Origin of the sequence: Stenotrophomonas sp. FR024, from assembly GCF_047500745.2 — a bacterium.
GTDB lineage: Bacteria > Pseudomonadota > Gammaproteobacteria > Xanthomonadales > Xanthomonadaceae > Stenotrophomonas > Stenotrophomonas maltophilia_A.
The window spans coordinates 56,541-112,609 of the sequence record NZ_JAXAXM020000014.1 but is presented as its reverse complement, the minus strand read 5'-3'; the positions used below and the strand labels follow the sequence as shown (position 1 = coordinate 112,609).

At 66.7% G+C, this 56,069-nt stretch carries 50 protein-coding genes and 1 tRNA gene (2 of these 51 cut by a window edge); 19 read left to right on the top strand and 32 right to left on the bottom strand.

Annotation, left to right across the window (positions count from 1 at the left end; all coding sequences use genetic code 11):
• From ACMZ91_RS15820 to ACMZ91_RS15805, 4 genes are all read right to left on the bottom strand, one after another.
• Positions 1-1,542, bottom strand: the 5' portion of a protein-coding gene (locus tag ACMZ91_RS15820; protein WP_164080610.1) for a M28 family metallopeptidase. 111 nt of this gene lie to the left of the window's left edge; 1,542 of the gene's 1,653 nt are visible here — the first part of the coding sequence; it begins with the start codon at positions 1,540-1,542; its stop codon lies beyond the left edge, outside the window.
• Between the two features lie 105 nt (positions 1,543-1,647).
• Complete coding sequence (locus ACMZ91_RS15815) at positions 1,648-2,580, bottom strand: MBL fold metallo-hydrolase (protein WP_369353031.1); 933 nt, start codon at positions 2,578-2,580, stop codon at positions 1,648-1,650.
• A gap of 156 nt (positions 2,581-2,736) precedes the next feature.
• Positions 2,737-3,039 carry a hypothetical protein gene (locus ACMZ91_RS15810; RefSeq protein WP_065724234.1) on the bottom strand — a complete coding sequence of 101 codons (303 nt, stop codon included), beginning with the start codon at positions 3,037-3,039 and terminating at the stop codon, positions 2,737-2,739.
• Positions 3,040-3,165: 126 nt separating this feature from the next.
• Entirely contained in the window at positions 3,166-4,458 is a 1,293-nt protein-coding gene (locus tag ACMZ91_RS15805; protein ID WP_049421443.1) for a tryptophan--tRNA ligase, read from the bottom strand.
• A gap of 108 nt (positions 4,459-4,566) precedes the next feature.
• On the opposite strand from ACMZ91_RS15805, the gene ACMZ91_RS15800 reads away from it, so the two are divergent.
• Positions 4,567-5,367: a hypothetical protein gene (locus ACMZ91_RS15800; RefSeq protein ID WP_414577815.1), complete on the top strand. Its 801-nt coding sequence runs from the start codon at positions 4,567-4,569 to the stop codon at positions 5,365-5,367.
• Between the two features lie 73 nt (positions 5,368-5,440).
• Here the strand turns inward: ACMZ91_RS15800 and ACMZ91_RS15795 are convergent, their stop codons facing one another.
• The 3 genes from ACMZ91_RS15795 to rocF form a co-directional block, all read right to left on the bottom strand.
• Entirely contained in the window at positions 5,441-5,662 is a 222-nt protein-coding gene (locus tag ACMZ91_RS15795; protein ID WP_004153772.1) for a CsbD family protein, read from the bottom strand.
• Positions 5,663-5,865: 203 nt separating this feature from the next.
• Complete coding sequence (locus tag ACMZ91_RS15790; RefSeq protein WP_008266021.1) at positions 5,866-6,003, bottom strand: entericidin A/B family lipoprotein; 138 nt, start codon at positions 6,001-6,003, stop codon at positions 5,866-5,868.
• A gap of 162 nt (positions 6,004-6,165) precedes the next feature.
• Positions 6,166-7,086, bottom strand: coding sequence for an arginase (gene rocF, locus ACMZ91_RS15785; RefSeq protein ID WP_134951683.1), 921 nt, complete (start codon positions 7,084-7,086; stop codon positions 6,166-6,168).
• Between the two features lie 130 nt (positions 7,087-7,216).
• Here rocF and ACMZ91_RS15780 point away from each other — a divergent pair, with 130 nt between their 5' ends.
• Positions 7,217-7,564 carry a hypothetical protein gene (locus tag ACMZ91_RS15780; protein ID WP_071229398.1) on the top strand — a complete coding sequence of 116 codons (348 nt, stop codon included), beginning with the start codon at positions 7,217-7,219 and terminating at the stop codon, positions 7,562-7,564.
• Positions 7,565-7,588: 24 nt separating this feature from the next.
• Here the strand turns inward: ACMZ91_RS15780 and ACMZ91_RS15775 are convergent, their stop codons facing one another.
• Positions 7,589-8,359 (bottom strand): DUF3011 domain-containing protein, encoded by a 771-nt coding sequence (locus ACMZ91_RS15775; RefSeq protein ID WP_414577818.1) that lies wholly within the window; start codon positions 8,357-8,359, stop codon positions 7,589-7,591.
• A 595-nt stretch (positions 8,360-8,954) separates the two neighbouring features.
• Between ACMZ91_RS15775 and ACMZ91_RS15770 the strand changes: the two genes are divergently transcribed.
• The 3 genes from ACMZ91_RS15770 to ACMZ91_RS15760 all read left to right on the top strand — a co-directional run bounded on the left by ACMZ91_RS15770 (position 8,955) and on the right by ACMZ91_RS15760 (position 11,028).
• Positions 8,955-9,359 (top strand): hypothetical protein, encoded by a 405-nt coding sequence (locus ACMZ91_RS15770; RefSeq protein WP_414577820.1) that lies wholly within the window; start codon positions 8,955-8,957, stop codon positions 9,357-9,359.
• A 226-nt stretch (positions 9,360-9,585) separates the two neighbouring features.
• The gene (locus ACMZ91_RS15765; RefSeq protein ID WP_152911148.1) at positions 9,586-10,188 is read left to right on the top strand and encodes a hypothetical protein; all 603 of its coding nucleotides are present in this window, start codon (positions 9,586-9,588) and stop codon (positions 10,186-10,188) included.
• Positions 10,189-10,242: 54 nt separating this feature from the next.
• Positions 10,243-11,028, top strand: coding sequence for a hypothetical protein (locus tag ACMZ91_RS15760; RefSeq protein WP_414577822.1), 786 nt, complete (start codon positions 10,243-10,245; stop codon positions 11,026-11,028).
• 110 nt (positions 11,029-11,138) lie between these two features.
• Here the strand turns inward: ACMZ91_RS15760 and ACMZ91_RS15755 are convergent.
• The 4 genes from ACMZ91_RS15755 to birA form a co-directional block, all read right to left on the bottom strand.
• A tRNA-Thr gene (locus ACMZ91_RS15755) sits at positions 11,139-11,214 on the bottom strand.
• A 40-nt stretch (positions 11,215-11,254) separates the two neighbouring features.
• Positions 11,255-12,094 (bottom strand): SPOR domain-containing protein, encoded by an 840-nt coding sequence (locus ACMZ91_RS15750; protein WP_414577824.1) that lies wholly within the window; start codon positions 12,092-12,094, stop codon positions 11,255-11,257.
• Between the two features lie 9 nt (positions 12,095-12,103).
• On the bottom strand, positions 12,104-12,835 hold the full coding sequence (locus ACMZ91_RS15745; RefSeq protein ID WP_012509777.1) for a type III pantothenate kinase: 732 nt from the start codon (positions 12,833-12,835) through the stop codon (positions 12,104-12,106).
• A complete protein-coding gene (birA, locus tag ACMZ91_RS15740) occupies positions 12,832-13,800 on the bottom strand; it encodes a bifunctional biotin--[acetyl-CoA-carboxylase] ligase/biotin operon repressor BirA (RefSeq protein ID WP_049399854.1) in 969 nt (322 codons plus the stop codon). The genes ACMZ91_RS15745 and birA overlap by 4 nt, the downstream gene beginning before the upstream one ends.
• 144 nt (positions 13,801-13,944) lie before the next feature.
• Here birA and ACMZ91_RS15735 point away from each other — a divergent pair, with 144 nt between their 5' ends.
• On the top strand, positions 13,945-14,223 hold the full coding sequence (locus ACMZ91_RS15735; protein ID WP_049399853.1) for a hypothetical protein: 279 nt from the start codon (positions 13,945-13,947) through the stop codon (positions 14,221-14,223).
• Positions 14,224-14,231: 8 nt separating this feature from the next.
• The gene (locus ACMZ91_RS15730; RefSeq protein ID WP_414577827.1) at positions 14,232-14,981 is read left to right on the top strand and encodes a M90 family metallopeptidase; all 750 of its coding nucleotides are present in this window, start codon (positions 14,232-14,234) and stop codon (positions 14,979-14,981) included.
• Positions 14,982-15,277: 296 nt separating this feature from the next.
• Here ACMZ91_RS15730 and ACMZ91_RS15725 read toward each other — a convergent pair whose 3' ends face one another.
• The 6 genes from ACMZ91_RS15725 to ACMZ91_RS15700 all read right to left on the bottom strand — a co-directional run bounded on the left by ACMZ91_RS15725 (position 15,278) and on the right by ACMZ91_RS15700 (position 21,568).
• Positions 15,278-16,702: an ATP-binding protein gene (locus tag ACMZ91_RS15725; protein WP_032128221.1), complete on the bottom strand. Its 1,425-nt coding sequence runs from the start codon at positions 16,700-16,702 to the stop codon at positions 15,278-15,280.
• Between the two features lie 25 nt (positions 16,703-16,727).
• Positions 16,728-17,411, bottom strand: coding sequence for a response regulator transcription factor (locus ACMZ91_RS15720; protein WP_004136763.1), 684 nt, complete (start codon positions 17,409-17,411; stop codon positions 16,728-16,730).
• Between the two features lie 73 nt (positions 17,412-17,484).
• A complete protein-coding gene (locus tag ACMZ91_RS15715; protein WP_049399851.1) occupies positions 17,485-17,859 on the bottom strand; it encodes a hypothetical protein in 375 nt (124 codons plus the stop codon).
• 212 nt (positions 17,860-18,071) lie between these two features.
• Entirely contained in the window at positions 18,072-19,103 is a 1,032-nt protein-coding gene (gene dusA / locus ACMZ91_RS15710) for a tRNA dihydrouridine(20/20a) synthase DusA (RefSeq protein WP_149909325.1), read from the bottom strand.
• A 206-nt stretch (positions 19,104-19,309) separates the two neighbouring features.
• Complete coding sequence (locus ACMZ91_RS15705) at positions 19,310-19,960, bottom strand: DUF6338 family protein (protein ID WP_049463050.1); 651 nt, start codon at positions 19,958-19,960, stop codon at positions 19,310-19,312.
• A 144-nt stretch (positions 19,961-20,104) separates the two neighbouring features.
• Positions 20,105-21,568: a SulP family inorganic anion transporter gene (locus ACMZ91_RS15700; protein ID WP_049463051.1), complete on the bottom strand. Its 1,464-nt coding sequence runs from the start codon at positions 21,566-21,568 to the stop codon at positions 20,105-20,107.
• Positions 21,569-21,810: 242 nt separating this feature from the next.
• On the opposite strand from ACMZ91_RS15700, the gene ACMZ91_RS15695 reads away from it, so the two are divergent.
• Both ACMZ91_RS15695 and ACMZ91_RS15690 read left to right on the top strand, forming a co-directional pair.
• The gene (locus ACMZ91_RS15695; protein ID WP_049463052.1) at positions 21,811-22,767 is read left to right on the top strand and encodes a cation diffusion facilitator family transporter; all 957 of its coding nucleotides are present in this window, start codon (positions 21,811-21,813) and stop codon (positions 22,765-22,767) included.
• Positions 22,768-22,878: 111 nt separating this feature from the next.
• The gene (locus ACMZ91_RS15690) at positions 22,879-23,304 is read left to right on the top strand and encodes an organic hydroperoxide resistance protein (RefSeq protein WP_414577829.1); all 426 of its coding nucleotides are present in this window, start codon (positions 22,879-22,881) and stop codon (positions 23,302-23,304) included.
• Between the two features lie 147 nt (positions 23,305-23,451).
• Here ACMZ91_RS15690 and mmsB read toward each other — a convergent pair whose 3' ends face one another.
• Genes mmsB through ACMZ91_RS15665 form a run of 5 tightly spaced genes read right to left on the bottom strand, consistent with a single transcriptional unit; the run spans position 23,452 to position 28,991 of the window.
• On the bottom strand, positions 23,452-24,342 hold the full coding sequence (gene mmsB, locus ACMZ91_RS15685; RefSeq protein ID WP_414577831.1) for a 3-hydroxyisobutyrate dehydrogenase: 891 nt from the start codon (positions 24,340-24,342) through the stop codon (positions 23,452-23,454).
• Positions 24,339-25,514 (bottom strand): enoyl-CoA hydratase/isomerase family protein, encoded by a 1,176-nt coding sequence (locus ACMZ91_RS15680; protein ID WP_049463055.1) that lies wholly within the window; start codon positions 25,512-25,514, stop codon positions 24,339-24,341. Before ACMZ91_RS15680 ends, mmsB begins: the two co-directional genes overlap by 4 nt.
• On the bottom strand, positions 25,511-26,308 hold the full coding sequence (locus ACMZ91_RS15675) for an enoyl-CoA hydratase (protein WP_049463056.1): 798 nt from the start codon (positions 26,306-26,308) through the stop codon (positions 25,511-25,513). The genes ACMZ91_RS15680 and ACMZ91_RS15675 overlap by 4 nt, the downstream gene beginning before the upstream one ends.
• Positions 26,305-27,471 carry an acyl-CoA dehydrogenase family protein gene (locus ACMZ91_RS15670; protein ID WP_071229412.1) on the bottom strand — a complete coding sequence of 389 codons (1,167 nt, stop codon included), beginning with the start codon at positions 27,469-27,471 and terminating at the stop codon, positions 26,305-26,307. The genes ACMZ91_RS15675 and ACMZ91_RS15670 overlap by 4 nt, the downstream gene beginning before the upstream one ends.
• A 14-nt stretch (positions 27,472-27,485) precedes the next feature.
• Positions 27,486-28,991 carry a CoA-acylating methylmalonate-semialdehyde dehydrogenase gene (locus ACMZ91_RS15665; RefSeq protein ID WP_125895188.1) on the bottom strand — a complete coding sequence of 502 codons (1,506 nt, stop codon included), beginning with the start codon at positions 28,989-28,991 and terminating at the stop codon, positions 27,486-27,488.
• Between the two features lie 115 nt (positions 28,992-29,106).
• Between ACMZ91_RS15665 and ACMZ91_RS15660 the strand changes: the two genes are divergently transcribed.
• Positions 29,107-30,474 (top strand): helix-turn-helix domain-containing protein, encoded by a 1,368-nt coding sequence (locus tag ACMZ91_RS15660; RefSeq protein WP_414577833.1) that lies wholly within the window; start codon positions 29,107-29,109, stop codon positions 30,472-30,474.
• Between the two features lie 741 nt (positions 30,475-31,215).
• Positions 31,216-32,820, top strand: a complete 1,605-nt coding sequence (locus ACMZ91_RS15655) for a SulP family inorganic anion transporter (protein WP_277778946.1) — start codon at positions 31,216-31,218, stop codon at positions 32,818-32,820.
• A 79-nt stretch (positions 32,821-32,899) separates the two neighbouring features.
• Here ACMZ91_RS15655 and ACMZ91_RS15650 read toward each other — a convergent pair whose 3' ends face one another.
• Positions 32,900-33,610: a glutathione S-transferase gene (locus ACMZ91_RS15650; protein ID WP_180845401.1), complete on the bottom strand. Its 711-nt coding sequence runs from the start codon at positions 33,608-33,610 to the stop codon at positions 32,900-32,902.
• A gap of 95 nt (positions 33,611-33,705) precedes the next feature.
• Positions 33,706-34,197 (bottom strand): hypothetical protein, encoded by a 492-nt coding sequence (locus tag ACMZ91_RS15645; protein WP_049422957.1) that lies wholly within the window; start codon positions 34,195-34,197, stop codon positions 33,706-33,708.
• A gap of 154 nt (positions 34,198-34,351) precedes the next feature.
• On the opposite strand from ACMZ91_RS15645, the gene ACMZ91_RS15640 reads away from it, so the two are divergent.
• Both ACMZ91_RS15640 and clpB read left to right on the top strand, forming a co-directional pair.
• Entirely contained in the window at positions 34,352-35,173 is an 822-nt protein-coding gene (locus ACMZ91_RS15640; protein WP_414577320.1) for a DUF3014 domain-containing protein, read from the top strand.
• Between the two features lie 181 nt (positions 35,174-35,354).
• Complete coding sequence (gene clpB / locus ACMZ91_RS15635; protein ID WP_414577322.1) at positions 35,355-37,940, top strand: ATP-dependent chaperone ClpB; 2,586 nt, start codon at positions 35,355-35,357, stop codon at positions 37,938-37,940.
• Positions 37,941-38,012: 72 nt separating this feature from the next.
• Here the strand turns inward: clpB and ACMZ91_RS15630 are convergent, their stop codons facing one another.
• The 3 genes from ACMZ91_RS15630 to ACMZ91_RS15620 all read right to left on the bottom strand — a co-directional run bounded on the left by ACMZ91_RS15630 (position 38,013) and on the right by ACMZ91_RS15620 (position 40,983).
• Entirely contained in the window at positions 38,013-38,813 is an 801-nt protein-coding gene (locus ACMZ91_RS15630) for a MipA/OmpV family protein (protein WP_414577324.1), read from the bottom strand.
• A 140-nt stretch (positions 38,814-38,953) separates the two neighbouring features.
• Positions 38,954-40,249, bottom strand: a complete 1,296-nt coding sequence (locus ACMZ91_RS15625; RefSeq protein ID WP_414577326.1) for an ATP-binding protein — start codon at positions 40,247-40,249, stop codon at positions 38,954-38,956.
• Positions 40,246-40,983, bottom strand: coding sequence for a winged helix-turn-helix domain-containing protein (locus ACMZ91_RS15620; protein WP_049461520.1), 738 nt, complete (start codon positions 40,981-40,983; stop codon positions 40,246-40,248). The genes ACMZ91_RS15625 and ACMZ91_RS15620 overlap by 4 nt, the downstream gene beginning before the upstream one ends.
• A gap of 182 nt (positions 40,984-41,165) precedes the next feature.
• Between ACMZ91_RS15620 and ACMZ91_RS15615 the strand changes: the two genes are divergently transcribed.
• Positions 41,166-42,452 (top strand): O-acetylhomoserine aminocarboxypropyltransferase/cysteine synthase family protein, encoded by a 1,287-nt coding sequence (locus tag ACMZ91_RS15615; RefSeq protein WP_049461519.1) that lies wholly within the window; start codon positions 41,166-41,168, stop codon positions 42,450-42,452.
• Between the two features lie 397 nt (positions 42,453-42,849).
• Here the strand turns inward: ACMZ91_RS15615 and ybaL are convergent, their stop codons facing one another.
• Both ybaL and ACMZ91_RS15605 read right to left on the bottom strand, forming a co-directional pair.
• Positions 42,850-44,547, bottom strand: a complete 1,698-nt coding sequence (ybaL, locus tag ACMZ91_RS15610; RefSeq protein ID WP_107431474.1) for a YbaL family putative K(+) efflux transporter — start codon at positions 44,545-44,547, stop codon at positions 42,850-42,852.
• A 169-nt stretch (positions 44,548-44,716) separates the two neighbouring features.
• Positions 44,717-47,104, bottom strand: coding sequence for a TonB-dependent receptor plug domain-containing protein (locus ACMZ91_RS15605; protein WP_414577328.1), 2,388 nt, complete (start codon positions 47,102-47,104; stop codon positions 44,717-44,719).
• A 336-nt stretch (positions 47,105-47,440) separates the two neighbouring features.
• Here ACMZ91_RS15605 and ACMZ91_RS15600 point away from each other — a divergent pair, with 336 nt between their 5' ends.
• Entirely contained in the window at positions 47,441-49,306 is a 1,866-nt protein-coding gene (locus ACMZ91_RS15600) for an ABC-F family ATP-binding cassette domain-containing protein (protein WP_414577330.1), read from the top strand.
• A gap of 73 nt (positions 49,307-49,379) precedes the next feature.
• Here the strand turns inward: ACMZ91_RS15600 and ampR are convergent, their stop codons facing one another.
• The gene (ampR, locus tag ACMZ91_RS15595; protein ID WP_012511908.1) at positions 49,380-50,243 is read right to left on the bottom strand and encodes a LysR family transcriptional regulator AmpR; all 864 of its coding nucleotides are present in this window, start codon (positions 50,241-50,243) and stop codon (positions 49,380-49,382) included.
• 176 nt (positions 50,244-50,419) lie between these two features.
• Here ampR and blaL2 point away from each other — a divergent pair, with 176 nt between their 5' ends.
• From blaL2 to ACMZ91_RS15580, 3 genes are all read left to right on the top strand, one after another.
• Positions 50,420-51,331 carry a L2 family extended-spectrum class A beta-lactamase gene (gene blaL2, locus ACMZ91_RS15590; RefSeq protein WP_134951173.1) on the top strand — a complete coding sequence of 304 codons (912 nt, stop codon included), beginning with the start codon at positions 50,420-50,422 and terminating at the stop codon, positions 51,329-51,331.
• 85 nt (positions 51,332-51,416) lie between these two features.
• Complete coding sequence (locus tag ACMZ91_RS15585) at positions 51,417-52,631, top strand: cation:proton antiporter (RefSeq protein ID WP_032128538.1); 1,215 nt, start codon at positions 51,417-51,419, stop codon at positions 52,629-52,631.
• Positions 52,632-52,686: 55 nt separating this feature from the next.
• Positions 52,687-53,328 carry a hypothetical protein gene (locus ACMZ91_RS15580; protein ID WP_049422905.1) on the top strand — a complete coding sequence of 214 codons (642 nt, stop codon included), beginning with the start codon at positions 52,687-52,689 and terminating at the stop codon, positions 53,326-53,328.
• Positions 53,329-53,461: 133 nt separating this feature from the next.
• Here the strand turns inward: ACMZ91_RS15580 and ACMZ91_RS15575 are convergent, their stop codons facing one another.
• Positions 53,462-54,205, bottom strand: coding sequence for a DUF3011 domain-containing protein (locus ACMZ91_RS15575; protein ID WP_032128536.1), 744 nt, complete (start codon positions 54,203-54,205; stop codon positions 53,462-53,464).
• 158 nt (positions 54,206-54,363) lie between these two features.
• Between ACMZ91_RS15575 and aspS the strand changes: the two genes are divergently transcribed.
• A protein-coding gene (gene aspS / locus ACMZ91_RS15570; RefSeq protein WP_010481582.1) for an aspartate--tRNA ligase crosses the window boundary here: on the top strand, positions 54,364-56,069 show its 5' portion. Its footprint extends 46 nt past the window's final position; 1,706 of the gene's 1,752 nt are visible here — the first part of the coding sequence; its start codon is at positions 54,364-54,366; its stop codon lies beyond the right edge, outside the window.

Here is a 56,069-nt window from a genome sequence, read left to right as displayed (position 1 = left end):
CAGGGTGTCGGCGGCGTGGCCGCTCGGGTCCCAGCTCGGCGTCCACGCATCGCAGGCCTGGTGGTAGCAGTCGGCGAAGTACTTCTCGCGCAGCGCGCGGCCGGCTTCAACGCCGCCGTCCAGCTTGTCCAGGCCCGGGCCGATGGTGATCGCCGGCACGCCCAGGCGGGCGAAGGCGAAGTGGTCGGCACGGTAGAAGAAGCCGGCTTCCAGATTCGGGTCCGGGCTGTAGCTGCGGCCGCGGGCCTTGGCCACGCGTTCCAGGTCACCTTCCAGCGAGACCCGGCCCTTGCCCCACGACGCGATGTCACGGGTCGCACCATCCGGGCTGAACATCTCGATGTTCAGTACTGCGGCGGTCTTGTCCAGTGGCGCCAGCGGGTGTGCGGCGTAGTAGCTGGCGCCCAGCAGGCCCTTCTCTTCAGCGGTAAGTGCCACGAAGTACAGCGTGCGCTGCGGCTGCGGGCCGGCGGCGAACACCCGGCCCAGTTCCAGCACGGTGGCCACACCGGTGGCGTTGTCGATCGCACCGCGGCGGATGCGGTCACCCTTGGCGTCGGCCTGGCCGATACCAAAGGCATCCCAGTGCGCCGAGAAGATCACCGCCTCGTCGGCATGCTCGCCACCGGGCAGCTTGGCCACCACGTTGCGGGTCACCACCTGCTCGCGCTTGAGCGCGAAATCAACGCTCAGCTTCGCGTTGTCCAGCGCCACCGGACGGAAGTCGGCGCGCATCGCCTTGCGCTTCTCGGCATCGAAGTCGAGGCCGGCGTCGGCGAAGATCGCCTCGGCCAGTTCGCGCTGCATCCAGCCACGCAGCGGGGTGTGCTGGGCCATCGCCTCGGCCTGGCCGCGCTCGATGTCGAACAGCGGCGAAGTGCCCGAGCTCTTCACCGTGGCCCAGCCATAGGCGGCCGGTGCGGTCTCGTGCACGATCAACACGCCCTCGGCGCCACGGCGCGCGGCTTCCTCGAACTTGTAGGTCCAGCGGCCGTAGTAGGTCACCGCCTTGCCGTCGAACGCGCCCGGCGCATCGGCTTCGAAATCGGCGTCGTTGATCAGCACGACGGCGATCTTGCCGTGCAGGTCCACGTCCTTGTAGTCGTTCCACTGGCGTTCCGGCGCGTCGATGCCGTAGCCGACGAACACCAGCGGCGCATCCTTGATCTGCACGCGCTTGCGCGGCTGCAGGCTCTGCAGGGTCACGTCCACGCCGTTGGCCAGCGCGCGCTTGCCCTGCTTCAGCGACAGGCTGGCCTTGGCCGCGCCATCCAGCTGTGCGCGCACCAGCGGCACCGGCTGTACCCAGCTGCCATCCACGCCACCCGGCTGCAGGCCGTAGCTGCGGAACTGCTCGATCAGGTACTGCACCGTGCGTTCTTCGCCCTCGGTGGCCGGCGCGCGGCCCTCGAATTCATCCGACGCCAGCACATGCACGTGGCGCGATAGTGCCTGCGGATCGATACCGCCACCCGGCAGGTCGTTGGCCGCATGGGCCAGGCCACCGACAAACAGGCAGGACGACAGCAGCAACACGCGCATCGGATTCACGGCAGTACCACGGCTAGCTTGGAAGTCACCAGAGTGTAACGTGGTCGTGACATCACGGCGCAGCCTGGGCCCACGTCATCCACGCATGGCGTGGATCTACCTGCTGATGCGATCCAGCCAGCACGCCAGGCCCTGCGCGTTGAGTTCGATGTCCATCGCCAGAACAGCGGTCACCGCGGCATCGTCCAGCGCACAGCCATGCAGCTGTGCACGTTCCAGGTACAGCGCCTGCAGTGCGGCCAGCAGGCAGCGGTGGCGGTCCGGTCGGCCATCGCACTGGCGGCCGATGGCGGCCATCGCATCGATCTGCTCGAACAGGTCGTCGGCCAGTTTCTCCACCTGTTCCACACGACCGTAGTGGGTCAGGTACATCGCCTGCGGCGCGTAATCGAGCATGCGCCGGATCGAGGCCTTCATCGCCTCCGGATCGAACTGCACCGGCGATGAGGTGGGGAAGATGAAAGCACCCTGCGCACTGTCCAGCTCACGGTAGGAGATACCGAACGTATCGCCGGTGAACCAGCTGCGGCTGCGCGCATCCCACACGCAGTAGTGGTGCAGCGCGTGACCCGGCGTGTGCAACAGCATTAGCTCGCGGCCAGCCAGATCGATGCGGTGGCCGTCTTCGACCACCACCACACGGTGCTCCGGAATCGCCTCGATGCGGCCATAGCTGCGCGCGATCTCTTCGGCGCCATATACCGCCGTGGCACCCGCAATCAGGCGCGTCGGATCGATCATGTGCGGCGCACCGCGCGGGTGCAGCACCGCCTTCGCATTCGGCAACTGCTGCATCAGCAGGCCTGCACCGCCTGCATGATCCAGATGCACGTGGGTGAGCAGCAGCCAGTCCACCGCCTCCACGCCCAGGCCGGCATCCGCCAGCGCCTGCAGCATCGCCGGCACCGACAGGCCGGTGCCGCAGTCGACGAACGCAGCGCGGCCGTTTTCAACGATCAGGTACGCCGCGTCGAAATCCGGGCGCTGGAAGCCGGTATCGATGGTGTGGATGCTGGGGTCGGCGGTCATCGGCACGCACCTGGCAGGATCGGGAACAGACCCCCATGGTAGGCGCGCAGGCGGCCCGGGTTCGATGCGGCTTTGGTCGGGTAGTGCCGGCCGCTGGCCGGCAACCTCGGGATAGCCAGGAGAATGCATGTGCCGGCCAGCGACTGGCACTACCGATCAGCCGGAGCGCAATGCGAACCGCGGCCGCAGCAACAGGGCCAACACCAGCACCGCCAGGAACGCGCCGTAGGCGTACAGCACCGCCAGCACCTGCGGCCAGATCGGGCCGGCGCCGGGCTGCACCACGCCAATGCGGTAGCCCCACAGCATCGACACGATGCTCAGCGCGAATGCGAGCACCAGGGTGGTGCTGTCGAACAGGCGCCGCCGCGCGGTGCGCGGCTGGCGCGGGAACAGCCAGTACAGGCTGCCCAGCAGCAGGAACCAGGGCAGGAACAGCAGCAGCGACAACCAGGCCATCGCAGACTCCATGTCATCGCGCCGGAGGCGCGCGGACATCATGCCATGACCTTCGTTCACGGGTAGTGCCGGCCGCTGGCCGGCATCCGCCCTTCAACGGCACCGACCAAGGTCGGCATCTACCGATCAGTCGGCTCGCAGCGCCGCCAGCGCGGCCAGCACTACATCCACTTCCGCTTCCAGCTTGAACAGCTCGCTCTGCAGCTGGTCACCCTGCTCGGCCTGCTTGATCACCGCGATCAGCTGGCCCGCATCGCGCGGCGAATCGAAGCCTTCGCTCTGGATCAGCAGGGTGCCGTCACCAGCGGTCAGCTTGAAGTAGAAGCGGCCATCCTTTTCACGGTACTGCTTGAACAGCGGCGGTGCCACGCGGGCCACGCCGGCATCCTCGCTGGCGATGTCGCCTGCGGTGGACAGGTCACGCAGGCCCACCGCATGGCGCAGCTCGTCCAGCAGCGGTGCCGCCAGCTGCTCGCGCAGCTGCTGGCCACGGCGCTTGAGCAGCGCCTCGATCTTCTCCGGCTCGGCCATCAGCGCGTTGTAGCGCTCGCGCAGCGGCGAGAGCTCGCTGTCGATGCGCTCGAACAGCTGCTGCTTGGCATCGCCCCAGCTGATGCCGGCGGCGAACGCCTTGGCGAATTCCGCGGTCTGTTCCGGGGTGGCGAACGCCTGGTACATCTGGAACAGCGCCGAGCCCTCGGTGTCCTTCGGCTCACCCGGTGCGCGCGAGTCGGTCAGGATCGAGAACACCAGCTTCTTCAGCTCTTCGCGCGGCACGAACAGCGGAATGGTGTTGTGGTAGCTCTTGCTCATCTTGCGGCCATCCAGGCCCGCCAGCGTCGCCACCTGCTCGTCGATCACCACGTCCGGCAGCGGGAAGTACTCCTTGCCGTACACATGGTTGAAGCGCTGGGCGAAGTCGCGCGCCATCTCGATGTGCTGGATCTGGTCACGGCCCACCGGCACCTGGTTGGCCTTGAAGATCAGGATGTCGGCGGCCATCAGCACCGGGTACATGAACAGGCCGGCGCTGACGCCTGCGTCCTCGTCCACACCTTCCTCGCGGTTCTTGTCCACCGCCGCCTTGTAGGCGTGCGCGCGGTTGAGGATGCCCTTGCTGGCGATGGCGGTCAGGAACCACATCAGCTCGGTGGTCTCGCGGATGTCGCTCTGGCGGTAGAACCACACGTGTTCCGGGTCCAGCCCGCAGGCCAGCCAGCTGGCCGCGATCTCCAGGGTCGCGCGCTGGGTGCGCTGCGGGTCCTGGGACTTGATCAGGCTGTGCAGGTCGGCCAGGAAGAAGAAGCTCTCGATCCCCGGCGCGCGGCTGGCCGCGATGGCCGGACGGATGGCGCCAACGTAGTTGCCCAGGTGGGGCGTGCCGGAGGGGGTGATGCCGGTAAGGACTCGGGTCGTCATGACTGCGTGGGGTAACCTTCGATGAACGGGGCCAGTTTACCTTGCACGCCACCAACCCCGTCAGGGCCTGCGGCGCGTTCATTCACGCAACCCCGCTGGAGACGCCCGATGAAACGCCTGCTGCCCCTGCTGCTGATCCTGCCCTTGGCCGGCTTCCGCCCGGCCCCGATGCCGCCGCCGGTGTACGACGGCGGCCCCGTGCGCATGGCCCTGGTCGACCGCGACCGCGGCACCGAACTGCGCAGCTACCCCGCCGGGGGCCAGCGCTGGGTGGCCGGCGAGCGCGGCCACCGCTACGCCGTGCGCCTGTACAACGACAGCCCGCGCCGGGTGCTGGTGGTGCTGTCGGTAGACGGCGTCAACGCCATCTCCGGCGAAGATGCCGATCCTTTGCAGACCGGCTACGTGCTCAATCCCGGCCAGCGCGCCGACATCACCGGCTGGCGCAAGAGCCAGGACGAAGTGGCGCAGTTCGTGTTCAGCAGCCCCAGCGGCAGTTATGCCAGCCGCACCGGCCGCCCGGACAACATCGGCGTGGTGGGCGTAGCGGTGTTCGAGGAAGCGCGCCGCTGGCGTCCGGATCCGATCCTGCGCCGTGGCCTGCCGCTGCCAGCCCCGGCGGCGGAAGCGTCGGCCGATGCCAGCGCCAGCAGCAGCCGCATCGAGGGCTATGCCAGCAAGTCGCAGGCGCCAGCGCTGGGTACCGGTCACGGTGCACGCGAGCAGTCTTCGGTGCGCGACACCGACTTCGAACGCGCCAGCCGCAGCCCCGCACAGGTCTTGCAGCTGCGCTACGACAGCGCCCGCAACCTGCGTGCGCGCGGCATCCTGGTGGATTCGCCCTCGCGCCTGCCGCGTGAACCGCAGGCGTTCCCCAACCGCTACGTGCCGGACCCGCCGGCGCGCTGATCGCCCCGTCCAGACAGCACAACGCCCGCAACCTCTCGGTGCGGGCGTTGTGTTGTGGGGGAAACCGAAGTGCTTACTTGTAATCCGGGTAGTCCTTGCTCACGGCGTCCTGGAACTCACGCACTTCCTTCTCCGCGCGGTCCTTGGCCCAGCCATAACGTTCCTGCAGGCGACCGGCCAGATACTCGGCATTGCCTTCGGCCACATCGAAGTCGTCGTTGGTCAGATCGCCCCACTTGGCCTGGGCCTTGCCCTTCAGCTGCGACCACTTGCCGGAAATGATGTCTTTGTTCATTGCTGGGAGTCCTTGGTTGCAACGGCGTTCTTACCGTGGCTCCAGCTTCGCGCAGCAGCTGTTGAATACCGGTCAACCGGCAATGAAATAGATGCTCACCTGCTTGAATGGTTCACTCCGCTTCGACAGCACGCAGCGAAAAGCACGCGCAAAAAAAGGCCGGGGAAATCCCCGGCCTTTTCTCTTTCCGTTCCGTGCAGGGCTCAACGGCCCTTCGCGGTGTCCTCGACCTTCTCGCCCGCCTTCTGCACGTCCTTGCCGGCACCGGCAATGGTGTTGCAGCCGGCCAGCAGGGCCACCGAGAACATCGACAACAGCATCAGGGCAACTACGCGCTTCATGGGCTTCTCCTTGGGTTTGCCGCTACACCGCTTCATTCGCGGATGGGATTGTTTCGCTCGGCGGGAGAAGGCCAACGCCCACCACCGCCGCGTGAAGTGCAATCTGGCGGCAGCGGCGTGGAGCGGGTGTGAACGGATCACAGATCCGTTCAGGCGGCGCCGTCAGTCGCGCATCAGGGTGGACTTGCCGAACAGGCTTTCGACCAGGTCCACGGCCAGTTCGGCAGTGGCATTCTGCTTGTCCAGCAAGGGGTTGAGCTCGACGATGTCCAACGACCCCATGCGTCCGGTGTCGGCGATCATCTCCATCACCAGCTGCGCCTCGCGGTAGTTCACCCCGCCCGGCACAGTGGTGCCCACACCCGGCGCGATGCTCGGGTCCAGGAAGTCCACATCGAAGCTGACATGCAGGTGGGTGTTCTCGTCGATGCCGGCCAGTGCGGCTTCCACCGCGCGCTTCATGCCGTTCTCGTCGATGTAGCGCATGTCATAGACATCCACCTTGTGGGTCTTGATCAGGCGCTTCTCTTCCGGGTCCACCGAACGGATGCCGATCTGGTGCATCTGCGCCGGGGTGATCGCCGGCACGGTGCCACCAAGGCGGGTCAACGCATCCGGGCCGAGGCCGCACAGGCAGGCCACCGGCATGCCATGGATGTTGCCCGACGGGGTCACGTCGCTGGTGTTGAAATCCGAATGGGCATCCAGCCACAGCACGCGCAGGGTCTTGCCCTGTTCGCGGCACCAGCGCGCCACCGCAGTGATCGAACCAATGCCCAGGCAGTGGTCGCCGCCGAGCATGATCGGCATGCGGCCGGCCTGCAGTTCGGCGTAGCTGGCTTCCATCAGCGCATGGTTCCACGCCACCACTTCATCCAGGTGGCGGTAGCCTTCCACCGGCGCGGTCCACGGGTTGCGCGGGCCATCCAGGTTGCCCAGGTCGCGCACGTCCACGCCGCGCGCCTCCAGCGCCTCCGGCAGGCCCGCCACGCGCAGCGCTTCCGGGCCAAGCCGGGCACCACGATGGCCCGCACCCACGTCGGTGGGAACGCCAATCAGGGATACGGAGATGGGATGGGCCATGGGTGCCTCCTGCGGGGGAAAAAGAAGCACAGTCTAGCCAGAGGGATGTGACACCACTCGCGGCGGTGCAGCAGGACATTGGCATGGCATGATGCCGCGCGGACCCGACCGTCCTTCATGGAAGATTGCGATGTCGCCCTTCATCAATACCGCGTGGCCACGCTTTTTCACCGTGGCGCTGCCCATCGCCGTTTTCGCAGTTTTTTTGAGCAACTCGATCGATGCGTCGCCGAATGGCTGGCTGATGCAGGCGACGCTGCTGGTGGTGCCGTTCTCCATCCTGGTGTTCCTTGGGCTTGGCTGGCAGCGTCTGCGCAAGGCACACGCCGAATATCCGATCCTGAAAAGCGAGCCGCAGCGGATGCTGGCAGCGTTGATCGGCAACGTGAAGGTGGCGGCGCTGTGGTTTGGCCTGACGTTCGCCAGCATGTTCGCCCTGATGCTGGCATGGGTGTTGCTGCGAACATCAGGCGGCTGACGGAGGTCCCAGCCTGCGACGAACTCAACCGCCGCGGCGGCGAACCGGCGTCAAGCTCTGCACCTGGCCGTTGTTGCGCATCATGCACAGGAAGCGGCCATCGGGATAATCGATGATCAGTTCCTGGTAATCGCTGCCCACCGGTAGCTGGGTCACCAGCGTGCCCTGCGCACCCTTGCGCATGTTGCAGGAACCCAGCCCGGTATCGCCCGCCGGCGCGCTGTTGGCCGCCTTGGACACATTGCGGAACACCGCGCGGCACCCGCCATTGACCCACACCGAATGCCGCGACAGGCCCCAGTTCTGGCCTTGTTCGCAACGGGTGTGGCTGAGCTGGCGCACGATTTCCACGTTGCCACGGGTATCCATGTCGCACGACACCTGGCGCTGGTCGGTGGACTCGCAGGTGACTTCGCGCGGTAGTGCCGTGTCGTTGTCGTCATCGTGGCGACGGTGGTCGCGATGTTCAGACGATGCGGGCGTTCCGCTGACAATGACCTGGCAGATGCCATTGGCGCCGCCTCGGCCGGTGTAGCTGATCTGCGGCGTGCCGTCCTCGCTGCTGCTGATCGACAGCGTGATGCCACTGTTGGCATCGCGTGCTTCGAAGTAGCGGTCGTTGAAGCGCTTCAGCGTGGCCTCGCGGCCCTGCACGTAGACCGGCCCGCCATCGTCGGCGTGCACATCGATGCCGCCCGGGCAGCTGGCGTTGAAGAACGGCACGGCGGCCATGGCCGGGGTAACGAAAGCGGTGGACAACAGTGCGACGGTAAGCGGCAGGGCATGGCGACGCATGTGCGGATCCCGAAGGGGCCCAGGATGGGCGTGTGGCGGCAGTATGCGGTGCAGCGCTGCGGGCTGTCCGTGAGGATTATCAAGATCCGCGTGACGCGCGCGGGGATTCATGTCTGATAGGGTGTTCTTGGAGCTTTGCCGGGACGGTTAAGCCAGCTTTACTTCCTGGGCCATGAAGGGTTGTGCGACAGCAAGACGCACCAGGATTCGTCGTTGGCTGCAGCTCGGCGCGATATGTCGCTTCTGGCATTGCAATGCCCGAAACGGGCCAAACGCGATAATTCATTTTTCCTTTCAGATCACCCGATGCCATCGAAACAAACGACTGGCAGGCGGTGATTTCACGTGCGCATGATGAATCGCCACCTGCAAAGGTGGTCGGGTCTTCCAAGCCCGCGTAATCGATGCTGTATACGCTTGCCAGCCGGCGCCGTCTTCCCAAGAGCGGCGCCGGCTGGCAATCCGTTCGCCGATCGACGGCGGGCGGTGCGTGGGGGCCCCGTGCCCGCCGGCTCATCGATTCCCGGTCTTGGAAGCCACGCATCGCCCGCCACCCTATCGTGGCGGCACCTCTGTTCCTGACGAGGATGCCCGCATGTCCAACGCCCATCACCCGTACCTGACCGCAACCCTGGGCGAGGCCGCCCTGCGCCTGCCGCCGGAACTGGCGCAGCCGTTGGAAGCGGCCTTCGCCGCTGCGAACGAGGCACCCGCGCCAATCAACCTGCCCAGCTGCCTGCAACGCATCCGCGCCGGTGATGCCGCCGACGGACAGCCGTGGACGGGGACCGCCAGCACACCCGGCCAGGCCGTGGCCGCCGCACGCCGGGACCGCGCTGCGGTTGGCCTGGTGTCGCTGCTGGAGCTGTATCACGCCGCTGAGCGCGTGCGCGTAGACGGGGAAGAGAAAGACGATATCGGCGATGGTGCGCGCGAGGGGCTGATATTGGCCTGCCGTGGTTTGGCGGAGTATGTGGCGTTGCAGGTGGGTGGGAGGTAGCTGGCGAGAGCTTCTGCACAAACGCCCGGATTCTACTTCGCTGTGGAATGCTTCCTTGCACTCGCACACGCGCCTCATTTCCGAGAGTGATACTCGACGACACCGACGGATACTCAATTCCAAGACCGAAGTCACATCTACCTCTGTCGATCTCATTTCAACTGCTCCGCGTGGTTTCGAAACCACGGTGGACCACGCATCCTTCTAGACCAAGGAGAGATCTAGCATGAGAATGAATTCCAAGAGCATACTGGCCGCCTCCACTATCGCATTGGGAAGCGCACTTCTGTTCACAGGTTGCACCCTGAAGAGTGTTCGAGCTTATGGCGAGTGCAGTGGAAAACAAGCAGGTGGCGGAGAGTGCAAGGCGGGTATGGAAGTTATCTGGGAAGGGGACGGTGGTGGGAAGAGGAGCATCTACAACTCCCTGCTCTCGTCTCTCAGCGTACTCCCAGATGCCGCGACGTTTGAGCTGGATACATCCGGATCAACCATACCGTATCCTGCCACGGGCAATGCGATACTCCGGGTAAAGAACGTCGCTACCGGCGCAATCAGCGCGTCCCAAACGTTTTCATGGGTCAGGACAGGCACCGTGATCCGAGTTGCGGATCCTAACGCGGTGAATGCCTGGATATACGCAAATGTGGGTAATGGCGATGCCTTGAGCTACGACCTGCTCCCCTTCCATTCGGCATACGGAAATGGCCCGCAGGTTATCGCTGGGCAAGCCAAACAGGAAGGCATTACCAAGGCGAGCTACTACCTGGAGTTCGAAGGACGGGATTGCGTCAACCACCCGTCGCCGCACTTGTGCATGGAGATGTAGTAAACAACAGGAGGTGCGGGTGCACCTTGAGCACCCGCACCTTTGGGAGAAGCGATGAAAGGAGTCGTACTCGCCGCATTCGCCGCCTCCATCCTGGCAGGCTGCGCCACAACGATTGGATTTCCACAAGGCATCCCTCCGGATGGCTATACCGAGCTGGTGTCCACGCCTCTCGGGCCATTCCGCTACTTCCGGTCTCTCTCCATTGTTCCAGGGCACAAGGACCTGCCCGCTCTGGAATCGTTTCACTGCACCAACACCCAGCACGGAATCCTGCTCTTGATGGCTGCAGGATCACAGATTGACGTTGCCGATACCTGTACGCGCATTGATGCAGCAGCGAAATTCTCCGAATCATGGATAGAAGCAAAGGCGAACAGATACCGGATTCTTCTCGTGCCAACGGATACCGCCGCGACGATACAGTCGCGTGCTTTGGGATCGTTCTCGGGTGGGAAGACATTGGCACTTGCGGCTTCGATACATGACGACCGCGGACGGACAGTTGCAAACCTTGTCGATCTGGTCGCACACGAGACATTCCATGCGCTGGGTCATGCCACAAGGCACCCTCAGGCGCTTGATGAACGCGTCGCCTACTACGCCGGGCTCTGCGCACAGCTTCAGGTAAATGGCGTTGTTCGAGAGGATTCGCTGCCTGGAGCCGCCATCGGCACGGACGACGCTGCAGTGCAGCTGTCTTCGCAAGCAGCCTATCGTGTCCGTCTCGAGACCTATCCCCTTCTCGCCGATGGCCGCATTCGAATGAATGAACAGTCTGGCGAACGTATGCTCCAGCGTTGCAACCAACTCAGAAGGGGTCTTACGAGGTCGCGTTGAACACGCCTGCAGACCCGCATTCTTTCCGGAACGGCAACGCACAAAAAACCCGCTATTTCAGCGGGTTGATTGTTCCCCGTAGACATGTGCGGATGCCAAGGGATCGAAGATGGTGCCGCTTATCCGAATCGAACGGATGACCTACTGTTTACAAGACAGTTGCTCTACCAACTGAGCTAAAGCGGCATGGGTGGTGCACCGGCGGCAGCGCCTCGGTCCGGGGATTCTAGCGCAACCGTGTGCATTCCAGCGACCGGCTCTGTGCCGCCCCGCTGCGCTGCTGGGCCTGGGCCGGCTGCGTGCCCGCCGCCAGCTGCCCTTCCAGCCACCACTGGCCGGCGTCACCGCTGGCGACCAGGCGCGGCTGGAAGCCTGCGGCCTGCACCGCCGCCATGCGGCGCTCGGCGCCTTCACGGTTGCGGTACTGGCCCAGCGCCACGGCGTTGATGTCCTCGCCCTGGCTGATGATGTAGTAGTCGCTCAGGCCGGCGGCGACGATACGCTTCACCGTGGCTTGGGCTTCTTCGCGGCTGGCGGCGGCCGGCAGCATCACCCGGAAACGTGCGCTGCCGCTGGCAGCAGGCTGTTCGCGCAGGCGCACCTGACTGATGACGTTGCCGGCCTTGCCTTGCGCACTGGTCACAGCAGCGCGGTCGGCGAACGGGCCCAGCGCGATGCAGCGCGGCGGCTCGGCAGCCACGGGCGGGGTTACGGGTTTTTCCGGCGCCGGGGCCGGTGCAGGCGGCGTTACCGGCTTGGCAGCGGCAGCAACCGGCGTAGCCTCAGCCACCTGTGGCTTGGCAATTTCCGGCGTGGCCGGTGCAGGCGTCGCAGCCACAGCGGTCTTCTCCGCCGGTTCGCGTTCCACCAGCGGCGCGGTCGGGGCAGCTGCGGTCGCTTCGGCGGCCGCAGCGGCATCCACGCCACCGGGCACCCACCGCAGCTCGGCTACGCCAGCCGGTTGCGGCGGCGGCGCGGGCGGTTGCGGTGCATCGCGCAGCAGCCACCAGCAGGCGACGCCAAGATTGAGGATGGCCAGTACGACGATCAGGGCACGGGTCAGCATGCGCGGATACTAGCCTGCGGGCTGGTGCACCGCCCAGCGGGCGAGGCCATCCAGCACCAGCGAGGGGTGGTAGTCGGCGCCGGGCAGCAACGGCATCAGCGCCGGTGCGCCGCCACCGTGCACCAGCAGCGACGGTGCCACGCCCAGCAGCGCATGCGCCTGCTGCGCGCTGCGTTCGATCAGCGCCACGGCGGCGCCATCGCAGCCGGAGGCCAGCGCATCGGCGGTGTCGTTGGCGAACTCGCTGTAGTCACCCCCGGTGGCCGGCAACTGCACGGCACGCGCGTGCAGCGCTTCACGCATGGTGGTGGGCGATGCGGAAATGCGCCCGCCGTGATGCTGGCCATTGGCGTCGAGCAGATCAATCGTCAGTGCGGTGCCCACGCCGACCACCAGCACCGGGCGCTGCGCCTTGGCTGCGGCCAGCAGGGCCAGGAAGCGGTCGACGCCGAACTTTTCCGGTTTGGCATAGGCAATGCGCACGCCGGCACATTCGGCGCTGGTGCGCACCACATGCACGTGTTCGAAGCGGCGCTGCAGCTGGTCCAGCATGGCGCTGGTCAGCGACGGTGCGGCCACGCTGGCCACGAACGCGGTGGTGCCGCTGGGCAGGCTGTGCGGCGGCTGTCCGGCCATGCCTTCGGCGCCGTGCGCCCAGGCCTGTACGTCGCCGGCGCGGTCACCCTGCAACGGCGCGAACTTGAAGCGCGAGTTGCCGAGGTCGAACAACCAATCGCTCATGCCGCCCTCACGCTGACTTCGCCCGCGTGCAGCAGACGTTCCTGGCCATCAATGCGCACGCGCAATGCGCCGTCATCGGCCAGGCCAAGTGCGGTGCCGTGCTGCCACTGCCCGTCCAGTTCCACGCGCACTTCGCGGCCGGCCAGCATGTCGAACGCGGCGTAGCGCGGCAGGAACGGAGCGAGGCCTTCGCGATCGAATTCTTCCAGCGCCGGCAGCAGGCGCGTCAGCACGGCAGCAACGACCACGTTGCGGTCCACCGGCTTGCCAGCCAGCGTGTCCAGATCCACCCACGGCTGGGTGATCTGCTCGGCGAACGACGGTGGCATATGCGTGTTGATGCCGATGCCGATCACCGCGCGCGCCGGGCCGGCGTACTCGCCACCGCCTTCTGCGAGCAGGCCGACCAGTTTGCGCTTGCCATCGACGATCAGGTCATTCGGCCACTTCAGCTGCGCCTGGGTGTAGCCCAGGTCGTGCAGCGCTTCGGCCACGGCGATACCGGCCACCAGGCTCAGCCCGGCCAGGCGGCCGAGGCCACCGGAGTACAGGCGCAGCACCGACAGGTAGATGTGCGCGGCCAGCGGCGAGGCCCAGGCACGGCCGCGACGGCCACGGCCGCCGGTCTGGCGTTCGGCCAGCAGGACGCTCACCCCGCGCTGGGGCGCGCTGCAACGCAGCAATTCGGCGTTGGTCGAGTCCACCGTCCAGGCCACCTGCAGGTCGTGCAGCAGCGGCATAACCTCTGCAGGCAGGCCTGCGCGGATCGCATCCGGGTCCAGCAGGTCGACCGGGCGGGTCAGGCCATAGCCTTCGCCAGCGCGGCCCTCGACGTCCACACCGGCGGCCCTAAGTCCTTGAATACGCTTCCAAATGGCCGCCCGGGTCTGACCCAGCTCACGGGCCAGGGCGTCGCCGGACAGGCGACCGGCAGCGAGTTTGGCCAGCAATTGGCGATCGTCCACGGCAGCTTCCACGAAGTCAGGAAGGAATTATGCGGGAAAGCCGCCAGCGACGCCCGCCACGCTGGGTTTCGCGGGGGCTTCCAACGGGGCGCCGGGTTCGGGCTAGAATCGGGAACTCACCCTCCCTTAACGTGGATGTCGTCAATGCGCCGTTATGCCCATTGCCTGATCCTGCTGATGATGCCCTTCGCGGCGTCTGCGACGGCAGCGCTGGACGACAGCCGTGGGGCCTGCGTGTCGTCCAACGGTGATGCCGCCTCGCAGCGCGCGCCCACCGCCAGCGCATCGGCCGCCAGCACCAAGGCGGCACCGGTACGCCCGGCGGCCAGCACCACCACCGGTGGCGGTGGCAGCGACGACGACATGCTGCCGCGCATCCGCGCGCCGAAGTGGCATAGCTATCTGCCGGGAATGTTCCGCTGATCAAGTCGTTGCTGCAGTGGCTGCGGCCTGCGCCGCGGCCGATCGACGATGCACTTTGGGATGACGCCTGCCGCCGCGCGGCCTGGCTGCACGGACTGGACGACGAACGCCGCGCGCGACTGCGTGTGCTGACCACGCGCTTCCTGCATGAGAAGACCATTACGCCGATTGGTGACCTGCAATTGCAGGCCGGCGACGGTGTGCTGCTGGCCGCGCTGTGCTGCCTGCCGCTGCTGGAATTCGGCGAGGTGGGACTGGAAGGCTGGTCGCAGCTGATCATCTACCCCGACGCATTCCGCGTGCACCGCAGCCACATGGATGCGGCCGGGGTGCTGCATGAGTGGGATGACGAATTGATTGGCGAATCGTGGGACAGCGGTCCGTTGATCCTGTCCTGGGCCGACGTGCAGGCCGACCTGGCGGCGCCGCACGAGGGCTACTGCGTGGCGGTGCACGAGATGGTGCACAAGCTGGATGCGCTGGATGGCGCGATGGACGGCACGCCGCCCCTGCCGCGCGCATGGCAGCGCGAATGGGCGGCCACGTTCCAGCAGGCTTACGATGCCTTCTGCGTGCGGGTGGATGCCGGCGAAGAGACGTTGATCGATCCGTATGCGGCCGAAGCGCCGGAAGAGTTCTTCGCGGTGACCAGCGAGTACCACTTCTCCGCGCCGGATCTGCTGCAGCAGGCGTTGCCGGAGGTCGCTGCACAACTGCGGCGGTTCTATGGCAATCCGCCGACGATCGAAACACGGTAGTGCCGGCCGCTGGCCGGCACCTTGGCAATGCCACCGAAGTTCATGAGGTTGCCGGCCAGCGGCCGGCACTACCGGAACACCCGCGCTGTTGCGCCAGGCGATGCCCCGCGGACGGGAACGCGCAGCTGCGGCGGTTCTATGGCGAGCCGCCGACGATCGAAACACGGTAGTGCCGGCCGCTGACCGGCACCTTGGCAATGCCACCGAAGATCATGGGGTTGCCGGCCAGCGGCCGGCACTGCCGGAACACCCGCGCTGTTGCGCCAGGCGATGCCCGGCGGGCGGGAACGCGCGGATTACGGCCCCGGCGGCAGGCGCACTTCGAAACGGGCGCCGCCCAGTTCCTCGGAGCGGCCTACAGCCAGTTCACCGCGATAATCCTTGATCAGGTCCTGCACGATCGACAGGCCGATACCGTGGCCCTGCACGCGCTCGTCGCCACGCACGCCACGCTGCAGCACCTTGCCGATGTCGTCCGGGGCGATGCCGGGGCCATCGTCGTCCACCGCCAGCAGCAGGCCGGCGCGGCGCGCGTTCGGTGCCGGCAGCGGCTGCGCGGTCAGCAGCACGCGGCGGTTGGCCCACTTGAAGGCGTTTTCCAGCAGGTTGCCGAGCAGTTCCTGCAGGTCGCCCGGTTCGCCGTGGAAACGCGCGGCCGGGTCGATATCGAATTCGCACAGCACGCCCTTCGAGGCATAGACCTTTTCCAGGCCACGCACGATTTCCTCGGCGTTGGATTCGATCGGCAGCGGCGCGGAGAACAGCTTGTGGCCCGACGACGCAGCACGTGCCAGCTGGTAGGAGACCAGGTTGTTCATGCGCTGCAGCTGCACGTCCAGCTCCTCGCGCAGCGCACCATCGCCCGCGCCGCTGTCCATCTGCGTGCGCAGCACTGCGATCGGTGTCTTCAGGCTGTGCGCCAGGTCGGCCAGGGTATTGCGCTGACGCTCGAGGTTCTCGCGCTCGCTTTCAATGAAGGCGTTGATGCTGTCGGTCAGGGGTTCCAGCTCGCGCGGGTGGCGCTCGCTCATGCGCGCGGTCTCGCCACGCTGCACCTTGGTCAGCTCGGTGATCACGCGACGCAGGGGCCGCAGGCTCCACTGCAGGATGACGGTCTGCAGCAGCAGCAGGATCAAGCCGATGCCACCCAGGTAGAACCACACCCGGCCACGGAACACCCGCAGCTGCGCACCCAGCGCGCGCGAGTCTTCCATCACGTAGATGGTGTACGGGAATTCGGTGGCGGGATCAGCGTCGGCGTCCCACACCAGGCCCAGGCCATAGCGGTACACCGAGCCCTGGCTGCCGTCGATCTGGATCATCGGCAGCGGGCCTTCGAACACTTCCTGGCGCGGCGCCAGCAGGCCACCGCCGACGGTGGGCAGCATCGGGCCTTCGGCAGACATCGAATTGCCCTTGCCGTGCGGCATCACCACCTGCAGGTACAGGCCGCTGCCGGGCACGTCGAAGCGCGAATCCGGTGGCTGCTCGCGGATGTACAGCGAGCGGTCGCGGGTGAAGTCGATGCCGGCCGCATAGGCGGTGGCGTAGTTCTTCAGGCGCTCACGCAGGTTCGCCTTCGCCGTATCGGCGAAGGCGGCGTCGAGCGCGTAACCGGCCAGCGCCAGGAACGCGACCAGGCCCACGGACGCGGCGAGCATCTGGCGCGCCTGCAGTGAGCGCGGCCGCCAGCGTCGGAAGAACCACAGACGGCCGGACATCATGGTATCGCCAGGGTGAGCCGGCTCAGCCCTCGTTGCGGGGGATCGCGAAACGGTAGCCGCGACCGCGCACGGTCTCGATCGGCTTCAGCTCGCCATCCGGATCCAGCTTCTTGCGCAGGCGGCCGATGAAGACCTCCAGCACGTTCGAGTCGCGGTCGAAGTCCTGCTGGTAGATGTGCTCGGTGAGATCGGCCTTCGAGACCAGTTCACCGGCATGCATCATCAGGTACTCCAGCACCTTGTACTCGTAGCTGGTCAGGTCGACATTGCTGCCGGCCACGCTGACGGTCTGGGCGGCGAGATCCAGCGCAACCGGGCCGCATTCCAGCGTCGGCTTGCTCCAGCCAGCGGCACGGCGCAGCAGCGCATTGACGCGGGCCAGCAGTTCTTCGACGTGGAACGGCTTGACCAGGTAATCGTCAGCGCCCTGCTTCAGGCCCTCGACCTTGTCCTGCCAGCTCGAACGCGCGGTCAGGATCAGCACCGGGAACTTCTTGCCTTCGTCACGCAGGGCCTTGATCAGCTCCATGCCCGACATCTTGGGCAGGCCGAGGTCGATGATGCCGACATCGAACGGAACTTCGCGCCCCATGTAGAGGCCTTCCTCGCCGTCCTGCGCAGCATCGACGGCAAAGCCTTCGCGCTTGAGCCGGGCTGCCAGGGTCTCACGCAGCGGGGCTTCGTCTTCGACCAGAAGGATACGCATGAACTCTCCCTAGTGTCCTGGGTGTGGCCCGGAGGCCTGTGGGGTACGGGTTGATAGCGACAACTATCCCTGTTCAGGGGTTATCGCCGCGTAGTGATGACATATCCGACCGCGGCGTGCGCGGCTGTGAACGCGACGGCGCGGGGTCGTCCATGTAGCGGACCCGGCCCCGATCGTCCATGTACTTCACCCGGTTGATATCACGACCATCGAACGGCACGCGCTCGGCGCCGAGGATGTGGCCGCCGGTGGTGCGCTGCACGCGGCGCACGGCATCGGACAGCGAACGCTCGTCGCCACGGTTGCCGCGCTCGCCCCGCTCCATCATCTCCGCCCGCCCCTGGTCGCCGCGCGGCGGCTGTTGCGCCAGCGCCGAAGACAGCGGCACAGCCGACAGGACCACGCAGGTGGCCAGGGCAATGCGGCGGTGGAAGGGAGCGGAAGACATCGATGCGATCCTAGCCGAGCACGGCGATTCGTTCAAAAGTCGTAAATCCGGCGCCGGGTTCGAAACCCAGCGTTTTACAAATCTTTTGCAAATTCTTGGTTTACAGCGGTGAATCCGGTCTGAACTTTTCCGGCCCTGTGCCCGAGTCGTTCAGCTAAGTGAACATTCGGGACGAATCGCCGTCCCTTGTCAAGTCAGGAATGTGACTGCGGTCACGCTGCGGCGCGATCAGCTTCGCGGTCGGTGACCGCCAAGGCCTGTTCGATCAGGCTCCAGCCGGCGCCGGGGCGGTGTGCGCCCTCGCTCAGCACCTGGCGGAATGCGCGCCCACCGGGTTGGCCGTGGAACAGGCCGAGCAGGTGGCGGGTGATGTGCTTCAGCGCCAGGCCTTCGCCCAGCCGCGCCTCGATGTAGGGGCGCATCGCGCGCAGCAGGTCGCCACGGGCCTGCAGCGGGGCGCCGGTGTGCAGCGCCTCCAGCTGATGCAGCAGGTAGGGGTCGTGGTAGGCCGCGCGGCCCAGCATCACGCCATCGACGTGCGCGGCCTGCGCCTGCACCGCCTCGATGCTGGCCAGGCCGCCGTTGATCACCACCGGCAGTGCCGAGCGCTCCCGCTTCAGGCGGTAGGCCCAGTCGTATTTGAGCGGGGGAACCTCGCGGTTCTCCTTCGGCGACAGGCCCTTCAGCCACGCGTTGCGCGCGTGCACCACCACCATCGCCGCACCGGCGGCGACCTGACGGTCGACGAAGGCGGCGAACACGTCGTAGTCGTTGTCCTCGTCCACGCCCAAGCGGCACTTCACCGTCACCGGGATATCAACCGCATCGACCATGGCCGCAACGCACTCGGCCACCAGCGCCGGCTCGCGCATCAGGCACGCGCCGAAGCGGCCGGCCTGCACGCGATCAGACGGGCAGCCGCAGTTGAGGTTGACCTCGTCATAGCCCCACTCGGCGGCAATACGCGCGGCCTGCGCCAGCAGCGCCGGATCACTGCCGCCCAGCTGTAGCGCCAGCGGCTGTTCGCTGCGGTCGAAGCCGAGCAGGCGCTCGCGGTCGCCGTGGATGACCGCGTTGGCGTGCACCATCTCCGTGTACAGGCGTACGCCCGGTGCCAGCACGCGGTGGAAAACGCGGCAATGGCGATCGGTCCAGTCCATCATCGGGGCGACGGACAGGCGCAGGGAATCGGCGTAACGGGCGGTGGCGGACGTCATCGGGGCATTGATCGTGGAGACTGGCATTGCCAGTGAGATCAATAGTTTACACCGGGCGGCTGAATGCGCCCGGTCAGCCGCGCGGCGAGCGCCGGTTGGGCCCGGCTCCGGCTGGCGGCCGGGGCGGGCTGGGCGGTGGCGGCGGACGCTTCCTGCCCTCGGGGAGCTTGGGGTTCGCGTTCTCCATGGATACGACCAACTGGTCCAGTGGTGGGTTGGAACCCTTCCTCAACTTAGCCATTGTCTGTCTCCTGGAGAATCTCGACCCACTGCACATCCACTGCGTGAATCAGTATGCCATCGAGCTGCGGAAGCTCGACCACGGCGGGGCTGGCCACGGGATCCGCTGCTGGATCGGCACCTTCATCGGGTGGATCCGCATCCACCAGCCAGGCCGGCATCTGCATGTAGAACTGTCCCGCAGCGGGGCTGATCGGCCACTCCTTGGGGTAGCCGGTCAATCGACGGCCATCCTTCAATTGCAGCACCACGAAGGCAGGACGCGTACCCAGCACGCAGTACCACTCGCTCGGGTGGGATGTCCTCGTGGTGAAGCCTGCGCGGCGGAGAACCCTGTGGAGGGAATCCTTGTTCGCAGCGAGGGCCAATCCTGCCCCCAGCAGTGCGGCGAGGACAAAACCCCATAGCAGGCTGCTGGTCTCGGTCCAGGTCCCCAGCACAAAGCAGCGACCCGCCAGCAGGAGCATCAGTTCGGTGAACTTGACCAGCACCTGGACCGCGAAGGTGAACACCAACGCTTCCACGGTCCGTTCGAACTGCGGCGGCTTGGGATGGGATGTCAGCCCATAGAACACCCATGCAGACAGGAAACCCGGCAGCAGAAAGGTCAGCAGCGTGGTGGCGTTGTTGAAGAGCGAATCCATTCCGGCAGAAGTACTCCGTCGTGAGGATCACAACGGAGCACGATCACAGCGATTCTTCCACCTTGGGTGGGGTTCACAGGCTGAAGATGCAGCAACCGCAACAGCGGCCATGGCGTTGCAGTTGCTCCACGAGAGCCGATAGCGTCAATGCGCGCTGCCAGCAGCGCCTTTGCCACCCACCTGCTCAATGAGGGTCTGGCTGGCCGCATTGAGCCCCACCACCGTCACCTCCGCACCATGCGTGGCCAACTTTTCCTGCGCCCGCTCCAGCGCGGCCACGGCAGTCAGGTCCCACAGGTGCGCATCGCGCAGATCAATCTGCACCTTCGGCGCCACGTGCTGGTAATCGAACGCTGCACCCAGCTGCCCTGCCGAGGCGAAGAACACCTGCCCGCGCACGCGATAGACCTGCGTGTCATCGGCATCGTCGCGCTGCACGTCCAGCATGCGGCCAACCTTGCGCGCGAAGAACAGGGCCGACAGCAGCACACCGCTGAGCACGCCCTTGGCCAGATCATGGGTGGCCACGGTGACCACCACGGTCAGCAGCATCACCGCAGAGGAACTGCGCGGATGCGTGCGCAGGTCGCGCAGCGAGCGCCAGCTGAAGGTGCCGATGCTGACCATGATCATCACCGCCACCAGCGCCGCCATCGGGATCTGCCGTACCAGATCGCTGCCGTACACCACCAGTATCAGCAGGAACACGCCGGCCACCAGGCAGGACAGGCGGCCGCGCCCACCGGAGGTCACGTTGATCACCGACTGGCCGATCATCGCGCAGCCGGCCATGCCGCCGAGGAAGCCGGTGACCGTATTCGCCACGCCCTGGCCAACACATTCGCGGTTGCGCTCGCTCGGCGTTTCGGTGATGTCCTCAACGATCTGCAGGGTCATCATCGATTCGAGCAGGCCGACCACGGCCAGCGTGGCCGACACCGGCAGCAGAATGCGCAGCGTCTCCCAGGTGAGCGGCACATCGGGCAGCAGGAAATGCGGCAGGCTGTCGGGCAGCTGGCCCATGTCACCGACGCTGCGTACGTCCACGCCGAAGCCGATCACCACGGCGGTCAGCACCACAATGGCCACCAGAGGCGACGGCACCGCGCGGGTAATGCGTGGCAGCAGGTAGATGATCGCCAGCGCGGCGGCGCACAGCACATAGACCGTAGGCCCGCGACCGATCAGCTCGGGCATCTGTGCCAGGAAGATCAGGATCGCCAGCGCGTTGACGAAGCCGGTGATGACCGAGCGCGAGACGAAGCGCATCAACGAGCCCAGCTTGAACACGCCGGCCAGCACCTGCAGCAGGCCGGCCAGGATGCTGGCGGCGAACAGGTACTGCAGGCCGTGGTCCTTGACCAGGTCGACCATCACCAGCGCCATTGCACCGGTGGCGGCGGAGATCATGCCAGGGCGGCCGCCAGCAATAGCGGTGATGACGGCAATCGAGAACGCGGCGTACAGGCCAACCTTGGGGTCGACGCCGGCAATGAGCGAGAACGCGATGGCCTCGGGAATCAGGGCCAGGGCGACGACGATGCCGGACAGCAGGTCGCCACGGATGTTGCCGAGCCATTGCTGGCGCAGGGGGTAGGACGTTTGCATGGGAAAGCTCCGCGCACAGGCGGGCGTGGCCGCATGGCGCTGCAGTGGAAAGACACGGGTTCCTGAGCCGGGCAGGCCGGCTGCCGATGTGCGGCAAGGGTCAGGGTGGCGTGATCACTGCAGGCGGGCGTCGGTACGTGGGAGGCGCGCAGTCTACGGGAAGCGGCCCTACGGGGGTAGCGCGGTTGGCCGGCGAAGGCAGCGAAAGGCAGCGGAGCCTGGCTCCGCTCTACAATTGAACCATGGCCGCCAACCGCCCGCAGTTCTTCGACCCCGCCACCGAACAGGGCGTGCTGCGCCTGTCGATCGCCGCCTCTCTGCTGCTGGCCGCGGCGGCGGTGGTGTTCGGCCTACTGGCCAGTTCTTCGCTGATCATCTTCGACGGCATCTACGGCCTGATCGACGTGGTGATGACCTGGCTGTCACTGCTGGTGGCGCGCCTGATCGCGCTGTCCACGCAGACCGATGCGCTGCAATCGCGGCTCAACCAGCGCTTCACCATGGGCTTCTGGCACCTGGAGCCGATCGTGCTGGGGGTGAGCGGCACACTGATGATCGGTGCGGCGCTGTATGCGCTGGTCAATGCGGTGGACGCGTTGATGTCCGGGGGCCGCCACATCGCCCTCGGCCCGGCCATTGCCTTCGCCGGGCTGTCGATCGTGGGCGAAGGCGCACTGGCCTGGTTCATCCTGCGCGCCAACCGCCGCATCGGCTCGGAGTTCATCGCATTGGACGCGAAGAACTGGGTGATCGCGGCCAGCATGTCGGCCTGCTACCTGCTGGCTTTCCTCGGCGGCGTACTGGTGCAGGGCACGTCGCTGGCGTGGGTCGGGCCGTACATCGACCCGGCCATCCTCGCCTTCGTCTGCGTGCTGGTGATGATCGCCCCGCTCGGCACAGTGAGGCGGGCGCTGGCCGGCATCCTGCTGGTCACCCCGCCGGAACTGCAGGCCCATGTGGATGCAGTGGCACGCGGGATCGTGGCCAAGCACGGCTTCGTCGAGCACCGCAGCTACGTGGCCCAGGTGGGGCGTGGCGAGCAGATCGAGCTGTTCTTCGTGGTACCGGAAAACGACCCGCCGCGGCCCCTGGTGGAATGGGACCAGCTGCGCGACGAGATCGGCGATGCACTGGGCGAGGCCTCGCCGGACCGCTGGCTGACCATCATGTTCACCACCGACCGCGAATGGACGATCTAGGCTGGCAGGACGATCAATCAAATTTTTCGTACGCATTGCAACCCAACGTACGCGGAAACCGGGCAAAGTAGGCTCCATCGCAACACCCACCCACCGACCAGGAGCATCCCGATGTCCATCGAAAAGGTTCTGTACACCGCCCAGGCCACCTCCACCGGCGGCCGTGAAGGCCGTTCCGTCTCCTCCGACAACGTGCTGGATATCCAGCTGTCGACCCCGCGCGAGCTGGGCGGCGCCGGCGGCCCGGGCACCAACCCGGAACAGCTGTTCGCGGCCGGCTACTCGGCTTGCTTCCTGGGCGCGCTGAAGTTCGTGGCCGGCCAGGCCAAGGTCGCGCTGCCGGCCGACACCACGGTGACCGGCAAGGTCGGTATCGGCCAGATCCCGACCGGTTTCGGCATCGAAGCCGAGCTGACCATCAGCGCTCCTGGCGTGCCGCGCGAGCAGCTGGAAGAACTGGTGCAGAAGGCACACATCGTGTGCCCGTACTCGAATGCCACGCGCGGCAACATCCACGTGACGCTGGTCGTTGCCTGATGGGGTGATGCCGGCCAGCGGCCGGCACTACCCGCGCCAGAGCAAAAAAATGGGCGGATGCCGGTCGAAACCGAACATCCGCCCATCCCACCTTCGTTGTCCCGCACGGGGGCATGAGGTTGCCGGCCAGCGGCCGGCACTACCAGGTCACGTCTCGCTGGTGATCAGCTGCACGACGCTGGAGAAGTCCAGCTTGCCGCGGCCGGCCTGGTGGTTCATCGAGTACAGGTTGCGGGCCACTTCGCCCAGCGGGATCGAGGCGCCGACACTCATCGCCGCTTCCACCGCCAGGCCCATGTCCTTCAGCATCAGATCACTGCCGAAGCCGCCGCTGTAGCCGCGCGAGGCCGGGGCGTTTTCCAGCACGCCCGGCCACGGGTTGCACACTTCGGTGGCCCAGCTGCGGCCGGTGCTGACCGCCATCATCTGCGACAGCACCTTCGGGTCCAGCCCGTGCGCCACGCCGAGGGCGATGGCTTCACCGGTGACGGCCATGATCACGCCCAGCGCCATGTTGTTGCACAGCTTGGCCACCTGGCCGGCACCACTGGCGCCGACATGGAAGATGTTCTTGCCCATCGCCTGCAGCACCGGGCGCGCACGTTCCAGCGCGTCCTCCTCACCACCGACGATGAAGGTCAGGGTGCCGGCCTGGGCACCGGCGGTACCGCCGGACACCGGTGCGTCGATCATCTGCAGGCCACGTGCGGCAGCGGCTTCGGAAACCTTGCGGGCGCTGGCCGGGGCGATCGTGCTGCAGTCGATGACCAGTGCGCCGGCCGGAATCGCGGCAAGAATGCCGTCATCGCCCAGGTACACGCCTTCGACGTGGCGGCTGGCCGGCAGCATCGAGATCACCACCTCGGCATCGGCCAGGGTTTCGCGCGCCGATGCGGCCGCGCTGGCGCCAGCATCGACGGCGGCCTGCACCGCGGCCGGGACCAGATCGAACACGCGCACGGTGTGGCCGTTCTTGACCAGATTGGCGGCCATCGGGCCACCCATGTTGCCCAACCCGATGAATGCAATGCGGCTCATGCAAGGCTCCTTTCAACAAGGGGAGTGCCCAGGTCGGCCAGCGGATGCGCGGCATCGGCCCAGGGGGAAGCGAAGAAGGTGTCGGCCCACGCGCCGGTGGCCTCGGCCAGGGTGGCCGGGTTCCACTGCGGATTGCGGTCCTTGTCGATCAGCAGCGCGCGGATGCCTTCGGCGAAATCACCGTGGGCGGCGCAATGCAGGGCGACGATGTACTCCAGGCGATAGATCGCGGCAAGGTCCTGGCCGGCACTGCGGCGCTGCAGTTCGTACGACAACCGTGCCGAACCCGGTGCACCGGCGGCGAGGGTCTTCTGTGCCGCCTGCAGCCAGGCATCGTCGGTCTGCAGAGTGGAGATGCGGCCGATGATCGCGGAGAGGTCATCGCCTTCGCACAGCGCATCGACCTGCGCCGCATTGGCCAGCAGCGGACCGGTCGCGGCGTCACTGGCATGCGACTGCAGCAGATGGCTGAGGCGTTCGTGGTTGTGTGCGGCGTTGCTGGACCACGCGACCTGCAGCAGCGCATCGAACACCGCGCTGCGGCGTTCTTCGGCAACATGCACGTCGGCCAGGCCGGCGTAGATGGCGTCGCCCGGGTTCAGCAGCGCGCCGGTCAGGGCCAGGAACAGGCCGCCCTTGCCCGGCACGCGCGGCAGCAGCCAGCTGCCACCCACATCGGGGAAAAGGCCGACGGTGATTTCCGGGAAGGCCAGCTTGGAGCGCTCGCTGACCACGCGGTGGCTGGCGCCGGACATCAGGCCGATGCCGCCGCCCATCACGATGCCGTGGCCCCAGCACAGGATCGGCTTGGCGTAGGTGTGGATGAGGTAATCGACGCGGTATTCAACGTCGAAGAACTCAGCGGCGTAGTCGTTCTCGCGGATGTCGCTGCGGCCGGCCTCGCGGAAGTCGACCATGCTCTTGTACAGGCTGTGCAGGTCACCGCCGGCGCAGAACGCCTTTTCGCCGGCACCCTGCAGCACCACCATGGCGATGCCATCGTCGTCGGCCCAGGCATTCAACTGCTTCAGCAGCAGGTGTGCCATCGGCAGCGAGAAACCGTTGAGCGTACGCGGCGCATTGAGCGTGGCGATGCCGATGCGCGTGCCATTGCCAGCCACGCGCTCTTCGAACAGCACCGGTGCGTCGTCGGCAGCGGTGTCGGTGCTCATGCGTTCTTCCACTGCGCAGCGCGCTTTTCCAGGAAGGCGGTCACGCCCTCGACCTGGTCGGCGGTGTCGAACAGGTCGACGAAGGCTTCGCGTTCGGCCACCAGCGCCGAAGCGTGGGTACCGGTGCGGGTGGCCTGCACCAGAGTCTTGCAGGCGGCGATGCTGGTCGGGCTCTGCTTGCCGGCCTTCTTCGCCCATTCCAGCGCCAGCGCCTTGGCTTCGCGCTTGCCGACCTTTTCTTCGGCCAAGCCAATGCGCAGTGCGGTGTCGGCGTTGATGCGCTCGCCCAGCAGGATCATGCGCTTGGCCCAGCCCTCGCCGACCAGGCGCGGCAGGTTCTGGGTGCCACCGGCGCACGGCAGCAGGCCGACGGTGGCCTCCGGCAGCGCAACCTGGGCATGGTCTTCAATGATGCGCAGGTCGCAGGCCAGCGCGCATTCCAGGCCACCGCCCATGGCGTAGCCGTTGATCGCGGCAATCGACACGCCACGGAAACCGGACAGCGCTTCGAAGGCTTCACCGAAGCGGCGCGCGGCTTCACGCGCAGCGGCCTTGTCGCCGGAGGCGAACTGGTTGAGATCGGCACCGGCGGAGAAGAACTTCTCGCCGTCACCGGTGATCACCAGCGCGTAGATCTCGCGGTCTGCGTTGAGCGCGCCGACCAGATCACGCAGCGCCGACAGGCTGTGCACAGTCCAGGTATGCGCCGGCGGGTTGTTCAGGGTGACCACGGCGGTGTGGCCATCCACCTCCACCTTCAAGCCCACGTGCTCCTGGGTACGCCAATCCTTCATCGCAGTTCCTCTTCGGTGTTGAGCAGGTGACGGGCAACGATCACCCGCATGATCTCGTTGGTGCCTTCCAGGATCTGGTGCACGCGGCAGTCACGCAGCAGGCGCTCGATCGGATATTCGCGGATGTAGCCGTAGCCACCGTGGATCTGCAGTGCTTCGTTGCAGACGTTGAAACCGGCATCGGTGGCGAAGCGCTTGGCCATCGCGCACCACACGTTGGCGTCGCTGGCACCGGCATCGAGCTTGCGCGCAGCGGTGTGCACCATCTGCCGGGCGGCCACCAGCTGGGTGACCATGTCGGCCAGCTTGAACTGCAGTGCCTGGAACTCGGCCAGTGCCTTGCCGAACTGGCGGCGCTCGCCCATGTAGCGGCGTGCAGCGTCCAGCGCACCCTGCGCGGCGCCCAGCGAGCAGGCGGCGATGTTGATGCGGCCGCCATCGAGCCCCTTCATCGCCAGCTTGAAGCCGCCGCCTTCCTCTCCCAGAAGGTGGCTGACCGGTACGCGGACGTTTTCGAAGGTGATGCCACGGGTGGGCTGGCTGTTCCAGCCCATCTTCTCTTCCTTGCGGCCGAAGCTGATGCCCGGCAGGTCGGCCGGCACCGCAATGGCGCTGACACCGCCGGCACCGGCACCACCGGTACGCGCCATCACCACCAGCAGTTCGGTGGCACCGGCGCCGGAAATGAAGGCCTTCGAGCCGTTCAGCACATAGAAGTCACCATCGCGCACGGCGGTGGTCTTCAACGACGCCGCATCGGAACCGGCACCCGGTTCGGTCAGGCAGTACGAGGCCAGCTTGTTGCCCGAAGACAGATCGGTGCCCCACGCATCGCGCAGTGCCGGCTGGCCCCACTTGGACACCATCCACGAGGCCATGTTGTGGATGCTGATGTACGCCGCGGTCGACGGATCGACGTTGGCGAGCTCCTCGATGACGACGGCGGCGTCCAGTCGGCTCAAGCCGCTGCCGCCCACTTCCGGGTCCATGTACAGGCCGCAGAAGCCCAGTTCACCGGCCTTGGCGATCGCCTCGCGCGGAAAGATGCCCTCCGCATCCCATCGCGCGGCGTGCGGCGCCAGTTCGGCCTGTGCGAAGTCGCGCGCCGCCTCGCGGTACGCCTGCTGCGCTTCTTCCAGTTCCGTCGTCATCGAGTGGCTCATGGCTGCTCCTGCCGTTACTTCAGGCTGATCGTGGTGTTGACGCCGTGGCTCAGCGTCTCGTCATCGAACCAGCGCGCGGTGACCGTCTTGGTCTGGGTGTAGAACAGCACCACCTGCTTGCCGTACGGGCCCAGGTCGCCCAGCTTGGACGCACGCGAACCGGTGAACGAGAACAGCGGCACCGGCACCGGGATCGGCACGTTGATGCCGACCTGGCCGACGTCGATGTCTTCCTGGAACTTGCGCGCGGCGGCGCCGGACTGGGTGAACAGTGCGGTGCCGTTGCCGTTCGGGTTGCTGTTGACCATCGCGATGGCCTCTTCCAGCGTCTCCGCTTCGAGGATGACCAGCACCGGCCCGAAGATTTCTTCCTGGTAGATGCGCATGTCGGTGGTGACACCGGCAAAGATGGTCGGGCCGACGAAGTTACCCTTCTCGAAACCATCGACCTGCGGCTTGCGGCCATCCAGCACCAGCTTGGCGCCCTGCTCCACGCCCGAGGCGATCAGGCCTTCCACGCGCTCGCGGGCGCTGCAGGAAATGACCGGCCCGACGTCGGTGCCGGCGACGGTGCCGCCGCTGACCTTCAGGCTCTTGGCCTTGGTGACCAGGTCCTGCACCCAGTTGCGTGCTTCACCGACCAGCACCAGCGTGGAGGCCGCCATGCAGCGCTGGCCCGCGGCACCAAAGGCGGCACCGACCATCGCGTTGAGGGTCTGTTCCTTGTTGGCGTCCGGCAGCACCACGGCGTGGTTCTTGGCGCCCATCATGCACTGCACGCGCTTGCCGGCCAGCGAGGCACGGTTGTAGACGTGGGTGCCGACGCGGGTGGAACCGACGAACGACACGGCCTTGATGTCCGGGTGGTCGCAGATCGCGTTGACCACTTCCTCGCCGCCGTGGACGACGTTCAGCACGCCCTTCGGAATGCCTGCTTCCAGCGCAAGCTCGACCAGGCGCATGGTGACCATCGGGTCCTGCTCGGACGGCTTGAGGATGAAGGTGTTGCCCGTTGCAATCGCCATCGGGAACATCCACAGCGGGATCATCGCCGGGAAGTTGAACGGGGTGATGCCGGCGCACACGCCCAGCGGCTGCATGATCGTATAGGTATCCACGCCATTGGCCACGTTGTTGGCCAGCTCGCCCAGCTGCAGGTTGCCGATGGCGGCGGCGTGCTCGACCACTTCCAGGCCGCGGAACACATCGCCTTCGGCGTCCGGCAGGGTCTTGCCCTGTTCGGCGGTAAGGATGTGGGCCAGCTCGCTCATGTTTTCGCGGATCAGCTGCTGGTACTTCAGGAAGATGCGCGCACGGGTGCCGATCGGGGTCTTGCGCCAGGTCTTGAAGGCTTCCTTGGCGGCGGCGACGGCGGCGTCCACTTCGCCGGTGGTGGCGAACGGCACCTTGGCCAGCACGTCCTGGGTGGCCGGATTGATCACGTCCTGCCAGTGGGAGGTGGCCGATTCAACGAACTGGCCATCGATCAGCATGCGGATACGGGGCGCTGCAACAGTCATGACGACAATCCCACAGGGTGCGAAAGATGCTTGGCATTATTCACAGCACCCACCTCGATTTCCGGGCTGAATCCGCTTAATCTGGCCAACACGCCAGACGATTCATGTTAATTCTGTGAATTATTCAGCCCCCCAGCGACAACTTGGCCTGCGCCTGCTGCGGCTGCGCGAGCAGCGCGGCTACAGCCAGGTGGACCTGGCCCGCGCCTTGGGCCTGTCGGCCAGTTACCTGAACCAGATCGAGCGCAACAAACGCCCACTCACCCCGGCCGTGCAGAAGAAGCTGGGCGAGGTGTTGGGCGACGTTTCTTCGTTGTTCGACGAAGATGAGCCCGCTGCCCTGCAGGAAGCGCTGGGCGAGACCCTGCGCGATCTGGGCCTGGCCGAAGTCAGCGCCACCGAACTGCGCGCCCTGGCCGGCAACCTGCCGCAGGTCAGCCGCGCGCTGCTGGAACTGCACCGCCGCCACCTGGCGCTGCGCGAGCATGCCGCGGCGCTGGAGTTCCAGCTGGGCGAGCCCGGCGCCGGCAGCACCCTGCCCGCCGGTGACCAGGTGCGCGAGTTCTTCAATCGCATGCACAACCACATCCCCGAACTGGACGAGCTGGCCGAGCAGCTGTTCGCCGAATGGGGACTGTCGCCCGGGCATGTGGCACCGCGGCTGCGCCAGCTGCTGGCCGACCGCCATGGCGTGCTGGTGGAAGTGGCTGCACTGCAGGCCGGGCGCGAGAAACGGCAATACGATGCCGGTGCGCGGCGGCTGTGGCTGCCCGATTACCTGGAGCCCGGCCAGCAGGCGTTCCAGATGGCGGCCGAGCTGGCACTGCACGGCTACCTGCCGCAGATCGATGCGGTGGTGGCGCGCGCCGGCTTCACCGACGACGCGCGCATCGCGCAGGCGCGGATCGGTCTTTCCAACTATTTCGCCGGCGCGCTGGTGATGCCGTACATGCGCTTCCTGCGTGCGGCGGAAACCAGCAGCTACGACATCGAACTGCTGGCGCATCAGTTCGGCGTCGGCTTCGAAGCGGTCTGCCACCGGCTGAGCACGCTGGCACGGCGCAGCGCACCCGGCCTGCCGTTTTTCTTCATCCGGGTGGACCGCGCCGGCAACGTATCCAAGCGCCACTCCGCCACCGATTTCCACTTCTCGCAGGTGGGTGGTTCGTGCCCGCTGTGGATCGTCTACGAGGCATTCAACCAGCCCGGCCGCATCCTCACCCAGACCGCGCGCATGCCCGATGGGCGGCGCCACTTCTGGCTGGCGCGGCAGGTCAGCAGCGGGCCGGTGGGGCATGGCCAACCGCGGAAGACGTTCGCGGTGGCGCTGGGCTGCGATCTGCAGCATGCCGAGCGGCTGGTGTATTCATTGGGGCTGGATGTGCAGAGCCCGGGTAATTCGGTGTCGATCGGACCGGGGTGCCGGGTGTGCCCGCGCGAGGACTGCATGCAGCGCGCGTTCGCGCAGTTGCCGGGGAGGTAGGGAGTTTTGCAGGGCTGCGCCCTGCACCTGCTTCAATTCAAGGCAACAGCAAAAGCAACAGCGGGCCTTCCGTGGGATGGCGGGGTGGGTCCGGTTGCGGGGGACGCTGCAAGTCCCCCTCCGGGGCCCGGCCCAGCCGCTGGCGGCTGTGCGTTCGGGCGCTTGCGAAGCAATGCTTCGCAAGCAAAGCGCCCTCACCCATGTAAGCTCGGTCGCGCCATCCATGGCGCTCACGCCCCCGCAACCGGACCCACCCCGCCCTCGACAGTTTTTCGCTGCTGTTGGTAGGTGTCGACCTTGGTCGACACGGTAGATCCACGCCATGCGTGGATAGCGTGGAAATGATCGAATTGTTCTTGTAGAGCCGAGCCATGCTCGGCTGAGAGGCTTGGCGTACAGCAGCCGAGCATGGGCTCGGCGCAACAACGAGAGCCTGCCTTTGCTTTTGATCTTTTGATTCTCTTCCGTGGCTGGCACGCGCAGGAAACTGTCAGGGGCCGTTCGGGATGGGCTGCGCAGGACCGTTGGCGCCATGGATGGCGCCATCCAGCCCCCAGGGACGGGTTTACGGCGTGTCCTGCGCAGCCCATCCCGACCGGCCCAACCCAGAAATCGCTGTCCGCGACCAACCCAGCCACGAGGGGCCCCGCCGTTGGCTGGAACCCATCATTCCACGACGGAATTGGCGCACCGGCCCCGCTGGGCCTACCATCGGCGGTCCCCACCCCCACCACCCCTTCCATGTCCGCTCCCGCTTCCGCCGCACCGCGTCGCTGGTTCGTCTCCGGCGACTTCAACGGCTTCTTCGGCCTGGTCGTCGACAACCTCTCCATCCTCGGCTTCATCGCCATGGCCCTGGTCGGGATCTTCCAGTTCCCCGCCGACGTGGTGTTCGGCCGCATGTTCCCCGGCACCGCCTTCGGTGTGCTGGTGGGCAACCTGCTGTACACCCTGATGGCCCGCCGGCTGGCTGCGCGTACCGGTCGCGACGATGTCACTGCCATGCCGCTCGGCCTGGATGCACCGACCAGCATCGGCATGGCGCTGCTGGTGCTCGGCCCGGCCTTCATCGCCTTCAAGCAGCAGGGCATGGATCCGCACGCTGCAGGCATCGCCACCTGGCAGCTGGGCATGGCCGCGCTGGTCATCATGGGCGTGCTCAAGTTCGTGCTGTCATTCTTCGGTGAAGCGGTCACCCGCGCGCTGCCGCGTGCTGCGCTGCTGGGTTCCATCGCCGGCATCGCGCTGGTGCTGATGGGCCTGCTGCCGTTGCTGGAAACGCTGCGCTCGCCGCTGGTCGGCTTCACCACGCTGGGCCTGCTGCTGTACGTGCTGATCGCCAAGGGCAAGCTGCCGGTGCGTGGCCCTGGCGTGCTGTTGGCCTTCGTGTTCGGCACCGTGCTGTATTACGGCCTTGGCCTGGCCGGGCTGGGCGCACCGGGCTTCCACGTGCCGGAGTGGGTGCCGCCGCAGGTGGTGCTGCCGCTGCCGACGCTGGGCTTCCTCGACGGCCTGCCCACGGCGATGACCTACCTGCCGCTGCTGCTGCCGTTCGGCCTGCTGATGGTGGTCGGTGGCATCAACGTCTCCGAAAGCGCGCGCGCGGCCGGCGATGACTACCGCACCCGTGACATCCTGCTGGTGGAAGCGGTGGCTACGCTGGTGGCCGGTGTCTGCGGTGGCGTGGCGCAGACCACGCCGTACATCGGCCAGCCGGCCTACAAGCACATGGGCGCGCGCAGCGGCTACACGCTGCTGACCGGCCTGTTCGTCGGCATCGGCGGCATGCTCGGCATCATCTCCGGGCTGGTGCAGTGGCTGCCGCTGGCGGTGCTGGCACCGATCATCGTGTACGTGGCCATCGACATCACCACCCAGGCCTTCCAGGCCACGCCGCGCCACCACACCGGCGCGATGGTGTTCGGTTTCCTGCCGTCGGTAGCGTACCTGCTGGCGATCAAGGCGCCAGGCTGGATCGCGCCGGACCAGCTGCCGCAGCTGCTGACCAAGCTCGACGGCCACGGCCTGCCCGAGCTGGCGGTGATCTTCACCCTCGGCAATGGCTTCATCATCACCTCAATGCTGTGGATCTCTGCGGTGGCGGCCATGGTTGATGGCCGCCTGCGCCGCGCCTGCGGCTTCCTGCTGGTGGCGGCGGTGCTGACCCTGTTCGGCCTGATCCATTCGGTGGACCCGCGCGGTGGCATCTACCTGCCGTGGGATCTGGACGGCCTGGCGCGCATCATCAGCTGGCAGTTCGCCGGCGCCTATGTGGCATTGGCGCTGCTGCTGGGCCTGCTGTCACTGCAGAAGCAGGCGGTGAAGCCGCTGGGTGAGAACAGCTGACCCCAGGGTAGTGCCGGCCGCCGGCTGGCATCCTCATGGACCTCGGACGTAGTGTGCAGCTGCCGGCCAGCGGCCGGCACTACCGCTCTCCATCCAGTTCCGGGTAGTGGCGGAAGATGCCGTTGGTGTTGAACGGCAATCGCCGTTCCGAGTCCAGATAGGAGGCAATGTTGGGTCGTTTCGCCACCCGCTCCTGCAGCGCGCGCAGCAGGGGCAGGGTAGGTTCCAGTGCCTGCATGCGGCGTGGGAACATGTAGTTCAGCCCGCTCAGCAGCTGGAACAGCGACAGATCCACATACGAGTGCTCGCGCAGTGCATGGCGGCCACCGTTGGCGGCCAGCACCTGCTCGAAGTAGCCGAGGAACTTCGGCAGCCTCTCGCTGCGCAGTGACGCGGCGCGTGCCTTGGCTTCGGTCTTCTGCTCTTCGTAGTACCTCGATGCAGCGATCGGATGGTGGGTGTCATGCACCTCGGCCACCAGGTCGGCGATGGTCAGCTGCAACTGCAGTGCCTGCGTCCGCCGCGAGGCCGCCTGCGGCACCAGGTCCAGCGTCGGGCCCAGGAAATCCAGGATTGCCGCGACCTGCGCGATGACCTGGCGACCGGCCTTCAGGAACGGCGGCGCGAAGGGCTGCGCACCTTCACTGCTGCCATCGAGAAACGGCTGCATCACTGCATCGCCGTGCGCCCGCGCCATGTCGATGTAGTCGGCACCGGCATCCTCCAGCGCCAGGCGCACGAACTCGCCACGGCCCTGGATGCCGGTCCAGTAATACAGCGCGTACTGCATGGCTGTGTCTCCACGGGACAGGATGCATAGCGTCGCGCTGCTCGCGCAAAGCGGGCGTGAGTGCAATGCCTACCTGGCGTTGGATGTCGGAGTGTTCAGGCCGATGGCGCGACGGTGATGATGTCGTGTTCATTGACGCTGCCAGCCAGCGTGTAGCGATATCCCTTGGCCAGCACTTCAACGTAGCTGTCATGTGCGGCAAGGATGAAAAGCTGCAGGTCGTGGACATTGCGGGGATCGTAGTGCGCGAGCAGTGCCGCCAGGCCAGGATCGTGGATGACCCGGTAGAAGCCGGGGAAAGGGCAGAGACCGGTTTGCCGCCAGTGCGCGGTTTCATCGGCTGGTCCGGTTTCCTCGAAGATCTCGCCGTGGCGCATCTCGTGAAAATTTCCGCCCCGGCAACGCGCTTCATGGACAAGTTCGAAATCCACCTGCAGTGAGCGGTAACGCATGCCCGGCTGCGCTGCATAGTCCTCCAGCGTCTGTGCCTCCACGTTCACCTGTGCGCTCGCGTTCTGCTCTCGATACACCAGTGTCAGGTCGAGCGTGCTGATGCGGAAAGGCACCGGTTCCGGGCGAAGCTCCATGGGTCGTTCGTCGAAGGGGCTGGACTGCTCATTGGGCCGCCCGTCGCACTGCGCTGTCAACGCGTTTCCCGAACCTTACCGGAACGGGTGGGGAACCCACGGAAATCGGCCGGGTCACACCTTCTCCATGCGTGTGAGAACGAGGTGCTGCATCATGCAGAGTCGAAAAGCAGTTTGGCCCTGGGTGTTGGGCGTGGTGGTGATCGGTGGCGCGGGCGGTTGGCTGTTCCGCGACCAGCTGAAGAGCCTGGCGGACGGAGTTTCGGTGCCGGTGCAATCAACCCCTGCCAGTACCAGCGCACCGCCACAACCGCAGGCGGCCGCAGAACCCGCGCCAGCGTCGCCTCCGATCAAGCATCCGCTGGATACCGGGGCCGCGGCAGATCCGGCGCTGCCGAAGCTGGCTGACAGCGATGCCGCTGCCTGGGGCGCGCTGAGCCAGCTGTTCCAGGGCGAGGGTCCGCTGACCCTGCTGTTGCGCGACCATCTGATCCAGCGCCTGGTCACCCAGGTCGACAACCTGGACAAGCCCAGCGTGCCACCCACCGCGCTGGCCGCGCGGCCGCTGCCGGGCAACCTGCAGGTCGAGGCGGGTGAGGGCGGCGAACGCATCGCCGCCAGCAATGCGGCGCGCTATGCGCCCTACTTGCAGGCATTTGCCGCGCTCGACCCGGCGGCAACGGCTACCGCCTACAAGCGCTTCTATCCGCTGATCCAGCAGGCTTACGTGGACCTTGGCCGGCCCGAGGGCTATTTCAACGACCGTCTGGTCACGGTGATCGACCACCTGCTGGAGACCCCGGAACTGGCCCAGGCGCCGCTGGTGCAGCGCGACGAACGGGGCCGCTATCGCTTCGTCGATCCCACCCTGCAGTCACGCTCGATCGGGCAGAAGGCCCTGCTGCGCATGGATGTGGCGCAGGCGCGGGCGGTCAAGCAGCAGCTGCGGGCGATCCGCAGCGCGATCACCCGCTGAGTCCCTCCACCGCGCGGAACTGATCGGGATCAACGCGCCGACCACACCCGTTCCGGCATGCTGGCCGCAGGCTGACTGGCCTCGGGGTGCAGTCGCAGCCACCCTTGAAACGGGGTGGGGCAACCGCATCTTTCCAGCATCGCCGGCGCGGGCCGGCCCTGATGACCGATGAGGATTCGCAATGCGGATGGACAAGCTCACCTCGCGTTTCCAGCAGGCGCTGGCAGACGCACAGTCGCTGGCCGTGGGCCGCGACAACAGCATCATCGAACCGGTTCATTTGTTCAGTGCGCTGCTGGACCAGCAGGGTGGCAGCACGCGCCCGCTGCTGGCCCAGGCCGGCGTGAACGTGCCGGTCCTGCGCGAGCGCCTGACCGAAGCACTGGACGCGCTGCCGAAGGTGTCCGGCCAGGCCGGCAATGTCTCGATGGGCAACGACCTGGGGCGCCTGCTGAACCAGACCGACAAGCTGGCCCAGCAGCACGGTGATGCCTTCATTGCCAGCGAGTGGTTCGTGCTGGCAGCGCTGGACGACGGCGGCACGCTGGGCATGGCACTGCGTGCCGCCGGTGCTGACAAGACCCGCCTGCAGGCCGCGATCGACAAGCTGCGTGGCGGCGAGAACGTGCAGTCGGAGAATGCCGAGGAACAGCGGCAGGCGCTGGAGAAGTACACCATCGACCTGACCGCGCGCGCCGAGAGCGGCAAGCTCGATCCGGTGATCGGACGTGACGAGGAGATCCGTCGCACCATCCAGGTGCTGCAGCGCCGGACCAAGAACAACCCGGTGCTGATCGGCGAACCCGGCGTGGGCAAGACTGCCATTGTCGAGGGGCTGGCCCAGCGCATCATCAACGACGAAGTGCCCGAAGGCCTGCGCGGCAAGCGCGTGCTGTCGCTGGACATGGGCGCGCTGATCGCCGGTGCCAAGTTCCGCGGTGAATTCGAAGAGCGCCTGAAGGGCGTGCTGAACGACCTGGCCAAGAACGAAGGCCAGATCATCCTGTTCATCGACGAATTGCACACCATGGTCGGCGCCGGCAAGGCCGACGGCGCGATGGATGCCGGCAACATGCTGAAGCCGGCACTGGCACGTGGCGAGCTGCACTGCATCGGTGCCACCACGCTGGACGAGTACCGCAAGTACATCGAGAAGGATGCTGCGCTGGAGCGCCGCTTCCAGAAGGTGTTCGTGGGCGAGCCGTCGGTGGAGGACACCATTGCGATCCTGCGCGGTCTGAAGGAGAAGTACGCGCTGCACCACGGCGTGGAGATCACCGACCCGGCCATCGTTGCCGCTGCGACGCTGTCCAACCGCTACATCACCGACCGCCAGCTGCCGGACAAGGCCATCGACCTGATGGACGAAGCCGCCTCGCGCCTGCGCATGGAGATCGACTCCAAGCCGGAGGAACTGGACCGCCTGGAACGCCGGGTGATCCAGCTGAAGATCCAGCGCGAGATGCTGAAGAAGGAAAAGGACGAGGCCTCGCGGCAGCGCCTGGCCGATCTGGAGAACGACATCGAGGCGCTGGAGCGCGAGTTCTCCGACCTCAATGAAATCTGGAAGTCGGAGAAGGCCGCGCTGCAGGGTGCGACCAAGATCAAGGAGCAGGTCGAGCAGGCCAAGCTGGAGCTGGAAGCCGCGCAGCGCCGCCAGGATTTCGCCAAGATGAGCGAGATCCAGTACGGCCTGCTGCCGCAGCTGGAAAAACAGCTGGCCGCCGCGCAGGAAGCCGAACACAGGGACTTCAAGCTGGTGCAGGACCGCGTGACCGACGAGGAGATCGCCGAGGTCGTGTCGCGCTGGACCGGCATTCCGGTCAACAAGATGCTCGAAGGTGAGCGCGACAAGCTGCTGCGGATGGAAGAGGTGCTGCACAACCGCGTGGTCGGCCAGGAGGAAGCGATCAAGGTCGTCTCCGATGCCGTGCGCCGTTCGCGTGCGGGCCTGTCCGATCCGAATCGCCCGGCCGGTTCGTTCCTGTTCCTCGGCCCGACCGGCGTCGGCAAGACCGAGCTGTGCAAGTCGCTGGCCGAGTTCCTGTTCGACAGTGCCGACGCGATGATCCGCATCGACATGAGCGAGTTCATGGAGAAGCACAGCGTCGCCCGCCTGATCGGTGCGCCCCCGGGCTACGTCGGTTACGAAGAGGGTGGCTACCTGACCGAGGCCGTGCGTCGCCGTCCGTATTCGTTGATCCTGCTGGACGAAGTGGAGAAGGCGCATCCGGATGTGTTCAACATCCTGCTGCAGGTGCTGGACGATGGCCGCCTGACCGATGGCCAGGGCCGCACCGTGGACTTCCGCAACACCGTCATCGTGATGACCTCGAACCTGGGTTCGCACCAGATCCAGGACATGAGCGCTGATGACAGCCCGGAGGCCTACACGCAGATGAAGGCGGCGGTGATGGGCGTGGTGCAGGCGCACTTCCGCCCGGAGTTCATCAACCGCCTGGACGACATCGTGGTGTTCCACCCGCTGGACAAGCGGCAGATCAAGCAGATCGCGCGCATCCAGATGCGTGGGCTGGAAAAGCGCCTGGCCGAACGTGGTTTGAAGTTGCTGGTGTCCGATGCAGCGTTCGACCTGCTTGGCAACGTTGGTTTCGATCCGGTGTACGGCGCACGTCCGTTGAAGCGTGCGATCCAGGCGCAGCTGGAGAACCCGCTGGCGCAGAAGATCCTGTCCGGTGCCTTCGTCAACGGCGACACCATTGAAGTCGGCAACGACGGCGGCCACCTGGTGTTCGCCAAGGCGTGATTCACACGGGGCGCTGCCTGATCGCGGCGCCCCGTTTCCTGCGGAGTACGCCGGGCCATGCCCGGCGCTCACTCAGAAGCGGTGCGTGTAGCCGCTCATCAGGCCGAACTGGTTGGGCTTCTGCACGATCGGGCTGTCGGCGGCGTCGCCAAGCAGTCGCGTGCCCTCAGCCGAGATGTACCAGTTGCCGTTGCGGCCCACGCGGTGGCTCCATTTCAGGCCAAGACCGGCACTGACCAGGCCGGCCTTCGGCGTGTGCTGGGCAAAGCCGGTGCGCGCCGCCTGTTCCGGGCTGACGCCGTACCAGGTCTGCATGTAGCCACGGTTGCCGTAGTCGGTGGACACGCTGCCGCTGACCACACCGCCGGCCAGGTCGAACAGCGGCATGCTCAGGTTCAGGTGGATCTGCTGGGTGGCCAGGCCGTTCTCGGCCTTGTCCTCGTCCTTGCGGGTGAACTGCCAGGCGCCGCTCAGCACGGCTTCGCCCAGCGTATAACCAGCCGAGATGCCGACCAGGGGACGGGTATCGATATCACCCATGCCGCGCAGGAAGTCGGAACCGCCGAGCAGCGAGTCCTTTTCCTTGCGGATGCCGCTGGCGCCGACATAAGCGCGCACGCGGGTGTGCTCGCCGATGGAGGTGCCCCAGCCAATGCCACTGGTGCCCAGAAACCATCCACCCGGCGAGGTGACATCAAAGGACAACGACGGCGTCGCACGATACTCCTCGCTGCCGCTGTAGCGCGGCGCCACGCCACCGCCGGCAGCGACCTCGAAGGTCCAGTGGTCATCCTTGGCGTGGGCGATCGGCGTGGCGAACAGCGGCAGCAGGGCCAGGCAGAGCAGGGTGGGGGAACGGCGAAGCTGGGACATGGAATCTCTCGACAATGGGAGGAAAGCAGCGCGCGCATCCGGCGAGTGCTGCAGGGTCGCCAGCGTGGCGATATGCCGGCGACCGATCCCTCCGCAGTTGTGCGGGAGTTGTAATCAACTGTAATGGCGCCCGTGGGCGTTCAGCTGGCAGCCAGCGGCCAGTGCATTTCCAGGCGCGCGCCACCCAGCGTGGCGCGGCTGATGCGCAGCTCGCCACCGTGGCGGGCTGCAATGCGGCTGACGATGGCCAGGCCCAGCCCGAAGCCGCCGGTGTCGCGGCTGCGGCTGTCATCCAGGCGGGTGAACGGGCGCATCACTTTTTCATGGTCGGCCTCGGCGATGCCCGGGCCGTCGTCATCCACACGCAGGCACGCGCGGCCGCCGACACCGACCAGCGACACTTCCACCTGCGAACGCGCGTGGCGCAGCGCATTGCCTACCAGATTGCTCAGCGCCAGCTGCAGCAGCCGCGGTTCGGCATCCACCCGCGGCAACGCACTGGGCTGCACGCGCAGGACCACGCCGGCCCGTTCGGCATCACGGCGCGCATCGGCCAGGCAGGCCTGCAGCCAGTCGTTGGCTTCGATGCGCTGCATCGGCTCGCCCTCGCTGGGATGCTCCAGCCGTTCGTAAGCCAGCAGTTCGCTGACCAGCCGGTTGAGTTCGGCCAGATCGCCGTGCAGGCCCCGCGCCAGCCGTTCGCGGCGTTCGCGGTCATCGCTGTCCTGCATCAGGTCCAGGCCGAAGGCCACGCGCGCGATGGGCGTGCGCAGTTCGTGCGATATGGCATGGGTGAGGTCGCGCTGGCGCTGCACCAGCTCGGCCACGCGCGCGGCCATGCGGTTGGAATGGTCGACGATGACGCGTATCTGCGAGCGTGGCGAAACCTGCGCGCGCGCCTGCAGATCGCCGGCACCGATGCGATCGGCGTGCACGCGCAGCGCGTCCAGATCGCGCCAGAGCAGGCGCACCCAGGCGTACAGGCACAGCCCGAACAGGGCCAGCATTACCGAATAGGCGATCAGGGTGAGATAGAGGGTCATCGACGGCTCGCCTGGTAGATGCAGGCGCAGCCAGGGGCCATCGGGATGCAGTGGATCAAGCGGCGCCAGTACGATCTCGAACTTCTGCCGGGAAATGAGCCCGTTGCGCTGCAGCTGTTCCTGTTCGCCGGCCGCGAGGGCCGGTGCTGACGGCAGCAGAGCCAATGCGATGCCATAGTGGGGTTGCCATTGCGCCAGCTGATCCTGCTGGGCGGCGGAGTCCTTTCCGTCCAACCCCTGCCGCAATGCATACAACTGGCCGCGCACCTGCTCTGCGAACACACGCTGCTGGAACGGCAGGTAGATGCGATCGAAGATCACGTTGATCAGCAGCAGGGTGATCAGGAAGCTCGCGCCGACCACCAGCCACAGGCGCAGAAACAGCCGCTTCATGCCGACCAGGACGAGGGATTGAACTGGTAGCCGCGGCCCCACACCGTCTTGATCCGCCGCGGTTCGCGCGCGTCATCGCCCAGCTTGCGGCGAAGCTTGCCGATGCTGACATCGACACTGCGGTCCAGCCCGTCGAAGCCGATGCCGCGCACCGCCTGCAGGATCTGGTCACGCGAGAGAATCTGCCCCGGCTGGCTGGCCAGCAGCCACAGGATCTCGAATTCGGTGGTGCCCATGTCCACCGGCTGGCCGTGCAGATGCACCTCGCGCTGCATGCGGTCGATCAGCAGCTCGCCGTGCATCAGGCGGCAGGGGGTGCCGGTGTTGCTGCTGCCATGGCGGCGGCGCAGCAGGGCGCGCAGGCGGGCCAGCAGCAGGCGCGGCTCGATCGGCTTGTGCACATAGTCGTCGGCGCCCGATTCCAGGCCGAGCACCTGTTCGATGTCGTCCTCGCAGGCGGTCAGCATCAGGATCGGCACATCGGAGAAGCTGCGGATCTGCCGGCACACGTCTATGCCGCCGAGGCCGGGCAGCATCAGGTCCAGCACCACCAGTTCCGGCGCGTGCTGGCGGCAGGCCGCACCGGCGAGGTCGCCACGGGCCACATGCTGCACGGCGAAGCCGTGTTCGTGAAGGTAGTCACTGACCAGCTCGGCCAGGCGGCGGTCGTCCTCCACCAGCAGCACCGGGGTCGGCGTGCCGCTGGCGGTGGGTGTCCAAGGGGATGGCTGCATGCGCGTTGGGCCTCCGTGCCCGGGCAGGAGCGCCCGGCGGCGAAGCCTAGCAACGGCCCATGACGGCTGCCTGAATCGCGGCCAACCTGATAACCGGTGGTACTGGCGTCATCGCCAGCAGCTTTCAGCGCGTGGTTCTGGCTGGCCTATGGTGGCGGTTTCCCCGGATGGAGCCTGGCGCAATGAGCGACCCGCAGTGGCAACTGGAAACCCTGGCCGTGCACGGCGGCTACCGTCCCGACCCGACCACCCGCGCGGTGGCGGTGCCGATCTACCAGACGGTGGCGTATGCCTTCGATGACACCCAGCATGGCGCCGATCTGTTCGACCTGAAGGTGCCCGGCAACATCTACACGCGCATCATGAACCCCACCACCGACGTACTGGAGCAGCGCCTGGCCGCACTGGAAGGCGGCATCGGTGCGCTGGCACTGGCCTCGGGGCAGGCGGCCATCACCTATGCCATCCAGACCATTGCCGAGGCCGGTGACAACATCGTTGCCTCCAGTGCGCTGTATGGCGGCAGCCTCAACCTGCTGGCGCACACGCTGCCGCAGTACGGCATCCAGGCGCGCTTCGCCGACCCGGCCGATCCGTCCGCCTTCGCCGCGCTGATCGACGAACGCACCAAGGCGGTGTTCGTCGAATCGATCGGCAACCCGCGTGGCAACGTCACCGACATCGCGGCGATTGCCGAGGTCGCGCATGCCGCTGGCGTGCCGCTGATTGTCGACAACACCGTGGCCACGCCGTTCCTGCTGCGCCCGTTCGAGCACGGCGCCGACATCGTGGTGCATTCGCTGACCAAGTACCTCGGCGGCCACGGCAACAGCCTCGGCGGCGCGATCGTCGATTCCGGCCGCTTCGACTGGGCTGCACAACCCCAGCGCTTCGCACGGCTCAACCAGCCCGACCCCAGCTATCACGGCGTGGTCTATACCGAAGCGCTGGGGTCGGCGGCCTACATCGGCCGCGCGCGGGTGGTGCCGCTGCGCAATACCGGCGCGGCGCTGTCGCCGTTCAATGCGTTCCTGATCCTGCAGGGCATTGAAACCCTGGCGCTGCGCATGGAGCGCATCAACGCCAACGCGCTGGCTGTCGCGCAGTTTCTGAAGTCACACGCAAAGGTGGCCTGGGTGCGCTACGCCGGGCTGGCCGACGACCCCGAGCATGCCGCCGCGCAACGTTACCTGGGTGGGCACGGCTCGGGCGTACTGACCTTCGGCCTGCCGGGCGGCCGTGAAGCCGGCGCACGTTTCCTCGATGCGCTGAAGCTGTTCACCCGCCTGGTCAACCTGGGCGATGCAAAATCGCTGGCCACCCATCCGGCCTCGACCACCCATCGCCAGCTGGATGCCGCCGAACTGGCCAAGGCCGGCGTCAGCGAGGACACCGTGCGGCTGTCGATCGGCATCGAGCACATCGGCGACCTGCGTGCCGACCTGGAGCAGGCCCTGGCAGGCGCCTGATAGCCGCACGCTTGGTCGTCATCGCCACAGGCGATCACCACCGGCACCGCGATGCGCTACGGTGGAACTGCCTCTCCGAGGCATGGCAACGTGGCGATCCAGATCCCCGGTCGATGCGGGTCGACCGGGGATTTTTTTGTTTCCGGGGTCAGATGCACCGCCGTGTCGACCAAGGTCGACACCTACCAACAGCCGCAGGAAATTGTCGAAGGCAGGGTGGGCCCGGTTGCAGGGGCGTGAGCGCCATGGATGGCGCGACCGAGCCTCCATGGACGGATTCACGGCGTCCCCTGCAACCGGACCCACCCCGCCATCCCACGGAATGCCAGCTTTTGCTTTTGTCGTTGCCGTTGCTTCAGCAGGTGCAGGGCTGCAAGCCCTGCCGCACCCACACTCCTCACACCACCGGAATACTGTGCTGTCCCAGCCCGCGATACGGCGGCGTGGCCATCACCATCTCCGCCAGCGAGTACGCCAGCTCACGCTCGGCCATCACCGTGCCATCGGCACCATGCTCCAGCAGGTGCTTCACCTCCGCATCGCTGTGTGCTCGCGCCAGCAGGGTCAGATCCGGATTGATCGCACGCAGCTTGGCCAGCGCCTCACCGGCTTCCAGCGGCTGAGGAATCGCCAGCACCGCAATCTTCGCGCGTTCCGGATGCGCTTCGGCCAGCACGCGGTCGGCAGCAGCACTACCACGGATCGCCGCCAGGCCCTTGGCGTGCGCCTGTTCGACGTGCTCCTTGTTGTCATCGATCACCAGCACCGGCACGCCACGATCGCGCAGCACCTGCGCCAGCTCGCTGCCGACCCGGCCGTAACCAATGACGATGGCATGGTCATGCAGGTCACGCGAGGGGCCGGTGGCCTCTTCCGGCTCGGCGGCCTGGGGCGACTGCTCCTGCTTGGCCTGCCAACGGTCAAGCAGCCCGAACACCAGCGGGTTGAGCATGATCGACACCAGCGCACCGGCCAGCACCAGCGACTGGCCTTCCTTCGGCAGGATCTGCAGCGCGACGCCGAGGCCGGCGATGATGAAGGCGAATTCGCCGATCTGCGCCAGGCTGGCCGAGATGGTCAGCGCAGTGCTGGTCGGGTGGCCGAACGCGCGCACGATGAAGAACGCGGCGGCCGACTTGCCGAACATGATGATCAGCACCGTGGCCAGCACCTGCCAAGGGTGCTGGACGAGGATGTTGGGGTCGAACAGCATGCCGACCGAGACGAAGAACAGCACCGCGAACGCATCGCGCAGCGGCAGCGAATCATGTGCGGCCTTGTGGCTCAGCTCCGATTCGTTGAGCAGCATGCCGGCGAAGAACGCGCCCAGCGCGAACGAGACGCCGAACAGCATCGCCGAGCCGAACGCCACGCCCAGCGCGATCGCCAGCACCGACAGGGTGAACAGTTCGCGCGATCCGGTGCCGGCGATGCGTTCGAGGATCCACGGGATGACCCGGCGTCCGACCACCAGCATCACCGCCACGAACAGGCCCAGCTGCACGAAGGTCCAGCCGATGTCGGCCAGCACGCTGCCCAGCGAGTGCGATTCCTTGGCCGCATCGGGGCCGAACACACCGGCCATCACCGGCATCATCACCAGCGCCAGCACACAGGCCAGGTCTTCCACGATCAGCCAGCCGACCGCGATCTTGCCGCGCATGGTCTCCAGCAGGCGGCGCTCCTCCATCGCCCGCAGCAGTACCACGGTACTGGCGGTGGCCAGCGAGAAACCGAAGATGACGCCATGCAGGGCTGGCCAGCCCATCAGCGAGGCCACGCCCCAGCCGAGCAGGGTAGCGACCGCGATCTGGCCGATGGCACCGGGGATGGCGATGGCCTTGACCGCCATCAGGTCCTTCAGCGAGAAGTGCAGGCCGACGCCGAACATCAGCAGCATCACGCCCAGCTCGGCCAGCTGGTTGGCCAGCGCCTGGTCGGCGACGAAGCCGGGGGTGAACGGGCCTACGCAGATGCCAGCAACCAGGTAACCGACCAAGGGAGACAAGCGGAGCTTGTTGGCCAGCGCGCCGAAGATGAAGGCGAGCCCGAGGCCAACGGCAACGATGTTGATCAGGTCGGTGTCATGGTGCATCGGCACTCGCAGAAAAACGGGGGTATCCCGATTTTCACCGATGACGCCAGATACGGCAAACCTTAAATGCGAATGGGGTCAGATCCCTCTCCCGCAGGAAAAAGGATCTGACCCCACCAGGGAGTTGCCGGCCAGCGGCCGGCACTACCAAAGAGGCGCCCGCCAGCGCTTACCAGGTGTACTTGACCCGGCCGTATACGTACGCGCCGTTGAAGCCGAACGGCGAGTAGTTGCTGTACGGCAGCATGCCGAAGGTGGAGTTCTGCAGGTCTTCGGTGCGGTCCGGGTACTTGTCCAGCAGGTTGTCGGCGCCCACGGTCAGGGTCCAGTTGCTGCTCGGCTTGTAGCTGGCCGAGGCATCCACCACCCAGGCGTCGCCATAGGTCTGGTCGCGCAGTGCGGTGGCCGAGTTGCGCACGGTGAACTTACCGTAGCGGGTCGCGGCCAGGCCCAGTTCCCAGTGGTCCGAACGCCAGGTGCCGCTCAGGATCGCCTTGTCGCGCGGATAGCTGTCCTCGATGCGGCCGATCTCATCGCGGCCGATCAGCGACTGGGTCAGGCCCAGCGTGCCGAACACCGCCGGGGTGCCGCCGACGCGGCGCACTTCGGTGTCGTTGTAGCTGTACGCGGCGGTCAGTTCCAGGCTGCTGGCGCTGAAGGGCACCGTGTAGCTGGACACGAAATCGACACCGCGGGTGCGCGTATCCAGGCCGTTGGTGAAGTACGAGAACGCGGTCACCTGCGGCAGGCCCAACGTGCCCAGCAGCGCGCTGGTGGCGGTGTTGGTGGTGATGCTGGACGACAATGCGATGCGGTCATCGATGTCGATCTGGTAGGCGTCGACGGTGATGTACAGGCGGTCGACCGGCTGCAGCACCAGGCCCAGGCTGTAGGAGGTGGAGGTCTCGGCCTTCAGCGGCGAGGCGCCCAGCGCCTGCGCAGCCGGGCTGGTGGTGGGGAAGGTGCCGCGCTCGACGAACACGCCGTTGAGGAACTGGCTGGTGACCGCCTGGTAGCCCTGCTGCGCCAGCGACGGCGCACGGAAGCCGCTGGACGCGGTGGCCCGCAGCGCGATCTTGTCGGTGAACGCGTAGCGCGCCGACAGCTTGCCGGAGAAGCGGTCGCCGAAGTCCGAGTAGTCCTCGTAGCGGCCGGTGATGCCGGCCGAGAACTTCTCGGTCAGGTCCGCTTCCAGACCCGCATAGACCGCGTAGTTGTGGCGGTCGGCATGCACTTCATTGGTCGGGGTGAAGCCACCGAAGCCCTGCGCGCCACTGCCGGTGTACGAGTTCAGCTCGCCCGGCTTCTGGTCCCACTTCTCCTTGCGGTATTCACCACCGAATGACAGCGTGACCGGGTAGGCCAGGCCCCAGTCCAGCGACTTGGTCAGGTCGGCATTGAAGATGTCCTGCTGGTACTTCAGCGTGCCGTCGTAGAACGAGCGCGGGCTGGTTGCGCCGAGGCTGTAGTTGATGCTGTTGCGGGTGTGGAAGTCGAGGGTGTTCTCGCCGTGGTTCAGGCTCAGGTCCCAGGTCCAGCCGTTATCGGTGTTGCCCTTGACCCCGGCCACCAGCGAGCGGTCCTTGGAGTACTGGTTGATCTCCGGCACGAAGCCGTCCGGGTAGGTCTGCGCCAGCAGCGCGCTCTGCCCGCTGTGGTTGCGCGAGCGGTAGAACGCGAACGAGGTGATGTCGCGGTTGCTGAGCAGCGCGCTGGCGTAGCCGGTCACGCGGTCACTGAAATCGAAACTGGCGTTGACCGAAGCCGCAGTCGCATCCACGCGCGGGTCGCCGACGATGAAGGTCTTCTGGCCGATGCTCGGGAAGTTGCCGGTGTTCGGGGTGGTGCCGCGGTACGGGCCGGCGCGGTTGCTTTCGTCCTGCTGGCTGATCTGGCCGGCCACGTGCACGCGGCCACGGCCGTTGCCGAACTCGACGCCGGTATCGCCGGAGAGCTGGTACTTGTTGCCGTCACCGGCCGAGTACTGGCCGTAGTCCACCGCCAGGCTGCCGCCACTGCCGCTGCCCTTGAGCACGATGTTGATGACGCCGGCGATGGCGTCCGAGCCGTACTGCGCCGACGCACCGTCGCGCAGCACTTCCACGCGTTCGATGGCGGCGATCGGGATCGCATTGATGTCCACTGCCGACGAACCACGGCCGATGCTGCCGTTGACGTTGATCATCGCCGAGGTGTGGCGGCGCTTGCCGTCGACCAGCACCAGCACCTGGTCCGGTGACAGGCCGCGCAGCTGCGCCGGGCGCACACCGCTGGTGCCATCGGTCAGCGCCGGGCGCGGGAAGTTCAGCGAGGGCAGGGCGCGCGACAGCGCGGTGGCCAGCTCGCTGGTGCCGGTGGACTGCAGGGCTTCGGGGGTGATGATGTCGATCGGCGACTGCGACTCGGCCACCGTGCGGTCGGCCACGCGGGTACCGGTGACGATCACCGTGTCCAGGGTGTTGGCGGCGGTGCCGGCCTGCTGGGCAGCGGCAACGAACGGAGAACCACCGAGTGCGACAGCGACGGCGGCGGCGATCAGGCTGGTCTTGCGGGTCATCGGGACGGAGCTCCGGTTGGCGGGGGCGGCACCGGAATCGACATCACGGGGGTGAGGCGGACGGCGGTTGTTGCGGTGCGCAAAGCAGGAATTAACGGGATATTCAGTGCGTGTCAAATGCCGGTCATCGGAAAAAACGTTGCAGCAGCAACCATTTAGCCCGGATCGGCACTGGCGGGGGAGGGAGCCCGGGACGCGCGCGGCAAGGACGTGGGAGAGAGGAACGCCGGCCGCCGCGCATCCCGGGACGCGTCAAGTATTCGTTAACGCTAGAATTGCGTCGCAGGAACAGTGCTCACCAGCACATTCCATCTGGTTATATGGACGCCTCCCCCGATGATTTCCCTTCGTAATTTCGCCTTGCGCCGCGGCGAGCGGCTGCTGTTGTCCAATGTCGACCTGACCCTGCACGCCGGTTACCGGGTGGGTGTGGTCGGCCGCAACGGTGCTGGCAAGTCCAGCCTGTTCGCGGCGGTGAAGGGCGAGCTGGAGGCGGACAAGGGCGATGTCGATCTGCCCGGCAAGGTGCGCATCGCCAGCGTCGCCCAGGAAACCCCGTCGCTGCCGGACCCGGCGCTGAGCTTCGTGCTGGGCGGTGATACCGAAGTGGCCGCCGTGCTGGCCGCCGAGGCCGAGGCGACCGCCCGTGAAGACTGGGAAGCGGTGGCCGAGGCGCACACGAAGATGGCCGAGCTCAATGCCTACGACGCCGAAGCGCGCGCCGGCAAGCTGCTGCACGGCCTCGGTTTCCCGGCAGAGACCCACCACCGCGCGGTGTCCTCGTTCTCCGGCGGCTGGCGCGTGCGCCTGAACCTGGCCCGCGCGCTGATGATGCCAAGCGACCTGCTGCTGCTGGACGAACCGACCAACCACCTGGATCTGGACGCGGTGTACTGGCTGGAGCAGTGGCTGCTGAAGTATCCGGGCACGCTGCTGCTGATCTCGCATGACCGCGAGTTCCTCGACAACGTGGCCACCCACACCCTGCACCTGCACGGTGGCGGCGCCAAGCTCTATCCGGGCGGCTACACCGACTTCGAGCGCCAGCGCGCCGAACAGCTGCGCCAGCAGCAGATCGCGCACGAGAAGGAACAGGCCGAGCGTGCCCACCTGCAGAGCTTCATCGACCGCTTCAAGGCGCAGGCCAGCAAGGCCGCGCAGGCGCAGAGCCGCATGAAGCGCCTGGCCAAGCTGGCCGGCACCGAAGCGGTGCGTGCCGAGCGCGAGTTCCGCATCGAGTTCGCGCCGCCGGCCAAGCTGCCGTTCTCGCTGATCCGCCTGAACCACGTCGAGGCCGGCTACGGCAAGGACGCGGTGATCCTGCACAACGTCGGCTTCGGCCTGGAAGCGGGCCAGCGCATCGGCCTGCTCGGCCCCAACGGTGCCGGTAAGACCACCCTGGTGAAGACCCTGGTGGGCGAGCTGGCGCCGATCGTCGGCGAGCGCATGGCGCACCCGGACCTGAAGATCGGCTACTTCGCCCAGCACACGGTGGAGTCGCTGCACGAAGGCCAGTCGCCGATGGAGCATTTCCGCGAGATCGCGCCGGACGCACCGAACCAGTCGTTCCGCGATTTCCTTGGCAAGTGGAACTTCCCGGGCGACCGCGCGTTCGAGCCGGTGGATGGTTTCTCCGGCGGCGAGCGCGCGCGCCTGGCGCTGGCGCTGATCGCCTGGCAGCAGCCGAATGTGCTGCTGCTGGACGAACCGACCAACCACCTTGACCTGGAAATGCGCGAAGCGCTGGCTGAGGCACTGGCCACCTTCGAAGGCGCGATCGTGATGGTCTCGCATGACCGCCATCTGATCGGCCTGGTCTGCGATACCTACTGGCGCGTGGCCGATGGCGTGGTCGAGCCGTTCGACGGCGACCTCGACGCCTACGCGGCCTGGCTGCGCACCCGTCCGCAGGCGCAGGGCACCAAGGCGCGCATGGAACAGGTGGAAGAGCCGGTGGTGGTCAAGACCGCGCCGGTGGCTCAGGTGGTGCAGAAGAGGCCGGTGAACCCGCACAAGCTGGCTGCCGCCGAGGCCAAGGTGGCCGAGCTGGAAAGCGCCCTGGCCGAGCTGGACCGCCAGCTGGCCGACCCGGCCAACTACGCCGATGCCACCCGCTTGGCGGTGATCGGCCGTGACCGCGAAACCGCTGCCGCCCAGCTGGAAAAAGCCGAAGCGACGTGGATGGAACTGCTGGAGTCCTGATCACGCAAAAAAGGGGACGGAGGGGATTAAGTCGTTTGTGGCACAAACGACTTAATCCCCTCCGTCCCCTTTTTCATCCCTGCGCCTGCAGCCATTCGCGGAACCGCTTCGCCGGCTCACGCTCGGCACGCGAGCGCAGTCGCGTGAGCCAGTAGCGCCCCAGCTCCAGCGTGGTGCTGAATGGCTGCAGCAGGCGACCCTCGGCCAGTTCCTGCTCGAACATGCGCAGCGGCAGCAGCGCCACGCCGGCACCACCCACCGCGGCCATCGCCACCGTCAACGACGAATCAAACACCGGCCCGCGGGCTTCCACGCCACTCACTCCTGCCGCCTGCAGCCAGCGCGGCCATTCGTCGCTGCGGTAGGAGCGCAGCAGGGGCAGGGTGCCCAGGTCGCGTGGCTGTTTGAGCCGCCGCGCCAATGCTGGTGCGCACAGCGGTGCAAACGGCGCGTCGAGGATCGCTGTGCAGGCCTGGCCCTGCCAGTCGCCATCACCGAAGCGGATCGCCAGGTCCAGGCCCTCGCCGGCCAGATCAATGCGATTGTTGTGGGTCTGCAGTCGCAGCTCGATGTCCGGGTGCGCGGCCTCGAACGCAGCCAGCCGTGGCAGCAGCCAACCGGTGGCGAAGGTGCCGACCACGCCCAGCGTCAGTACTTCACGGGCCGGGCCACCGGTGTAGCGCGCGATGCTGGCCGAGATGCGCTCGAACGATTCGTTGAGCACCGGATACAGCGCCGCGCCCTCCTCGGTGAGCGCCACGCCGCGCGGCAGGCGATGGAACAGACGGATGCCGAGCCGGTCCTCCAGCCCGCGGATCTGGTGGCTCAGCGCGGCCTGGCTGACGCACAGCTCCAGCGCGGCACGGGTGAAGTTCTGGTGGCGTGCGGCCGCCTCGAAGGCGCGCAGCGCGTTCAGCGGCAGGGTGGGGTGCAGCATCGGAGTAGTCGTGAGTCAATGTGATGGCTGATCCTACCTTCCCAGTAGCTAGTTCAGGAGAATTAAAGGGTTGATTGCGACAGGCATTAATTCAGCTAATGCCTTCCGCTGATTTTTCGCGCTGGTCGCCTGCGTGCGAGGCTTCAATAATCGGGCGGTCCCCCAGGAGAACCCGCATGCTCGCCCGTCGCCGATTCCTGCAGTTCAGTGGTGCTGCCGTTGCTTCCTCGCTTGCCCTGCCGTTGCTGGCCCGTGCGGCGGGCAAGACCGCCGCCAGTGCACCGACCGATGCCGCCCTCACCGCCGCCACCGACTTCGCCGCACTGGAAAAGGCCTGTGCCGGCCGCCTCGGCGTGACCCTGCTTGATACCGCCAGCGGCCGCCGCATCGGTCATCGCCAGGACGAGCGTTTCCCGATGTGCAGCACGTTCAAGAGCGTGCTGGCCGCCAGCGTGCTCAGCCAGGCCGAGCGCAGGCCCGCGTTGCTGGACACGCGCGTGCCGGTGCGCGATGCCGACCTGCTCTCGCACGCGCCGGTCACCCGCCGCCACGCCGGCAAGGACATGACCGTGCGGGATCTGTGCCGTGCCACGATCATCACCAGCGACAACACTGCAGCCAACCTGCTGTTCGGCGTGGTCGGTGGCCCGCCCGCGGTGACTGCGTTCCTGCGCGCGAGCGGTGATGCGGTGAGCCGCAGTGATCGCCTGGAGCCGGAGCTGAACAGCTTTGCCAAGGGCGATCCGCGCGACACCACTACGCCGGCGGCGATGGCTGCGACCCTGCAGCGCGTGGTGCTGGGGGATGTGCTGCAGCCGGCGTCGCGGCAGCAGCTGGCCGATTGGCTGATCGACAACGAAACCGGCGACGCCTGCCTGCGCGCGGGCCTGGGCAAGCGCTGGCGCGTCGGTGACAAGACCGGCAGCAACGGCGAGGACGCGCGCAACGACATCGCCGTGTTGTGGCCGCTGGCCGGCGGCACGCCCTGGGTGCTGACCGCCTACCTGCAGGCGGGTGCGATCAGCAACGAACAGCGTGCCACGGTGCTGGCGCAGGTAGGCCGCATCGCCGATCGGCTGATCGGTTGAGGTAACCGGGGTCATTCAGAAGTGGCTTGCCGGATCGGTTCGGCGCGCGCATCCTGCGCGCGTTCGAACCACACGGAAGTCCCCCATGAGCCATGAACTGATCTACCTGCTGCTGATCTTCGCGCTGCTGGTGATCCCACGCGCGCTGCAGCGTTTCAGCCTGCCCGCGCCGCTGACCTGCCTGCTGTTCGGCATCATCGGCATGCTCTGGCTGGGCGACCAGGCGCACGACGCGGTGATCGGTCTGTTGGCCACGCTGGGCATTTCCTCGCTGTTCCTGTTCGCCGGCCTGGAAGTGGATCTGCAGGCGCTGCGCCGTGGCATGTGGCCGCTGCTGGCGCATCTGGTGATCCGTACCGGCACGCTGTTCGGTGTGGGCTGGCTGGCCTGGCGCTACGCGGGGCTGCCGTGGCAGGCCGCCGGCCTGCTGGCGCTGGCGCTGCTGACGCCGTCCACCGGCTTCATCATGGATTCGCTGTCGCGGCTGGGCCTGAGCGAGGACGAGCGGTTCTGGGTGACCAGCAAGGCCATCGCTGGCGAACTGCTGGCGCTGGCGGCGTTGTTCATCGTGCTGCAGGCCGGTGATCCGGGGCACATGGCGCTGTCCAGCCTGGCCCTGCTGGCGATGATGGTCGGCCTGCCGCTGCTGTTCATCGCGCTGGGCCGCTGGGTGGCGCCGCACGCGCCGGGTTCAGAGTTCTCGCTGCTGGTGATGGTGGGCATGGTCGCGGCCTACATCACCTATCTGCTGGGCGTGTACTACCTGGTCGGTGCGTTCATCGCCGGTCTGGTCGCGCGCCTGCTGCACCAGCGCATGCCGCTGCTGGCCTCGCATGAGAACCTGCACGCGCTGCGCCTGTTCGCTTCGTTCTTCGTTCCGTTCTATTTCTTCAATGCCGGCACCAAGGTGCCCAGCGAAGCACTGAGCTTTGAGGCGCTGGGGCTGGGCATCGTGATCACCCTGGTGGTGCTGCCGCTGCGCATCGGCGTGGTCTGGCTGCAGCGCCGGGTGATGTTCGGCGAGAGCTTCCGCAGCAGCCTGCGGGTCTCGCTGGCGTTGGCCCCGACGCTGATTTTCACCCTGGTGCTGGCAGCGATCATGCGCGAGCGTTTCCAGATTCCGGCGGTGCTGTTCGGCGCGCTGCTGCTGTATGCGGCGCTGACCACGCTGCTGCCGTCGCTGGTGTTCCGCACGCCGTTCGATGTCGATCCGGTTGAACAGGAACCTGCGGGTGAAGGCGAAGCCGCGCCGGTGGCGGCCACCGAAACGCTGCCAGCGGCATCTGCAGTCGATCGCTGAGCGGATGCTGCGCGTGCGGTTTGCGCACTTCGGCCATGGCCGTTAGGGTTGGGGCATGAAACTGCCTGCCGTTGTCACCGCTTCCGCCCTCCTGCTCAGCCTTGCTGCGTGTTCGCAGCGCTCCGATACGGTCGCCCATGATCTGGCGACCGCACCGGCCGATGCCTTCATGGCCGCCATCGCCGCGCATTGCGGCCAGGCTTACGCCGGCAAGGTGGTGGAGGACACGCCGGCACCGACCGGCAAGGATCCGTTCGCCGGGCAGCGCCTGGTCATGCATGTGCGCGGCTGTGCCGATCCGGCGCACGAGCTGCGCATCCCGTTCCATGTCGGCGATGACCACTCGCGGACCTGGGTGCTGACCCGTACGGAAACCGGCCTGCGCCTGAAGCACGACCATCGCCACGAAGACGGCAGCCCCGACGCGATCACCCTCTACGGTGGCGACAGCACGCCGCCGGGCACCGCCGAGCGCCAGCAGTTCCCCGCCGACGCCGATTCGGTGGCGATGTTCCGCCGCGCCGACATGCTGGCCTCCACGCACAACACCTGGGCGATGGAGATTGATCCCGACCAGACCTTTGTCTACGAGCTGACCCGCCCGGAGGGCCGCCGCTTCCGCGTGCAGTTCGACCTGAGCAAGCCGGTTGCCCTGCCGCCTGCACCGTGGGGCGACGATAAAGCGTCCGCCCCGTGATCACAGGGTCGGATCCCTCCTGCGGAGGGCCTCGACCCCAGAAAGGCCCTCAGTAGATCCACGCCATGTGTGGATGCGGGATACCGGACCGGGGTCAGAGCCCTGGCCGTCGGCCAGGGATCCGACCGTGTACTTACCGCGTACCGAAACGCGCGCGGCAGCCGTTGCTCACCCACACCTGGCCACGTGAGTAGCCCCAGCTGCGGCCTTCCTGGCAGGCACTGCCGGACAGCTGCTGCTGCAGCACCGGGCGGCCCTGGCGCTCATCCCAGTCGCAGGTCTGCGAGCGGTTGTTGTTGCTGCTGCAGGTAACCGAGTAATTGCTGTTGCCGCCGCCCCAGCCACCGCCACCACCGCCCCAGCCGCGGGCTTCGGCGAATTCGGCACGGCAGCCGCCACTGACCCAGACCGCGCCGTTGCGCACGCCCCAGGTACGCCCTTCGTTGCAGGGGCTGCCGGACAGCTGGCGGACCAGGCGGGCATTGCGCCAGCCGACCGGGCAGCTGCGCTCACGGTTGTTCTGGCTCTCGCAGCGGATGGTCTCGCCGGGCCGGCCGTTGTTGCCGCCCCAGCCACCGCCATTGCCGCCGCCCCAGCCACCGCGGGCCTCGACGAATTCCGCGCGGCAACCGTTGGTGACCCAGATGCTGCCGTTACGGCTGCCCCAGGTGCGTCCTTCATCGCAGTCCGAGCCGGACAGCTGGCGCACCAGCTGCGCATTGCGCCAGCCGGTGTTGCAGACCCGTTCGCGGTTGTTCTGGCTTTCGCAGCGGACCACGCCGCTCTGCGCATGCGCGGAAGGGGCGGGCAGGGCAAGGGTGCCCGCGGCACCCAGGCTGAGGGTTACGGCCAGGCTGGCCAGGGACAGCGGTTTCATGGCGGCATCCCATACGGTGGCAGGTGCCCGACTATAGGGAGGGGGGCGATCAAGCCGGTGTGACTGGCCGGATTTGCCCCGGCCGGGGCCTCGGCCGCAGAATACGAGGCTTTCCGGCCCCCATCCGGTGCCGGCGTTCTCCAGCGGAGCTTCCCCCCATGCGTACCCACTTCTGCGGCCTGGTCGATGAGACCCTGATTGGCCAGACTGTCACCCTCGCCGGCTGGACCGACGTGGCCCGTAACCAGGGCGGCGTCTGCTTCATCGATCTTCGAGATCATGAAGGCATCGTGCAGGTGACCGTGGAAGTCGACAACGCCGACGTGTTCGCCGTGGCCGCGTCGCTGGGCTACGAGGACGTGCTGCAGGTGGAAGGCGTGGTGCGTGCCCGCCACGCGGTGAACGACAAGATGCGCACCGGCAAGGTGGAAGTGATCGCCACCGCCATCACCGTGCTGAACAAGGCCGCGCCGCTGCCGTTCCACGCCCACGAGAATCCGGGCGAGGAAACCCGCCTGAAGTACCGCTACCTGGACCTGCGCCGCCCGGAAATGCAGCGCATGCAGCGCACCCGCATCAAGCTGGTGCAGGCCCTGCGCCGCCATCTGGACGAAAAGGGCTTCCAGGACATCGAGACCCCGATCCTGACCAAGGCCACCCCGGAAGGCGCGCGTGACTTCCTGGTGCCGGCGCGCATGCACCCGGGCGAGTTCTACGCCCTGCCGCAGAGCCCGCAGCTGTTCAAGCAGATCCTGATGGTGGCCGGCTTCGACCGCTACTACCAGATCGCGCGCTGCTTCCGCGACGAGGCCCTGCGTGCCGACCGCCAGCTGGAATTCACCCAGCTGGACATGGAATTCGCCTTCGTCCGCGAGCGCGACGTGCAGGATTTCGTCGAGGACATGATCCGCGCCATCTTCAAGGAAGTGGTCGACGTCCAGCTGGATGCCAGCTTCCCGCGCATGACCTGGGCCGAGGCAATGCGTCGCTACGGCTCGGACAAGCCGGACCTGCGCATCGCGCTGGAGCTGGTCGACGTGGCCGAGCTGGTCAAGGACAGCGAGTTCGCCGTGTTCACCGGCCCGGCCAATGACGCCGAAGGCCGCGTCGCCGCGCTGCGCATCCCGGGCGGTGCAGCGCTCAGCCGCAAGCAGATCGACGAATACGCCGCGCATGCCGCCAAGTACGGCGCCAAGGGCCTGGCCTACATCAAGATTGCCGACAACGGCGAAGTCAGCTCGCCGATCCAGAAGTTCTTCAGCGAGGAATCCTTCGCTGCGCTGGTCGCCCACGTCGGCGCCGGTAACGGCGACATCGTGTTCTTCGGCGCCGGTGGCTACAACAAGGTCTCCGACTTCATGGGCGCGCTGCGCCTGAAGGCCGGCAAGGACTTCGGCCTGGTCGCCGACGGCTGGGCACCGCTGTGGGTCACCGACTTCCCGATGTTCGAGTGGGACGAGGAAGAACAGCGCTACGTCGCCCTGCATCACCCCTTCACCGCACCGGCCGTGGACGACATCGCCGACCTGCGCGCCAATGCCCGTACCGCCGTTTCGCGCGGCTACGACATGGTGCTCAATGGCAATGAAATCGGCGGCGGTTCGATCCGTATCCATCGTCCGGACATGCAGAGCGCGGTGTTCGAACTGCTCGGCATCGGCGCCGAGGAAGCCCGCGCCAAGTTCGGCTTCCTGCTCGACGCGCTGAACTACGGCGCGCCGCCGCACGGTGGCATCGCCTTCGGCATCGACCGCATCGCCGCGCTGATGGCCGGCACCGAGTCGATCCGCGACGTCATCCCGTTCCCGAAGACCACCGGTGCACAGGATCTGATGACCGACGCGCCGTCGCCGATCGTCGACGC

Bases quoted from the DNA above. Each gene is read 5' to 3' on its own strand.
- ACMZ91_RS15815 (WP_369353031.1), bottom strand. From the start codon at position 2,580: ATGACCGCCGACCCCAGCATCCACACCATCGATACCGGCTTCCAGCGC.
- ACMZ91_RS15810 (WP_065724234.1), bottom strand. From the start codon at position 3,039: ATGGCCTGGTTGTCGCTGCTGCTGTTCCTGCCCTGGTTCCTGCTGCTG.
- ACMZ91_RS15805 (WP_049421443.1), bottom strand. From the start codon at position 4,458: ATGACGACCCGAGTCCTTACCGGCATCACCCCCTCCGGCACGCCCCAC.
- ACMZ91_RS15800 (WP_414577815.1), top strand. From the start codon at position 4,567: ATGAAACGCCTGCTGCCCCTGCTGCTGATCCTGCCCTTGGCCGGCTTC.
- ACMZ91_RS15795 (WP_004153772.1), bottom strand. From the start codon at position 5,662: ATGAACAAAGACATCATTTCCGGCAAGTGGTCGCAGCTGAAGGGCAAG.
- ACMZ91_RS15790 (WP_008266021.1), bottom strand. From the start codon at position 6,003: ATGAAGCGCGTAGTTGCCCTGATGCTGTTGTCGATGTTCTCGGTGGCC.
- rocF (WP_134951683.1), bottom strand. From the start codon at position 7,086: ATGGCCCATCCCATCTCCGTATCCCTGATTGGCGTTCCCACCGACGTG.
- ACMZ91_RS15780 (WP_071229398.1), top strand. From the start codon at position 7,217: ATGTCGCCCTTCATCAATACCGCGTGGCCACGCTTTTTCACCGTGGCG.
- ACMZ91_RS15775 (WP_414577818.1), bottom strand. From the start codon at position 8,359: ATGCGTCGCCATGCCCTGCCGCTTACCGTCGCACTGTTGTCCACCGCT.
- ACMZ91_RS15770 (WP_414577820.1), top strand. From the start codon at position 8,955: ATGTCCAACGCCCATCACCCGTACCTGACCGCAACCCTGGGCGAGGCC.
- ACMZ91_RS15765 (WP_152911148.1), top strand. From the start codon at position 9,586: ATGAGAATGAATTCCAAGAGCATACTGGCCGCCTCCACTATCGCATTG.
- ACMZ91_RS15760 (WP_414577822.1), top strand. From the start codon at position 10,243: ATGAAAGGAGTCGTACTCGCCGCATTCGCCGCCTCCATCCTGGCAGGC.
- ACMZ91_RS15750 (WP_414577824.1), bottom strand. From the start codon at position 12,094: ATGCTGACCCGTGCCCTGATCGTCGTACTGGCCATCCTCAATCTTGGC.
- ACMZ91_RS15745 (WP_012509777.1), bottom strand. From the start codon at position 12,835: ATGAGCGATTGGTTGTTCGACCTCGGCAACTCGCGCTTCAAGTTCGCG.
- ACMZ91_RS15735 (WP_049399853.1), top strand. From the start codon at position 13,945: ATGCGCCGTTATGCCCATTGCCTGATCCTGCTGATGATGCCCTTCGCG.
- ACMZ91_RS15725 (WP_032128221.1), bottom strand. From the start codon at position 16,702: ATGTCCGGCCGTCTGTGGTTCTTCCGACGCTGGCGGCCGCGCTCACTG.
- ACMZ91_RS15720 (WP_004136763.1), bottom strand. From the start codon at position 17,411: ATGCGTATCCTTCTGGTCGAAGACGAAGCCCCGCTGCGTGAGACCCTG.
- ACMZ91_RS15715 (WP_049399851.1), bottom strand. From the start codon at position 17,859: ATGTCTTCCGCTCCCTTCCACCGCCGCATTGCCCTGGCCACCTGCGTG.
- dusA (WP_149909325.1), bottom strand. From the start codon at position 19,103: ATGCCAGTCTCCACGATCAATGCCCCGATGACGTCCGCCACCGCCCGT.
- ACMZ91_RS15705 (WP_049463050.1), bottom strand. From the start codon at position 19,960: ATGGATTCGCTCTTCAACAACGCCACCACGCTGCTGACCTTTCTGCTG.
- ACMZ91_RS15700 (WP_049463051.1), bottom strand. From the start codon at position 21,568: ATGCAAACGTCCTACCCCCTGCGCCAGCAATGGCTCGGCAACATCCGT.
- ACMZ91_RS15695 (WP_049463052.1), top strand. From the start codon at position 21,811: ATGGCCGCCAACCGCCCGCAGTTCTTCGACCCCGCCACCGAACAGGGC.
- ACMZ91_RS15690 (WP_414577829.1), top strand. From the start codon at position 22,879: ATGTCCATCGAAAAGGTTCTGTACACCGCCCAGGCCACCTCCACCGGC.
- mmsB (WP_414577831.1), bottom strand. From the start codon at position 24,342: ATGAGCCGCATTGCATTCATCGGGTTGGGCAACATGGGTGGCCCGATG.
- ACMZ91_RS15680 (WP_049463055.1), bottom strand. From the start codon at position 25,514: ATGAGCACCGACACCGCTGCCGACGACGCACCGGTGCTGTTCGAAGAG.
- ACMZ91_RS15675 (WP_049463056.1), bottom strand. From the start codon at position 26,308: ATGAAGGATTGGCGTACCCAGGAGCACGTGGGCTTGAAGGTGGAGGTG.
- ACMZ91_RS15670 (WP_071229412.1), bottom strand. From the start codon at position 27,471: ATGAGCCACTCGATGACGACGGAACTGGAAGAAGCGCAGCAGGCGTAC.
- ACMZ91_RS15665 (WP_125895188.1), bottom strand. From the start codon at position 28,991: ATGACTGTTGCAGCGCCCCGTATCCGCATGCTGATCGATGGCCAGTTC.
- ACMZ91_RS15655 (WP_277778946.1), top strand. From the start codon at position 31,216: ATGTCCGCTCCCGCTTCCGCCGCACCGCGTCGCTGGTTCGTCTCCGGC.
- ACMZ91_RS15650 (WP_180845401.1), bottom strand. From the start codon at position 33,610: ATGCAGTACGCGCTGTATTACTGGACCGGCATCCAGGGCCGTGGCGAG.
- ACMZ91_RS15645 (WP_049422957.1), bottom strand. From the start codon at position 34,197: ATGGAGCTTCGCCCGGAACCGGTGCCTTTCCGCATCAGCACGCTCGAC.
- ACMZ91_RS15640 (WP_414577320.1), top strand. From the start codon at position 34,352: ATGCAGAGTCGAAAAGCAGTTTGGCCCTGGGTGTTGGGCGTGGTGGTG.
- clpB (WP_414577322.1), top strand. From the start codon at position 35,355: ATGCGGATGGACAAGCTCACCTCGCGTTTCCAGCAGGCGCTGGCAGAC.
- ACMZ91_RS15630 (WP_414577324.1), bottom strand. From the start codon at position 38,813: ATGTCCCAGCTTCGCCGTTCCCCCACCCTGCTCTGCCTGGCCCTGCTG.
- ACMZ91_RS15625 (WP_414577326.1), bottom strand. From the start codon at position 40,249: ATGAAGCGGCTGTTTCTGCGCCTGTGGCTGGTGGTCGGCGCGAGCTTC.
- ACMZ91_RS15620 (WP_049461520.1), bottom strand. From the start codon at position 40,983: ATGCAGCCATCCCCTTGGACACCCACCGCCAGCGGCACGCCGACCCCG.
- ACMZ91_RS15615 (WP_049461519.1), top strand. From the start codon at position 41,166: ATGAGCGACCCGCAGTGGCAACTGGAAACCCTGGCCGTGCACGGCGGC.
- ybaL (WP_107431474.1), bottom strand. From the start codon at position 44,547: ATGCACCATGACACCGACCTGATCAACATCGTTGCCGTTGGCCTCGGG.
- ACMZ91_RS15605 (WP_414577328.1), bottom strand. From the start codon at position 47,104: ATGACCCGCAAGACCAGCCTGATCGCCGCCGCCGTCGCTGTCGCACTC.
- ACMZ91_RS15600 (WP_414577330.1), top strand. From the start codon at position 47,441: ATGATTTCCCTTCGTAATTTCGCCTTGCGCCGCGGCGAGCGGCTGCTG.
- ampR (WP_012511908.1), bottom strand. From the start codon at position 50,243: ATGCTGCACCCCACCCTGCCGCTGAACGCGCTGCGCGCCTTCGAGGCG.
- blaL2 (WP_134951173.1), top strand. From the start codon at position 50,420: ATGCTCGCCCGTCGCCGATTCCTGCAGTTCAGTGGTGCTGCCGTTGCT.
- ACMZ91_RS15585 (WP_032128538.1), top strand. From the start codon at position 51,417: ATGAGCCATGAACTGATCTACCTGCTGCTGATCTTCGCGCTGCTGGTG.
- ACMZ91_RS15580 (WP_049422905.1), top strand. From the start codon at position 52,687: ATGAAACTGCCTGCCGTTGTCACCGCTTCCGCCCTCCTGCTCAGCCTT.
- ACMZ91_RS15575 (WP_032128536.1), bottom strand. From the start codon at position 54,205: ATGAAACCGCTGTCCCTGGCCAGCCTGGCCGTAACCCTCAGCCTGGGT.